The organism is Rahnella sp. AA (genome assembly GCF_002834385.1).
GTDB lineage: Bacteria > Pseudomonadota > Gammaproteobacteria > Enterobacterales > Enterobacteriaceae > Rahnella.
On record NZ_PITQ01000007.1, the window covers coordinates 1 to 57,671 of the forward strand.

The following is a 57,671-nucleotide window of genomic DNA, read 5'->3' on the forward strand; positions in this document are numbered from 1 at the left end:
CGGAGTGGACGCATCACTGGTGTTCGGGTTGTCATGCCAATGGCATTGCCCGGTAGCTAAATGCGGAAAAGATAAGCGCTGAAAGCATCTAAGCGCGAAACTTGCCTCGAGATGAGTCTTCCCTGTGACTTTAAGTCACCTGAAGGGACGTTTAAGACTAAGACGTTGATAGGCTGGGTGTGTAAGTGCAGCGATGCATTGAGCTAACCAGTACTAATGACCCGAGAGGCTTAACCTTACAACACCAAAGGTGTTTTAGATGGGCTCTGTGAATAACCAGAGATTTTTCAGCGAAATGTTCCGAGATTGGTTCGTAGTGCAAGCCTGAAGCAGGGTGAGCGTTATGAATGAAACAGAATTTGCCTGGCGGCAATAGCGCGGTGGTCCCACCTGACCCCATGCCGAACTCAGAAGTGAAACGCCGTAGCGCCGATGGTAGTGTGGGGTCTCCCCATGCGAGAGTAGGGAACTGCCAGGCATCAAATTAGTAAAGTTTGCTATTAAGCAGGCTGTTATAAGAATAAGCGTGCTGATATGGCTCAGTTGGTAGAGCGCACCCTTGGTAAGGGTGAGGTCCCCAGTTCGACTCTGGGTATCAGCACCAGTAATAAGCGTAGAGTTCGGTAAATTACAGAATTTGCCTGGCGGCAACAGCGCGGTGGTCCCACCTGACCCCATGCCGAACTCAGAAGTGAAACGCCGTAGCGCCGATGGTAGTGTGGGGTCTCCCCATGCGAGAGTAGGGAACTGCCAGGCATCAAATAAGTGGAAAGCCCTGTACTGATGTACAGGGCTTTTTGCTATTCAAAATTTGAAACGCGCAATGGAAAAATTGGTCAACAACTCTGATTTTCCAGTCATTAAAGAAAAGGCCATCCGAGAGGATGGCCTTTTTGCTTTTGTCTGCGTAAAAAATCAGTGATTAGAGCTTTGCGAGATACCAATCCCTGTCTGTGAACGAACAAACTGAGGATAGAAACGTTCTCTCTCTTTTTGTCCTTCAACAGAATTGTCGGTAATTGAGAAGAACCAGGTTCCCACAAAGGCAACAATCATTGAGAAGAGAGCCGGATATTCGTAAGGATAGATTGGCTTCGCGTGTCCTAAAATCTGCACCCAAATCGTTGGACCCAGAATCATCAGTATCACGGCCGTCAGTAACCCCAGCCACCCACCTATCATCGCGCCGCGAGTCGTCAATTTAGCCCAATACATCGACAGAAGAATAATCGGGAAATTACAGCTTGCTGCGATGGAGAATGCCAGGCCCACCATGAAAGCAATGTTCTGTTTTTCAAACAAAATACCCAAAGCGATGGCCACAATGCCGAGAACGATAACGGTGATCTTTGAGACCCTTAGCTCATCGCGCTCCGTTGCCTTGCCATCTTTAATGACGCTGGCATAAAGATCATGGGAAACCGCCGATGCACCCGCTAGCGTTAATCCGGCAACGACGGCCAGTATGGTCGCGAAGGCCACTGCGGAGATGAAACCGAGGAAGAAGCTCCCACCGACGGCATCGGCCAGATGTACCGCAGCCATATTGTTGCCGCCGAGCAATACGCCGCTGGCATCTTTGAACGCAGGGTTTGAACTGACCAACACGATAGCGCCGAATCCGATAATGAAGGTCAGGATATAGAAGTAACCAATGAAGCCAGTGGCATAAAATACGCTTTTACGGGCTTCCTTAGCATCATTAACGGTGAAAAAGCGCATGAGAATATGCGGCAAGCCTGCGGTACCGAACATCAGTGCAAGTCCCAGCGATAGTGCCGATATCGGGTCAGAAACCAGTCCTCCCGGGCTCATGATCGCAATACCTTTGGAATGTACTGCCACGGCCTGAGTAAAGAGGGTATTGAAGTTGAAACCGACGGATTTCATGACCATAACGGCCATGAACGTGGCACCAGCCAGTAACAGGATTGCTTTAATGATTTGCACCCAGGTCGTTGCCAGCATGCCGCCGAACAACACGTATAGCACCATCAGGATCCCAACCAGAATGACTGCGACATGGTAGTTCAGGCCAAACAGCAGCTGGATCAGCTTACCGGCACCCACCATTTGTGCAATAAGGTAAAGTGCGACAACCACCAGTGAACCGCAGGCCGAGAGCAGGCGAATGGGTTTTTGTTTCAAGCGGTATGAAGCGACGTCGGCGAAGGTGTATTTACCCAAATTTCGCAGACGTTCTGCGATCAGGAACAGGATAATTGGCCAGCCGATAAGGAAGCCTATGGAATAGATCAGGCCATCGTAACCTGAGGTATAAACCAGTGCGGAGATCCCAAGGAAAGACGCCGCTGACATAAAATCCCCGGCAATCGCCATCCCGTTTTGCAGCCCGGTAATTCGGCCGCCAGCTGTGTAATAATCCTGACGGGAACGCGTCCGTTTAGCTGCCCAGTAGGTGATATAAAGCGTCGCACCCACAAACAAAACGAACATCACTATCGCTTCAATATTAAGAGGCTGGCGTTTTACCTCGCCTGCAATTCCTTCTGCTGCAAAAGCGCTGAAAGGCAAAGCCAGAGATAACATCAGGAAAAGGAGGGAGCTACGGCGTGCGATCATGGCTTAACCTCACGGATAATATCAGCCGTCAGCTGGTCAAACTCGCTGTTCGCGCGAATGACATAGATGCCAGTGAGGATGAAAGAAATCACGATCAGCCCGACGCCAACCGGAATACCCCGCGTGATTGTGGCGCCTTCATACAACGGCGTCCCCAGCCATTGCGGATCAAACGCAATTAGCAATATAAAAGCGACATATAGAACCAGCGTGATGCCTGACAAAAGCCAGGCAAAACGGCTGCGTTTTTGCACCAGTTCCCTGAAGCGCGGGTTACTTACAACTCTCTGATAAATGAGATCATTCATCTCAGTGACTCCTGTGAGGCATTGATAGAGTTCACCGCGCCAGGGCGGTGAAAATTATGACGGAACTTTCATTGATTGTTTTTCTTCCAACAATTTTTCAACTACGCCCGGATCTGCAAGCGTTGAGGTATCTCCCAGATTACTGGTGTCACCGGCTGCAATTTTGCGCAGAATGCGACGCATAATTTTGCCGGAACGGGTTTTAGGTAATGAATCAGTCCAGTGAAGAACGTCCGGTGTGGCGATGGACCCTATCTCTTTACGCACCCAGTTGCGTACTTCCGTATAGAGCTCCGGTGAAGGTTCTTCGCCATGATTCAGGGTGATGTAGGCATAAATAGCCTGGCCTTTGATGTTATGCGGAATCCCGACAACGGCGGCTTCTGCAATTTTTGGATGTGATACCAGTGCGGATTCAATTTCAGCGGTTCCCAGACGGTGGCCGGAGATATTCAGGACGTCATCCACACGGCCTGTGATCCAGTAATAGCCATCTTCGTCACGACGCGCGCCATCGCCGCTGAAATACATATTTTTGAAGGTAGAGAAATAGGTTTGCTCAAAGCGATCGTGGTCGCCAAACAGGGTGCGTGCCTGACCCGGCCAGGAATCTGTGATCACCAGATTGCCTTCGCACGCGCCTTCCTGCGGGACACCTTCATTATCGACCAGTGCGGGTTGCACACCGAAGAAAGGACGGGTTGCAGAACCCGCTTTTAGCTCCGTGGCACCTGGCAGCGGTGTGATCATGAAACCACCGGTTTCGGTCTGCCACCAGGTATCGACGATCGGGCACTGGCTGTTACCAATCGTTTTGTAGTACCACTCCCAGGCTTCCGGGTTAATCGGTTCGCCCACTGAACCCATGATCCGAAGCGAGGCGCGGCTGGTTCCTTCGACCGCTTTATCCCCTTCTGCCATCAATGCACGGATGGCGGTTGGCGCCGTATAAAGAATGTTTACTTTATGCTTATCAATGACCTGAGCCATGCGCGCTGGCGTCGGGTAATTTGGCACGCCTTCAAACATCAGGCTGATTGCGCCACACGCCAGCGGGCCGTAAAGCAGATAGCTGTGGCCAGTTACCCAGCCCACGTCGGCTGTACACCAGTAGATATCGCCGTCGTGGTAATCAAAGGTGTATTTGAAGGTCAGCGCTGCATAAACCAGATATCCGCCGGTGGTGTGTAATACGCCTTTAGGTTTACCGGTGGAGCCGGAGGTATAAAGGATAAACAGCGGGTCTTCCGCTTTCATTTCTTCAGCCGGGCAATCCGCCGGTACATCTTTTATTGCATCATGCCACCAGATGTCGCGGCCCTCTCTCCATTCGCCCTGTTTCCCGGTGCGTTTGAAAATAATGGAGTGCGTAATGCTGGTGATGGCCGGGTTTTTGAGGGCATCATCCACATTCTGTTTAAGCGGGATGGTGCGGCCTGCGCGCAATCCTTCATCGGCGGTGATCACGACTTTGGCATTGGAATCAATGATGCGGCCTGAAACGGCTTCCGGTGAGAAACCGGCAAAAATGACGGAATGCACTGCGCCGATACGGGCACAGGCCAGCATTGCCACGGCGGCTTCAGGCACCATAGGCATATAGATGGCGACAACATCGCCTTTCCTGACGCCAAGCCCTTTTAATACGTTGGCAAACTGGCAGACATCATGGTGAAGTTGTTGATAAGTGACGTGCTTATTTTCGGCTTGCGGGTCGTCACCTTCCCAAATAAGCGCAGTCTGATCGCCTTTTTCTGCTAAATGCCGGTCGAGGCAATTGGCGGTCAGATTGAGCGTGCCATCCTCAAACCAGCGGATATCGATATTCCCCGGCGCAAACGAGGTGTTTTTGACCTTAGTAAACGGCTTGATCCAGTCGAGTACCTTCGCCTGTTCTCCCCAAAAGGCATCGGGGTTTTCCACAGATTGCTGATAATACTGCTGATATTTTTCAGGTGTGATCAGGGCGCGTTCTGCCACAGAGGCAGGAATAGAATGCTTATGAATTTGGCTCATGGTTTTTCTCCTTTATTTTGTTAAATATATGTCAATCAAAAGTTAAGTGTAGTTTGCGTTAGAGCTTTGTTTGCTTTCTGGGGGGCAGATCACGCAAGAGGAGAAAAAACAGCAAGATATCTGCAACAACGGTGCGGAGCAGAGCACAGAAGCGAAAAGCAAAGCAGGGGCGGAGATGGTAGCATTTAGTTAAAAATAATGAATATAGATGTAATAATTTAGTTAAATAAAGCTTAAGTTATCTTTTTTAAGGCCTGGTTCTTTATTTACGCATAACATTTAATGTTAGTTATTTTTACTTATAAGTTAATTTACCTTTATAAATATGAGATTCGAAGATTAATCTGAGAGTAATATTCTTAATATTTGAATTAGTTGAATTATTATAACGTCAAATTAAAAATATCAGTATATTGATCTGGAAAGAGAGGGGTGCTCTCTTCGGTACAGCGAAAAATATCGCCTGTGAGCGTATTTGTCGTTTAATAGCTACCGTTAAATCTCAAGGACTTACTATGTTTAACGCTAAGAACAAGACACTGGTTATTGCTTTATCCACTTTAATTTCCGCCTCAGCTTTTGCTGATGACACCACAACGCCTCCGACCGGCACTGACCAGGGTTCAGGCCGTATTCATTTCACCGGTACCGTTATTAATGCGCCTTGCTCTATTGCTGCAGGCGATGAAGACATTAATGTTGATATGGGACAGGTAGCGAATAAAGTGCTGGAAAGCGGCAATAAATATTCTCAAAACGTTAACTACACCATCCATCTGCAAGACTGTGATCTGACCGCGCAAACTGCGGGTTCCGTTGAATATCCGGCGATGTCTAAAGTTGCCGTATCCTTCGCGGGGACGCCGGACAGCAGCGCCACTGAACTGCTGGCAAACACCGGCAGCGCGAAAGGTGCCGGAATCCGTCTCATTGATGCAAACGGCGATCTGCTGAAGGTCGGTGATACATCAAAAGACATTAATCTTGTGACGGGTAATAACGAGCTGGTATTTGCTGCGCGTGTAGAAGCCAACACTCAGCCAGTGTCCACCGGTACCATCGTTTCTCAGGCAACTTACGCCCTGAATTACAAATAAATATTGCTGTTATTTAGGGGAGTTTACTCCCCTTTATTTTCCGGATGCACCGGGATTCCGTGCTGGGTTTATAAAAATAAAAAAGTGATTTTATTATGTTGTTTGCGATGGACAGAACATCGACAAGGATAAGAATAACAACAGGGGTTATTATTTTCTTGTCGGGATGCTTTATTTCATTCAAAAGCCTGGCTGTGGAATTTAACGTTAACTTTATTGATTCTGCCGATCGCAATAATGTAGATCTTTCACGTTTTCAGGTGGCGAATTATACCGCGCCCGGCGAATATCTGCTGGATGTCGTGCTCAATGGCCGCACGCTGGGCGATCAGAGCCTGATTAAATATCTTCCTACCGAAGATAATAAAAACAGCCGTCTGTGCGTGCCACCTTCACTGGTGAATAAATTCGATCTGACCCAAACCGCGCAGGAGCAACTAACGCTCTGGCATCACGGTGAATGTACTTCCCTTGACCGTCAGAAAGAAATAACTGCGCGTTACGATCAGGAAAAACAAACGCTGAACATCAGTATCCCGCAGGCGTGGCTGACGTTTCACGATGAAAACTGGGTGCCGCCTTCACAGTGGGATAACGGTGTGAATGGCGTATTACTTGATTACAACCTGCTGGGCAGCCAATACATGCCGCAGAAGGGCGACAGCTCGACCAGTTTCAGCAGTTACGGGACGACCGGCTTCAACCTGGGGCCGTGGCGTGCCCGCGCGGATTATCAGTATTCCGCCGCCCGAACGTCAGGATCGCCCGCCAGCGATGCATTCACCTGGACGCAAACCTATCTGTTCCGTGCGTTACCTTCCATCGGCGCACGTCTGACCGGTGGGCAGACCTATTTCAGCTCAGACATTTTTGATTCTTTCCGCTTTGTCGGCGTTTCCGTCAACAGCGATCAGAGGATGCTGCCACCTTCGTTGCGCGGTTATGCACCACAGGTAACGGGTATCGCCAAAACCAACGCCAAAGTCAGTATCAGCCAGAATGGCCGGGTGATTTATCAGACTAACGTTTCCCCGGGGCCATTCGTCGTTCAGGATCTGACGGAAGCCGTACAGGGCGCGCTTGACGTTAAAATCGAAGAAGAAAATGGCAGCGTCACGACATACCAGATGACCACGGCGACGATCCCGTTTCTGACCCGCAAAGGCCAGATGCGTTTCAAGACGGCGATGGGGAAACCAACCACCGGCAGCAGCAACCATGTTTTGCAGCCGGGTTTTTACAGCGGAGAAATGTCGTGGGGCGCGCTCAATGATTTCTCAGTCTATGGCGGGCTGATTGCCACCACCGGTAACTATCAGGCTCAGGCGCTCGGCGTCGGGCAAAACTTGCAAAAGCTGGGCGCGGTATCTTTCGATGTCACGCGTTCCTCTGCGACGGTGCCCGTGGCGGGCAAGCAAACGGGTTTCAGTTATCGCGCCAACTATTCGAAACGCTTTGATTCCACCGGAAGCCAGATCACTTTTGCCGGTTATCGTTTCTCGGAAAAAACATTCATGTCGTTCAACCAGTATCTCGACAAGGTGAACGGCGACGGGTATTCCCGCGACGATAAACAAACTTATACGGTAACCGCCAACCAGTTTCTGCCGTGGCCGGCGATTACGTTGTATCTCTCGGCGACGCATAAGGTGTACTGGAACGAGGATCCCAGCAATAACTACAGCGTTTCCGTCAGCAAGATATTTGATATCGGACGATTTACCGGGATTTCCGGAACGTTGTCGGCCAGCAAGCTGAGATACCGCGATACCGATGAAAACCAGGTGTTCCTGTCATTCAGTTTGCCGTTGTCTTCCGGACAACAGATCAGCTATGACGCACAGCAGGATTCTCAGGGCGGCTTTTCGCAAACTGCATCTTATTACAACAGCCAGGATCCGAATAACAGCTGGCGCGTGGGCGCAGGCGGAAGCAGCCCTGACCTGCAAAAAGGTGACGGCGTTTTCCGCGCTAACTACCAGCATATGTCGCCGTACGGTCAGTTAGGCGTGAACGGCAGCGTAAAAAATAACGATTACCGCTCGGTAAACGCCAACTGGTACGGCTCATTTACGGCGACCGCAGCCGGAGCTGCGTTGCACCAGAGCAGCTCCGGCAGTGAGCCGCGCATGATGGTCTCAGCCGGAGTGAAAGGTATTCCGATCAGCGAAGGCGCGTCAGTGACGAATGATTACGGCATCGCCGTCGTGAACGGCGTCTCCAGCTATCAGACTTCTGATATCCGCGTCGACGTCAATCATCTGCCCGATGATGTGGAAGTTTACAGCTCGGTTGTCAGCAAAACCCTGACGGAAGGGGCGATCGGTTTCCGCAAAATCCGCGCGATTAAAGGCGAGCGCCTGATGGCCGTAATTCGTCTCGCTGACGGTAGCTATCCGCCATTGGGTTCGTCAGTGACGGACAACAGTTCCGGGTTTGAAGCCGGCCTGATCGGTGATGGCGGTCTGGCGTATCTGGCGGGGGTTTCCGGCGAGAAATCGCTGACCGTACGCTGGGGCGACGATCAGACATGCCGGATACAGGTACCTGCGCAGCCCGTGACCCGATCCGGCCAGGTGTTATTACCGTGCAGCTGAAAATTAACAAAGTGAATCAGGAAAGGAAAAGTCCGATGAAGAAGCAGATTTTACACACTGGCATGGCGTTACTGATGATGGCCAGTGTCGCCTGTCCGGCCATTGCGGCGATTAACCTTGATCGCACGCGCATCATTTTTAATGCCAATGACAAATCGGTCAGCGTCATGCTGGAGAACCAGAGTAAGGATTTGCCTTATCTGGCGCAGGTTTGGGTGGAGAATGCGCTGGGTGAAAAAATTACGTCTCCGCTGGTGGCGCTACCACCTATGCAGCGCATTGATGCGGGCCAGAAAAGCCAGATCCGCATACTTCAGTTACCGGAAACCGCCGCACTGCCGAAAGATCGCGAATCCTTATTTTATTTCAATGTGCGGGAAGTCCCGCCAAAAAGTGAAATGGCTAACGTGATGCAGGTGGCGATTCAGAGCCGCGTGAAACTTTTCTTCCGGCCCACCGAACTGCGCAAGTTGCTGAAGGGAAACTGGCAGGAACAGCTTCAGGTCAGCCGCCTTCAGGACGGTTTGAAACTGACCAACCCGACGCCGTTCTATATCACCGTCGGCTATCTGGGCAAGGACAATAAAGGCAACGTGCCGGGTTTTGACAGCGTGATGCTGGCCCCGTTTGCAACGGAATCCCTGACCGGTGGCCAGTATATCAGCGATCGGTACAGCCTGGGATATATGGACGACTACGGTGGTTTGCAGGTGAACGAGTACCAATGCCAGACGCCTCAGTGTCAGCGCATCAGCAAAGAAGGCAAACGCTAAGCCCGTATGAACGCCCGTATTTGAACCTGTTTATCTCATCGATAAGGGATTGTTATGTCTGAAATTTACCGGTTATCCGCTGGCAGGATAATATTAATTATTTTATTACTCTGTTTTTACCGCAGCGCGCTGGCGCTCGATTGCGTGGAAAAAGGAACCGGGATTGTCGACAAACCTGCAATCCCGGTCGGACAACTGGCGATACCGTCAAATGTGCCGGTGGGCACCAAAATCTGGGAATCTAATGACATTAACGTGACTGCGTACTGCGATAACGTTCTGGGTTCGATCATTGATGTGGTGCATTTCTACTTCAACCCGAAATCACAATCGATTGGCGAGGGTTTACTGCTGGGGGTGAGTTATAACGGGCAGGATCTCGAGCAAAATGAACAGCGTCTCAGTACCAATAGCACGCCCATCAAAAAAGGCCAAAACGTCACGGTAAACGTCACGTTCCGTTTATATATCAAAGTCAGCGGGAATGCGCCTTCCAGCGGCCATTATCAGGGCGCCGACCAGTTCACCGTATTCCAGCTCGATGGAAGCAAGGGGATTAACAAGACCCCAGGGGCCAAAAACCTGAAATATAACCTGTCGGGCTTACAGGGGATTCGCTTTCTGGCCTGCGGTTCTGATCTGAAAGTCTATCCAGAGTCTCAGATTGTTGATTTTGGCTCCATTCAAAGTACTACGCTGTCGCGATCGTCCGGTGTTTCACTGCCGTTTGCCATCAAGGCGGTAAAACAGGGGTGTCTGGACAATTTTTCGCTTCAGGCTGAGTTTTCGACTGCCAGTCCGTTACTCGATAACACGGCCATTGATCTGTCAAACGGTGCGAAGTTGATGCTTTACAACGATAAAGATCAGGCCATCACTTTCAACCGCTACGATAACTTTGCGGAATTGAACAATGTGAATGAGGTTACCAAAAACTTCACGGCAAAACTGAGTGCGATCCCTGGAAGGGAATTGTCGCTCGGGCAATTTGATGCGTCAGTGATCGTCAAGATTAACTACTACTGACTGCCGCTAATGAAAGGGAGAATCACATGCTAAGAACGGCAAAATTGCGCGCGCAGGCGCTTGAGGAACCTGTTTACTCTGCTCAGGCTCCGGAACTCATCGCGGAAGCACAAATTCATGCATTACTGCAAACCTTACGTGAAGATGCCGGATTAAGTAAAACCGAGCTGGCAAGGCGGTTGGGTATTACGCCGCCAGCGATAACCCGTCTTGAAAAACGCCCGGCTCAAGCCAGCTTCAGCACGCTGTCCCGGTACGCACAGGCTTGTGGGTTTCATCTGTATCTTTACTATAAATAAGGGAAACATAGGAAATACAGTTTTCAGAATCCTTTTTTGAAAACGCACAAAGTAATCGGGGACTGGTTGCTCTCTATCAGCATGGTGTTGTCGTCGTATTTCTTCAGCACCAGCGTATCCGTATGGCCTGTCAGGAAAAAACTGTTCATCAGCAGGAGGGATGATATACGCCAGTCCATATTGTCGATGCTGTCGATGTTAATCTGCGTGCTGGTCAGTGAATAAGTATCGGTCATTTTGCTCTCATGGACATAGTCATAGTAAATATTTCGCAGCAGTGTTTTTCGTTCAATGATGACACCTTCATTGTTATATAAATATCCTGTACCGCTCAGTGAAATCAGGATTTTTTTATTATCAAGAAAATTAAAATACAGAGAGCTGACCATTTTTGCTTTTTGATGATCATATTGTGCTTCTACTAACATATTACCCCTGCAGGGCGTGTTAACAGGGAATATAACACTGTCTTTATTTATGTGAATTCCATATAAAATAAAAACCAATAAAGGAAAGGCCGGAAGTAATGTGAAAAAGATCCCCATTTTACCCGGAGGTAACCGATTTTTATTACCTGTCATGCGTTGTCCTGTCATTTGCATAATAGCTTATGCAAATATTGATTTTATGGTTGTCACCGGTGCTGCATTGCGCGATGAAGTCACGGACTGAGCCAGTATTTATCGGCAACGAAAAACGCTCGCTTTGAAATATGAAGATATCCCCTGGCCGGCAGATGATTTTCTTCTTTTGAAGATACGTTTCTGCCAGATGCGCAAAATCACGTTTTTGGGACGAGATTACGGGCGCTGTTGAATACAAGTCGCAGTCACCTATCCTGGCGATTTTTAGCTCTGCCTTGGGATCCGCCAAATTATTATACAAAATGAATAGTGCCCATACGGTGAGTGCGGTAGTCACTAATGTACTAATAATAATGGAATGATTCACTTTTCCTTTCTGGTCTTCTGCTTCGGGTATTTCTCGCTCTGGCACTGATCCTGAATTTATCACTTCTCCGCTGAACGCAGCCGGAGGGGAAACATCGGGTGTTTTTGAGATTACATCATCAGATGTTTGAATCTCTTTCTGAAGGGGATAATCACCAGATACGGATTCAATAATGATTCCTTTGCTGATGATAAACCCGACCTTAGGCACTGTCGTAATCAACTCATTATCGTAGCCTAGCGTCGAAATCACTTTGCGTAATTTGCTGATGCAGTGATTGAGATTATTATTACTTGCTGTCAGGCCGTAGTCATCCCATACTTTTTTAAAAAATGTTTCACGATGAACAACAATGCCATGTTGCTCTATCAGTAATAATAAAATTCTCCGTGCAGGATTGGATACAGCGACCTTACTCTCAGCGTCGCTCAGCAAAGAAAGTGAGTTATCCTCTGGATTGAATACTATTTCATTTTCAATCAGATAAATCATTTGCATCCTTCGTCTCCCTGTTAAACATATCCTGTCTTACATTTTCATTCAGATAATTGGTACAGTGCTACCCTATCAGAATTTTACCCTGATATACCTCGTAAAGGGGCTGTCAGTATAAACCGTACTATTTAAAAGTCAGATTGTTGTCAGAAATATTTACATGCTGGCAATTTACGGCCTTAAAGGAGAGAGAAAAAAGGAAAGCTCGAGCCGGAGAGATATAAATCACGTACGGAATTTTAGTAGTACGTGATTTATGGGGGCATCAGGACAGGTACTGGCCGGTAATGTGGATCTGCTGGCGGTCAAAGTCGACAGCGATATCAACACCCAGCGGCAGGGTGAGCATCGGATGAGTATGGCAGCAGTCAAAGCCATCGACTAACGGGATATCCTGGCCGTTAAGGATTTCCAGCAGAACATCGGCGGGCTTTCTGCCTGTTCCGGCGTCATCGAATAATTCGTGCTTCCCGAGCAATATTGCACTGACGCGGTCGAAAACGCCATTGAGCTTTAGCATGGAGAATGAACGTTCGACGGTAGCGATATCTTTCAGACTGTCTTCGATAAATAAAATGTCGCCCTGACAGATTTCTGGCATATAAGGACTTCCCCAGATCCCCGAAAGGGTATTCAGATTGCCGCCGATGACGCGTCCTTCAATACGGCCCCTGCCCAGAAAACGGCAGGTATTGGCATACAAATGCTTAGCCCGAACCGGAGAAACATCATTCCAGTTGAGCTTTTCATCCGTCCAGTGTGAGGGCAGAGAATATCGATACGGCACGTCGTGACGATTCATCAGAACGTCTGTAAAAGACGCATAAGTCTCATCAGCCAGCGGGGGAAACTCGCCGAAAGAGGCAACCAACGCAGGGCCGTAAAAAGTGACCAGTCCGGTTTGTGCGTAAATGCCTGCCAGCAGAGCGGTGGTATCTGAATAACCAATAATGATTTTCGGGTCAGCGCGCAGTGCGTCGTAATCGAGATAAGGCAGCAGGGAGTTGGTGTTATTGCCACCGATGGTAGACATCACGCAACGCACCTGCGGATCACGAAACAGCTGATTTAATTCTTCTGCCCGCCGGGCAACCGATCCTGAACGGTAATAGTCTGACTCGCCGGTCAGCAACCCCGGTTTGAGCACAAAACCTTTCTCACGCAGGAAATCTCTACCGCGTGCAAAGCGGTTCGGCGCTGTGACAGTGACAGGAGATGAGGCGGAGAAAAAGCCAATCGTGTCCCCCGTTTTCAATGCCGGGGGGAATCGCGAAGTTACGGACGAAGGCATTCTATATCCTATAAATTTGCTCAATGTTCAACCTGCAATGTATCAGCTCGGCTGCAGGTTGAATATGGAAAATCAAAGGATTAATGCTACATAATGAAGTCTTCTGGCCTAACGTTTAAACAATATTGAACGGGAGTTTTGTGCAAATGAATCAAGGGATGAGAAGTCAGTCACTAAAGGAGAGTATGAAAAATTTTTGGAATTGCAGAAAGCAAAAAACCAGCCGTTAAGCTGGTTTCTTTAAATATGGTGCCCGGACTCGGAATCGAACCAAGGACACAGGGATTTTCAATCCCTTGCTCTACCGACTGAGCTATCCGGGCAACGGGGCGCATTAAACCGTATTGGGCATGTGTCGTCAACGGCTTTGTCATCTAAAACACATAAAAGAGGTTCGTTTGCTGGCTTTTCATTCAAAAATGGCGAAATGGCCTGTCTGGTGTCATAGAAAGTCAGGAAAGCGCACCATGTTCACGGCAGCGGGCGACATTCAAAACATCCTCTGCCAGACGCCGTGCAACTTCTACATCAATGAGCTGACGTTTGACCAATAGCTTACTCAGGCAGCCTTCGAGGATGAGTTCCATCTGCTGTGCAACCATTTCGGCGTCATCGGATCCCATTTCCTGGAGCAAAGACAGCGTGTAGTCGTAGGATGCCCGTTTCTGATTTTCGGCCAGTTGGTGAATAGGAGCGTCGCTCTCAGGGAAAAACGTACATGCCGCGATAAAGAGGCAGCCTGGATAACGCTGCTGGCGCACCTGTTCATCAAGAACTTTGTAACGTGCCAGTAATTTCTGCGCCGGGGTCAGCGTTTCATCCAGCATCAGCTGACGCCGCCAGATCTCAATTTGTTCTCCGTGATAGCGCAGGCTGTCATAGAGCAACGCTTCGGCATCCGGCCAGAAACGGCGCAGTTCATTGAGCGGAACGTCGACGAGTTCGGCGACGTTTTCCAGTGACAATGTTGCAAGGCCACGTTGTTCCAAGAGATTAAGGGTTTGATCGAGAACCTGTTCACGTAGCACGTTTGCCTCCTCACAATTCGCGTACTTCAAAATGTAGTGTCGTTTAAGGGCGGGTTTTCTGCAAATGTGCACTGAACTCAGTGGCATCCATAAAACCGGTCACCCGCGACTGTGGCAATTCATGACCATCGGGGCCGAAGAATAAAATCGTGGGCAAGCCCAGCACGTCAAGACGCTCTAACAGCGCCTTTTGCTCAGGTGAGTTTTGCGTGACATCGGCCTGAAGCAACAAAGTGCCCGCCAGTTCATTCTGCACCTCTGACGCAGAAAATGTATATTTTTCGAACTCTTTACAAGCTACGCACCAGTCGGCGTACAGATCCAACATGACGCGTTTGCCCTGTGCGCCCTGCAACGCGGCATTCAGTTCATCAACGCTATGGATTTTCTGGAAGTTTAGCGTGTGCTGTGGCCCGGATACGCTGCTGACGGGCGCAAAGGCCCAGTCCTGCAACGGGCGGCTGACGATAAGTGTGGCGGCGAGGAAAACCAGCTGCAGAACGCGCACGATGCCGCGCTGGCTTTTCAGGCTCAGCAGTAACGCCCAGCCAAAGAACGCGATGCCGAGCAGGCTCCACAGGCGCAATCCCCAGATATCGCCAATCACGCGCTCAAGCAGGAATACCGGCAGCGCCAGAATGACAAAACCGAACCCTTCTTTGACGTAATGCATCCACGGGCCGCTGCGTGGCAGCAGTTTATTCCCGAACAGGGTGACGATAATCAGCGGAATCCCCATCCCCAGTGCGTACAGATAAAGCGTGCCGGCACCGGCCAGCAGGTTTCCGCTTTGGGCGATGTACAAAAGGATTGCGCTCAGCGGTGCGGTGGTGCAGGGGGAACAAATCAGGCCCGCCAGCGCGCCCATGATAAAGACCCCCGGCAGCGAACCGCCTTTTTGTTCATTACTCCACAACGCCAGCCGGGTCTGAACGGATGACGGGAGTTGCAGGCTGAACGTCCCAAACATTGATAACGCCAGTGCGATAAACATCACGGATAAAACGATCAGCACCCACGGGCTTTGCAGCGCGGCCTGGAACTGCAAACCCGCTGCTGCGACGACCATTCCCAACAACGTGTACGTCAGTGCCATCCCTTGTACGTAAACCAGCGACAACAGAAAAATTCGCTTCATGCTGTGCGGACGCTGACGCCCGAGAATAATGCCGGAAATCAGCGGATACATCGGCAGTACGCACGGCGTGAACGCGATACCGATACCAATCAGCAACGCCCACAGCGGCGAGAACGGCAGCGGCGTTGATTCTTTTGCAGGCGTGGCTTCGACCGGCGTACGAGCTGATTCTGTGACGTTTGTGCTAGCTTTGACCGGCTCAGAAACTTTACTGAGCGGCACTTCGCGGGTTTCAGGCGGATAACAAAAGCCGGCAGCAGCGCAACCCTGGTAGGTGACCCGCACCGTCGCATCAGCGCTTGCCTCACGCAGCGGAACGACAATATTCAGCGCATTTTCGAAGACTTCACTGTCGCCGAAAAACTCATCGTGATGCTCACGTCCCTTCGGCAGGATAAACGCTGCCAACCGGGCATTCTTCGGTTCGATCTCAATCTTGCTGCGATATAAATAATAACCATCGCGGATCTGCCAGTTTAATTTCAGGTCATGGCCAGACTGCTGAAAATCAAAGCTGAATGCCTGATCGACAGGAACAAACTGTGGCGCTGCATGCTTACCAAATAACGATGCGTTTGCTTGCAGCGGCAAAAAACACAGGCTGCATAACAGAAAGAAAATTCGAAGAATGCGGTGATCCATGCGGAGTAAAGTTCTCTTTGTCGCGGCAGATGAACAGCCACTGGGTGATTCGACAGAAGATGCGGACGGCGTCATGCCGCAGCGCGTTAATGAAATGTGAGTATACCCTGTGCGAACACGGCGCAGAAAGCCTTGCCAGTACTTTACAAAAGCGGGGTGCGCGCAATGCAGGAAAGGCGGGGGCTGAGGCCCCCGTAAAAACTGTCAGAGAATAATACTGCCGAAACCAAACCCGAAAAGTACGGCGAGGAATACGCCGATAGTCCCGGGAATGAAGAACGGATGGTTGAAAACGAAACGCCCGATGCGGGTTGTGCCGGTATCATCCATTTGCACGGCAGCAACCAGTGTCGGGTAGGTCGGCAGGATAAATAATCCTGACACTGCGGCAAATGACCCTACGGCGGTCAGTGGTGAAACGCTTAACGCCAGCGCCATCGGCAGCAAGGCTTTCGTGGTGGCAGCCTGTGAGTACAACAGGGCTGAGCTGAAGAAGAAAATCACCGCCAGCAGCCACGGATGTGCCTGGATCAACGTGCCCGCTGTCTCTTTGATCCAGCCGAGATTTGCCTGCACAAAGGTGTCACCCAACCAGGCCACGCCGAGAATGCAAATACAGGCGCTCATGCCGGATTTAAAGGTGCTGGAGGTCAGAATCGAATCCGTATCAATACTGCACAGCAACGTAATTAAGGTAGCAACGCTAAGCATGATGATCAGGATTGCACTGTTAGTGGTCATGACGGGCTGCGAAACCCATCCCAGGCTCGGACTATTGATAACCGCATAACCGACTACGGTGAGAACCCCAAGCAGGAACAGTAATACCGAGAGTCTGGCCCCTCGCTTGATTTCCAACGATTTGTTGCCGCGCAATGCAATCAACCCTTCTTCGTAACGTTTGAGGTAAACCGGATCATTGGCGAGCTTTGAGTCAAAACACCCACTGACAATCAGCGACATCACAATCACTGCGGCCAGCGTCGAAGGGATCATCACCATCAGCAAATGCAAATAACTCACACCGTGGCTTTCCATCGTTGAGGCCATATAAACCACAGCGGCGGAAATCGGTGAGGCGGTGATGGCTATTTGCGCAGCAACGACCGCCGTTGAAAGCGGCCGGCAGGGTTTGATTCCTTGTTCTTTAGCCACTTCGGAAATCACCGGCAACGCAGAAAGTGAAATGTTGCCAGTACCCGCCATAATGGTCAGAAAATACGTGACGACCGGAGCCAGAATAGTGATGTGTTTGGGGTTGCGGCGCAGCAGTTTCTCGGTCTGCTGAACCAGATAATCCATCCCGCCCGCGACCTGCATGGTTGAGATGGCGGCGATAACTGCCATGATAATGGAGATAACATCAAAGGGGATCGTCCCTGGTTTTACGCCCATCAGCGAGAGCACCAGTACGCCAAGCCCACCGGCAAAACCAATTCCGATACCGCCTAAGCGCGCACCGAGGAAAATCGCAGCCAGCACAATAATAAGTTCAGTAATCAGCATGGTGTCCGTCCATATTCCCGGTATTCCTTAAATAAATGGAAAATAATCGCTATGGGTTGTTGTGGTTAGAAATGTAAAAAAGGCTCACTGTTCCGCAGAACAGCGAGCCTTCAGAAAGTCAGAAATGAGGCCTGTTACTGCTCATTTTCATCGGTATAACGTTTGGCTTTATATGCCGGATGTTTCAGGTTTTCGATAGAAAAAATGTCATCCAGTTCCGCTTCGGTCAGCAGGCCGCGCTCAAGTACCACTTCACGGACGCTTTTGCCCGTTTCGGCACAAATCTTCCCGACGATATCGCCGTTATGATGGCCAATGAACGGATTCAGATACGTGACGATGCCAATGGAGTTGAAGACGTAGAACTCGCACACTTCTTTGTTCGCCGTAATGCCGTTGATGCATTTTTCCAGCAGGTTGTAGCAGGCGTTCGTCAGGATATGCACCGACTCAAACATCGCCTGGCCGATGACCGGCTCCATGACGTTCAGCTGCAACTGGCCAGCTTCCGCTGCCATTGTGACGCACATGTCGTTACCGATGACTTTGAAGCAAACCTGGTTCACCACTTCAGGAATAACCGGGTTCACCTTGGCTGGCATGATCGAAGAGCCAGCCTGCAATTCCGGCAGGTTAATTTCGTTCAGACCCGCACGAGGGCCTGAAGAGAGCAGGCGAAGGTCATTACAGATTTTAGAAAGTTTCACTGCCAGGCGTTTCAGCGAGCTGTGAACCATGACGTAAGCGCCGCAGTCAGATGTCGCTTCAATCAGATCTTCAGCCGGGACGCAGGCCAGATTGCTGACTTCCGCCAGTTTCTGTACTGCCAGTTGCTGATAGCCTTCCGGCGTGTTCAGACGTGTCCCGATCGCCGTTGCCCCGAGGTTCACTTCCAGCAGTAATTCGCCGGTACGGATCAGATTGCGGGTTTCTTCTTTGAGCAGCACGTTGAATGCGTGGAATTCCTGGCCCAGCGTCATCGGAACCGCGTCCTGCAGCTGGGTGCGCCCCATTTTGATGATATTTTCGAACTCGACCGCTTTACGTTCAAAGCCATCACCCAGTTGGGAAATCGCATCCACCAGTTTTAGCAAAGAGGCGTAGACCGCGATACGAAAACCGGTAGGGTAGGCGTCATTGGTGGACTGGCATTTATTAAGGTGATCGTTGGGATTCAGGAACTGGTAATCGCCTTTCTGGTGGCCCATCAGCTCGAGACCGATGTTCGCCAGCACTTCATTCGTGTTCATATTTACCGAGGTACCCGCACCGCCCTGATAGACGTCGATGGGGAACTGGTCCATGCACTTACCTTTATCAAGCACTTCGTCGCAAGCCTGGATAATGATATCCGCGATATGGCGTGGGATAGTACGCAGCTCTTTGTTCGCCAGAGCGGCTGCCTTTTTCACCATAACCATGCCACGAACAAACTCAGGCACATCGCTGATCTTGGTATTGCTGATATAGAAGTTTTCAATCGCCCGCAGGGTATGAATGCCGTAATAAGCTTCTGCCGGTACTTCACGCGTGCCCAGCAGGTCTTCCTCGATACGAATGGTGTTTGACATGAGAACCTTCTCTTCGGTACTGAATGCGTTATGCGATGTTTAAAATTATGTTACTAGCTGTGGTGAATTTAAAACGATCAACCGTTGTTTCCACAACGAAGGCGATCATATGCTGCTTCCGGGGAATTGCACGTACTAAGATCACTATCCTGCCCCATGATTGTGCATGTTTTTAGTATCTGTGAGAATTCTCACAATTCATTTACCTGCTCAATTAAATCAGGTCCGGCGCTTGAAATCACTGTGATACAGCACCATCTCAGTGTAGTCAGCCTGCATTTCTTTGAGAGCAAAGATCCCCGCAGGCACCTATTTCTGGTTGTGAAATGCCTCTGTATCAGGGCTTTCGGGACCTCATTACAAGGAGAATGCGGTGCGCTGGTTACCGTTATTATTGTTATTCCTGCTGGCTTATATTGAAATCACCTTATTTATCAAGGTGGCCGCAGTCGTTGGCGTCGCCACGACGTTGTTGCTGGTGGTATTCACCTCCTGCGTGGGCGTCTCTCTGGTGAAAAATCAGGGGATGAAAACCTTTATGCAGTTGCAGCAAAAACTGGCCATGGGTGAAAGCCCGGCGGCTGAGATGGTGAAAAGTGTTTCACTGGTCATCGCCGGTTTTCTGTTGCTGGTGCCGGGCTTCTTTACGGATTTCCTCGGTTTGCTACTGTTGCTGCCTCCCGTCCAGAAGAGACTGACGCTTAAGCTGATGCCCCATCTGAATATTGTCCGCTCCGGGGGCAACTGGGGGAGCAGTGCGCCGACAGGAAATACATTTGACGGCGAGTTTCAGCGTACAGATGAAACTCAAGAACGTCTTATTTCGCCAAAAAAAGATGACGACACAGAGCATCGCGACCGCTAATCTCTGTGGCCTTGATTGTTAATACATTGTTGGAAGCTGCTTTCAGGCGTTTTTTTTAGACTGAGAGATGAAAGAAAAAGCGAAAATTTTCTGTGCTTCCCCTTGAAGGGCTGCGTATCGCCCCCATTAAACAAACCACGAGGCCGGGCAGACATCTGTCAGGCATTCAACCCTAAAAATAGATATGGACCCGCTCACAGGAGAGTTATCAATGAAAATTCGTCCATTGCATGACCGCGTTATCGTCAAGCGTAAAGAAGTAGAATCTAAATCCGCTGGCGGCATCGTTCTGACTGGCTCAGCTGCAGGTAAATCTACCCGTGGCGAAATCCTGGCTGTCGGCCATGGTCGCATTCTGGAAAATGGTGAAGTTAAAGCGCTGGATGTGAAAGTTGGCGATATCGTCATTTTCAACGATGGCTACGGCGTGAAAGCTGAGAAGATCGACAATGAAGAAGTGTTGATCATGTCTGAAAGCGACATTCTGGCAATCGTAGAAGCCTGATCGTCCCCCGATCCACTTTTTTCTGAACAGAACGAATTTAAGGGAAATTAACAATGGCAGCTAAAGAAGTAAAATTCGGTAACGACGCCCGTGTGAAAATGCTGCGTGGCGTAAACATCCTTGCTGATGCAGTAAAAGTGACCCTGGGCCCTAAAGGCCGCAACGTGGTTTTGGACAAATCTTTCGGCGCTCCAACCATCACTAAAGACGGCGTGTCCGTTGCGCGTGAAATCGAACTGGAAGATAAGTTCGAAAACATGGGCGCACAGATGGTGAAAGAAGTGGCGTCCAAAGCGAACGATGCCGCGGGTGACGGTACCACTACCGCAACCGTTCTGGCACAAGCCATCATCACTGAAGGCCTGAAAGCCGTTGCCGCGGGCATGAACCCGATGGATCTGAAACGCGGGATCGACAAAGCAGTTATCCACGCTGTTGAAGAGCTGAAAAAACTGTCTGTACCTTGCTCTGATTCTAAAGCAATTGCACAGGTAGGGACCATCTCTGCTAACTCCGACGAAACCGTTGGTAAACTCATCGCTGAAGCGATGGAAAAAGTCGGCAAAGAAGGCGTCATCACCGTTGAAGAAGGCACTGGCCTGCAAGACGAACTGGACGTTGTTGAAGGTATGCAGTTCGATCGCGGTTACCTGTCTCCATACTTCATCAACAAACCAGAAACCGGTTCAATCGAACTGGAAAGCCCGTTCATTTTGCTGGCTGACAAAAAGATTTCTAACATTCGCGAAATGCTGCCAGTACTGGAAGCCGTTGCTAAAGCCGGTAAACCACTGCTGATCATTGCTGAAGACGTTGAAGGTGAAGCCCTGGCGACTCTGGTTGTGAACACTATGCGTGGCATCGTGAAAGTGGCTGCGGTTAAAGCACCTGGCTTCGGCGACCGCCGTAAAGCGATGTTGCAGGATATCGCAACCCTGACTGGCGGTACCGTAATCTCTGAAGAGATCGGTCTGGAGCTGGAAAAAGCGACTCTGGAAGACATGGGTCAGGCTAAACGCGTTGTGATCAACAAAGACACCACCATCATCATCGATGGCGTTGGCGAAGAAGCAACCATTCAGGGCCGTGTATCTCAGATCCGTCAGCAGATTGAAGAAGCGACCTCTGATTACGACCGTGAAAAACTGCAAGAGCGTGTGGCTAAACTGGCAGGCGGCGTAGCTGTTCTGAAAGTTGGTGCAGCGACTGAAGTTGAAATGAAAGAGAAGAAAGCCCGCGTTGAAGATGCCCTGCACGCAACCCGTGCTGCGGTTGAAGAAGGCGTGGTTGCCGGTGGTGGTGTTGCGCTGGTTCGCGTTGCTCACACCCTGGCTAACCTGACTGGCGACAACGACGATCAGAACGTGGGTATCCGCGTTGCTCTGCGCGCAATGGAAGCTCCACTGCGCCAGATCGTTGTGAACGCAGGCGAAGAAGCTTCTGTTATCGCAAACACCGTTAAAGCAGGCGAAGGTAGCTTCGGTTACAACGCTTACACTGAACAGTACGGCGACATGATCGCAATGGGTATCCTGGATCCAACTAAAGTAACCCGTTCTGCTCTGCAGTACGCGTCTTCTGTCGCTGGCCTGATGATCACCACTGAATGCATGATCACCGACCTGCCTAAAGACGATAAAGTCGATATGGGCGGCGCTGGCGGTATGGGTGGCATGGGCGGTATGGGCGGCATGATGTAATAATCATTCCCCTGCGCTTATCCGCAGGTACGCAAGAACTGCGGGCATTTCTGCTCTCTGATCTCACGTACTGAAAAAGCCCGGTCTGAAAAGATCGGGTTTTTTTATTTGACCATTTTTTATCAGGTTCAGTAAGATAACTCTCATTGTCTCCCGCGTTTAACGTGTAGACTCTTTTCTGCGTGTTTTTTCGGATTTTTACCGATAGCGCTGAACCTCAGGTATACGTGGCAACGGATGCCTAAGAGAGCCAGGCGTTTTCTGATAAGCTTTGTGTGATTACAAAAACAAATGGGGAAAGTGATGCGGATTAAAATGTTACTGGGCCTGTCAGCTATCGCGCTGCTTGCCGGGTGCAGTACCACTCATCAACTGGATGTCGCGGGCCAGCAGGTGAAATTCACCGACGATAAGCCTGGCGCAAACTGTCAGTTGCTTGGTGAAGTGACTGGTGCTCAAAGCAACTGGTTCTCCGGCACCGGCGGCGATGGCAGCTCCATGCGCGGTGCAGCCAATGACCTGCGTAACAAAGCGGCGGCGATGGGCGGCAACACTATTTATGGCGCCAACAGCCCGTCACAGAACTTCCTGTCCAGCTTCGCGCCGGTCGACAGCAAAATGATTGGTCAGGTTTATAAGTGCCCATAGTCGGTTGAACGATAAAAATACAAAAGGGATGCTAACGGGCATCCCTTTTATGTTTACGGGCAACTGATTTTTCTACACCTGCTTCAGACGTAAATCCAGAATCGTTTTACTTGGCTCGCCGCCAATCTCGCGGGTTAGCTTGGGCACCATATAACCAGATACTTTGCTCATCAGCCCCTTCATAATGATGCGCGCTTCGTCATCGCTCACCATGAAATGTGCCGCACCTTGTACTTTGTCCAGCACATGGATGTAGTAAGGCAGAATGCCCGCATCAAACAGTGCGTTACTTAGTGCCGCCAGTACGTCAGCAGAATCATTGACGTCACGCAGCAAGACGCTTTGATTAAGCAGCGTGACACCATGTCGTTTCAGCTTCGTCATGCTGGTGCGAAGGGCGTCATCAATCTCATTCGCATGATTGATGTGCGTCACCATCAGCACCTGAAGGCGTGATTTTTCAAGGCGCTGGCAGAGAGAATCAGTGATGCGTGCAGGGATCACCACCGGCAAACGTGTATGAATTCGCAGGCGTTTAATGTGTGGGATCCCTTCCAGTTCACCAATCAGCCAGTCGAGTTCGTGATCCTTCGCCATCAGCGGATCACCGCCAGAGAAAATAATTTCATCGAGTTCGGGGCGTGTGCGGATATAATCCAGCGCCTGAACCCAGTTGGCCTTATTTCCCTGGTTGTCCTGATACGGGAAGTGGCGGCGGAAGCAGTAGCGGCAATTCACCGCACAGCCGCCTTTCACCAGTAGCAGGGCGCGATTGCTATACTTGTGCAACAGACCCGGGACAACGCTTCGTTGTTCATCAAGCGGGTCGGTGGTAAAGCCCGGCGCGGCGATGAATTCTTCGCGTGCGGTCAGTACCTGGAGCAACAAAGGATCCCGCGGATCGCCGTGCCGCATACGTGCTACAAAGGCACGGGGCACGCGAAGCGGGAACAAACGACGAGCCTCACGGCCACTTTGCAGTTCTGCATTGTCGTTGAGTGCCAGAAGAGTAAGCAGTTCATCCGGGTCAGTGATAACATCGCCGAGTTGATACAACCAATCTTCTCTAAATGGCGTGTTTAGGGTTACAATGTTTGCCATTTTTTTGGCTAATACCAGTTTAAAATTAGAGGGCCATCATGGCGACTTATTCTAGCAACGATTTCCGTCCGGGTCTTAAAATCATGTTCGAGGGCGAGCCTTTCGCAATCGAAGACAGCGTGTTCGTAAAACCAGGCAAAGGCCAGGCTTTCGCACGTGTGAAAATGCGCCGTCTTCTGACTGGCTCCCGTGTAGAAAAAACCTTCAAATCTACTGACTCTTGCGAAGGCGCAGACGTTGTAGATACCAACATGACTTACCTGTACAACGACGGTGAGTTCTACCATTTCATGCACCCTGAGACTTTCGAGCAGCACGGTGTTGAAGCGAAAACTGTTTCTGAAGCCTCTAAATGGCTGCAAGACAACGCTGAATGTATCGTGACTCTGTGGGACGGCCGTCCTATCGCTGTCCAGCCACCGAACTTCATCGAAGCAGAAGTTGTTGATACCGATCCAGGCCTGAAAGGTGATACCGCAGGTACCGGCGGCAAGCCAGCAACACTGAGCACCGGCGCAGTCGTTAAAGTGCCATTATTCGTGCAGATCGGCGAAATCGTCCGTTGTGACACCCGCTCTGGCGAATACGTTTCCCGCGTTAAATAAGTTACTTATTACGCTGGATGAAAGCTGCCACGGGCTAAGGCCTGTCGCAGCTTTCCGGCTCAACCTGTTGAATGGGATTGTGTTTTCCATGTTGAAGAAGATGATGTTTATCGTGGTTTCAGTGATGTTGCTGGCTTCGTTATCCGGTTGCAACACGGTTCACGGTTTCGGTGAAGACATCCAGCATCTGGGTGGCGCAATTTCACACGCGGGCTGATCCCCTTCAGCCTTGTTTTACCAACTTTCCTAAAATCCTTCCTGTTTATCTGTTATTCCCGAAAGTTAACTACAATTAGTGTGTCGTACTTTACATTCTCTTATAGGAAGGAATTTTATATGTTGAAGAAAAGTATCCTCGCAATTTTGTCTGTTCTTATCCTGTCTTCCGCATTAACAGCCTGCAATACCACGCGTGGCGTGGGGGAGGACGTCTCTGCTGGTGGTGAAGCCATTCAGAAAAGTGCTCAGTAACGTGCGTGTGACTTGAAGTAAGCAGAAGTCTGCCTGCACATTGATGCAGGCAGTGTTGCTTTTGGCAGGGCAGAAAACTTAAGGCTGTTTAACCCACACCAGCTTGCTGGTATCAAAGCCGTAGCCTTGCGCGGTTTTCAGCAGTTGCTGTTTTACGCTGTCATCCAGCGTCGGGGTTCGTGAGAGGATCCACAGGTAGCTTTTATCCGGCCCGCAAACCAGCGCATAGCGGTAATCTTTATCCAGCTCGATGACGTTATAGCCGCCATAGAACGGGCCAAAGAACGAAACTTTAAGCGCCGCACGTGACGTTGAACCGGTGAAATACCCCTTGCCTTCACTTTCCTGCCATTTGTTTTTCTCAGGATTAAAGCCACGGTTAATAACTTTCACACCGCCATCATCACGCAGGCTGTAATTGGCCGTCACGCGTTCAAGCCCGCTTTCAAAGCTGTGATCCAGCCTTGCCACTTCATACCAGGTTCCCAGATAGCGGTTAAGCTCGAAATTACTGACGACTTTGACGTCTTTGGGTGGTGTCACGCTGCAAGCGACCGATAAAAGAGCCGTGACAATCACACCGAGTTTTGACCAGATACGCATATATGTTCCTTCCTTAGGTAATCACCTAAGTGTAGGTAACAATTGAGGAAAAGAGAAAAGGTGGAAGCAGGAAAAAATCAGCGGCCACGAAAATGACCGCTGAAGAAGGGGATCTTGTCAGATCATAGGCGGATCAACACGATAAGCGTGACAATGCTTAAGATCATCGCCAGACCGTAGAACACCCATTTACCGGCAGGAACGTGGATTTTCAGGTCGTGCATGGCGTGGTGGATCCTGTGCAGACCGCACCACAACGGCAGCACGATCATCAGCAACAGAAACAGGCGACCAATCCAGCTTTGTGCGAATGCCAGCACGCGCGGATAGCTCAGCGCGTCACCCGGGAAAAAGCCCAGTGGCAACAGGAAACACACCAGTAAAATCATCACTGGTGCAAAAATCGCACTCCACATACCGCCCGCGCCAAACAGCCCCCAGAACACCGGCTCATCTGAACGTTTAGGAAGAGTATTTTTCATGTCGCCTCCTCAAAGAAACAGCGCGATGGCGAGGATCACCAGCGTCACAACGGCAGTTACGCACCAGAAACCGGTAATCACCGGCTCCGGCCCCATCTTCTTGCCTTTCACAATGACGATGGAGGCTTTCGGTGCCAGTTCAAACCAGGTTTTGGTGTGAAGCAGCGCAGCCAGTAAAGCAATCAGGTTGATGAGCATGACCACCGGGTTTTGCAGGAAATGTACAAATCCTGCCCAGCTTTCCGGCCCGTTGCGTAAGGCGAAAATACCGGCCAGCAGCAAGACACTGAACCAGACTGCCGGAACGGACGTGCCTTCACGCAGCATATAGAAACGATAGAAAGGTGAACGTTGCCACCAGCTGGCGGGCATTTCGCGCACGTAAGGTTTACGTTTGCTGCCCGGGGTCTGAGTTCGAGTCGTCATATTTTCCTCCCTCATTGCGGTCTCAGCCTCGCTATCATGAAGTCTTTCGAACTTTCGACCTTACCTTGTTGAATAGCGGCGGCCGGGTCGACGTGTTTCGGACAGACTTCAGAACAGTAGCCGACAAACGTACAGCTCCAGACGCCGTTCTGGCCGTTAAGCTGCGGCATACGCTGAGCTTTACCGTGATCCCGATTGTCCAGGTTGTAGCGATGCGCCAGCGTAATCGCAGCCGGGCCGATGAATTCCGGGTTCAGACCGAATTGCGGGCAGGCTGCGTAACATAAACCGCAGTTGATACAGCCGGAGAACTGATGATATTTCTCCATTTGAGCAGGCGTTTGCTTGCCCGGACCTTCGGCAACGGTTCGGGTGTTGCCAATAATGTACGGCTTAATGGATTCGAGGCTTTCGATAAAGTGAGTCATATCGACCACTAAATCGCGTTCGACCGGGAAGTTAGCCAGCGCTTCCACCTGCATCCCCTGCGGATATTCACGCAGGAACGTTTTGCAGGCCAGTTTTGGCACACGGTTAACCATCATCCCGCAGGAACCGCAAATGGCCATGCGGCACGACCAGCGGTAGGAAAGATCGGCGGCGAGATAGTCTTTGATATAGCCCAGCGCGTCGAGCAGCGACGTTGTTTCGTCGAAAGGCACGTCATACACCACCGGATGCGGCGCGTTGTCCGTTTCCGGGTTATAGCGCATGATTTCAACCTTCAGGCTTCGCATTTTAGCCACGTGATTGCTCCTTATCTTTTTTATCGTGATTCTCAGCTTCCCCGCCGTACATACGTTTTGCCGGTGGCAATGTGGTGATTTTCACATCGCCGTATTCAAGACGTGGCGCGGAATCTGGCTGATAAAAGGCCAGCGTATGCTTAAGGAAATTGACGTCATCGCGTTCGGTACAGCCTTCATCCAGACGCTGATGCGCACCGCGAGATTCCCGGCGATGCAGGGCAGAGTGAGCCATGCATTCGGCCACTTCCAGCCCGTGTCCCAGCTCGATGGTGTACAGCAAATCGGTGTTGAAAACGCTGGAGGTATCTTTGATTTTGACGCGTTTGAAACGCTCTTTCAGCTCTGTCAGCTTGTCGATGGTTTTTTGCATCAGCTCGGTGGTGCGGTAAATCCCGCAGCCTTCTTCCATCGCCAGCCCCATTTCGTCGCGGATGGCTGCCCAGCTTTCATCGCCTTCCTGCTGCATCAGCGCATCAACGCGATTTTCGATATCACGAACCTGCGCATCGAGGGCATCGGTATTGCCGTAGTCTTTGGATTCGGCGGCGCGTTCTGCCGCTTTTTCACCAGCCATGCGGCCAAATACCACCAGTTCTGCGAGTGAATTAGAGCCTAAGCGGTTTGCGCCGTGCAGGCCAACCGATGAGCATTCACCGACGGCAAACAGGCCTTTGATACGGGTTTCACACTGAGCATCCGTTTCGATGCCGCCCATGGTGTAGTGCGCGGTAGGGCGTACAGGGATTGGATCGGTGATCGGATCGACGCCGACGTAAGCTTTCGCCAGTTCACAGATAAACGGCAAACGCTCGCGAAGCTTTTTCTCGCCGAGATGACGTAAATCCAGATACACCACATCGCCACGCGGAGTGGAAATGGTGCGTCCGGCGCGCCATTCGTGCCAGAACGCCTGCGACACTTTGTCGCGCGGGCCAAGTTCCATGTATTTGTTTTTCGGTTCGCCGAGCGGAGTTTCCGGCCCCATGCCGTAATCCTGCAAATAACGGTAACCGTCTTTATTCACCAGAATACCGCCTTCACCACGGCAGCCTTCTGTCATCAGAATGCCGGAGCCGGGCAGGCCGGTCGGGTGATATTGCACAAATTCCATATCACGCAGCGGAATGCCGTGGCGGAACGCCATGCCCATGCCGTCGCCGGTGACAATCCCGCCGTTGGTGTTGTAGCGGTAAACGCGGCCTGCGCCGCCGGTCGCCATCACCACGGCGTTAGCACGTATTTGTACGCGGGTGCCTTCCATCATATTGATGGCGACCACGCCGCGAACCTGGCCGTCATCGACCAGAATATCAAGAACGAAATGCTCGTCGAATCGTTTAATTTGCGGGTATTTCAGCGAGGTCTGGAACAGGGTATGCAGCATGTGGAAGCCGGTTTTATCCGCGGCAAACCAGGTGCGCTCGATCTTCATCCCGCCAAAACGACGGACGTTGACTGAACCATCATCTTTGCGGCTCCACGGGCAGCCCCACAGTTCAAGCTGCGCCATTTCAGTCGGGCATTGATGAACGAAATGGTCCACTACGTCCTGCTCACACAGCCAGTCGCCTCCGGAAACGGTATCCTGGAAGTGAAAATCAAAGCTGTCGTGATCTTGCGTCACTGCGGCAGAACCGCCTTCAGCGGCCACCGTGTGGCTGCGCATAGGGTACACTTTCGAAATCAACGCGATATTCAGGTTGGGATTGGCTTCCGCTGCGGCTATTGCTGCGCGTAAACCCGCCCCACCTGCACCTATAATTGCAATGTCGGCGTTAAAGGTTTGCACTGCATTCCTCCACTATCATCAATGAGATCGGGTTTGAAACACCCGCGAAAAAGGTTTTTGAATCTGAGGCTTACCCACCGCTGGTAACATACAGGCGCTGTTCCAGAGGCTAATATTCTTATTATTTGTAAGGGAATTATTATACCTAATGAGGAGTAGTGGTAATTTGATGTGAATGCAGGTTTAGGCTTTCTCTGTATTTTGCTTCGCAAAATGAGATATTTGTTTGCCCTGAGGGTTGCAGGTAGACTGCATGACTTTTCTGAATTCGGAGTAAATCACCATGAGCGAAACGGCAAGCTGGCAACCCAGTGCTCCTGTCGCCAATTTGTTGAAGCGTGCGGCTATTCTCGCTGAGATTCGACGTTTCTTTGCCGATCGCGGCGTTCTGGAAGTAGAAACGCCGGCCATGAGCCAGGCCACGGTGACCGACATCCATCTGGTGCCTTTTGACACACGTTTTGTCGGGCCGGGTGCGGCTGACGGCATGACGTTGTATCTGATGACCAGCCCGGAATATCACATGAAACGCCTGCTGGCAGCAGGCAGCGGGCCGATTTACCAAATGGGGCGCAGCTTCCGTAATGAAGAAGCCGGTATTCATCACAATCCTGAATTCACCATGCTGGAATGGTATCGTCCGCGTTATGACATGTACCGTCTGATGAATGAAGTGGACGATTTGCTGCAACAGGTGCTCGATTGCGATACGGCAGAAACCCTGTCCTATCAGCAGGCGTTTACGCGCCATCTGGGCGTGGATCCGTTGTCTGCGGATAAAACCGAACTGCGTGAAGCTGCCGCGAAGCTGGATTTATCGAACATTGCAGATACCGAAGAAGACCGCGACACCTTATTGCAGTTGTTGTTTACGATGGGTGTTGAACCGCATATTGGCCGCGACAAGCCGACTTTCGTGTATCACTTCCCGGCGACGCAGGCGTCTCTGGCGGAGATCAGCACCGAAGATCACCGCGTCGCTGAGCGTTTTGAGGTGTATTACAAAGGCATTGAACTGGCGAACGGTTTCCGCGAACTGACCGATGGCCGTGAACAGCGCCAGCGTTTCGAGCAGGATAACCGTAAACGTGCAGCGCGCGGTTTGCCTCAGCATCCCATCGATAACAATCTGCTGGACGCCCTGGAACACGGCATGCCGGAGTGCTCCGGTGTAGCGCTGGGCGTTGATCGTCTGATTATGATTGCGCTGGGTGCAAGCAGCCTGAGTGAAGTACTGGCCTTCCCGGTCACACGCGCCTGAACCGGTTTTCCCCAATCCTGGCCCTCAGGCCAGGATTTTCTTTCTTTTTTTAAACCGTTATTACAAATCGCCCGGAGAACGTGAACTGTTACCGCTGCGACCACTGCCACTGCTGCTGGTAAACGTCGCATTATTGCCATTCTGCGCACGGTGCAGCGTTTCCATACGGACCTGGAACGGAGGGAACGGCAGCGTGATGCCGTGCTCGCGGAACCCGGCCAGAATCAGCTGATGGATTTCGTGGCGAAGCGGCATACGGTGCGCCATTTCGGCGGCATGCATACGCAGCTCGAAGATCTGAATCCCCTGTTGTAAATCCACCAGATACGCTTCCGGCGCAGGCATATCCAGCACCAGCGAACAGCGGTGCGCGGCGTTAAGCAGGATTTGTGTCACTTCTTCACTGTTGGCTTCTGATGGCGCCGGAACGGTCAGTACGACACGCGTGACGGAATCGGAAAGCGACCAGTTGATGAACTGCTCGGTGATAAAGGCCTTGTTCGGCACGATAATTTCTTTGCGGTCCCAGTCGGCAATCGTCGTGGCGCGCGTATTGATTTTCGTGATGCTGCCGGTCAGGTTGCGGATGGTGACTGTATCGCCGATACGGATCGGTTTTTCGAACAGAATGATCAGGCCGGAAATAAAGTTGGCGAATATCTCCTGCAAACCAAAGCCCAGCCCGACACCCAGTGCGGCGACCAGCCATTGCAGTTTCGCCCATTCGATCCCGATGAGCGAAAAGCCCACCAGCCCGCCAATCAGCAAAAGAACGTATTTGGTGACGGTCAGAATTGCGTAACCGGTGCCCGGCGTCAGATCCAGATGTTGCAGCAGCGCCAGTTCCAGCAGGGCGGGTAAATTACGCACCAGCTGCGTGGTAATAATCAGCACCAGAATGGCGATCAACACGGATCCGAGGGTGATCGGCTGCATGCTTTCCACGCCCTGAACGGTTGAGGAAACCTGCCAGAGATGGATATTTTCCAGGAAGGAAAACGCGGAATGAATTTCCGACCACAGGAAGATCACCGAGATCAGCGCGATCAACGTCAGCAGGGAACGCACCAGCCGCAATGACTGCGCTGAGATCGCATCCAGATCGACGACCGGTTCTTCAATTTCAATCGTCCCTTCATTGCTTGTACTGATCTGGTGACCCTCACCCTCGCCACGGGAGCGCTGGTTCAGCATTTCTGCACGGCGCTGTTTTGCACGCTCAAAAGCGATACGGCGGCGCTGAATGAGCATCCAGCGGCGGATAATGTGATAAATCACCAGCAGAACAAACCAGATGGCAACCGAGGTCTCCAGACGCGCCAGCAAAGCTTGTGATGTGGCGAGGAAGCCCATCAGCGAGGCCAGCGCGGCCACAATCGGCGCGCCCAGCAACATCCACCACAGCGTGTTGTTGAGGACGTTCTCGCTGTTGCCGTGTTTATCGTGGTACAGAGGAATGCCCGCGCGTTTCAGGCTGTGGGTCACCAGCGCCACCACCAGACAGAGAATAACGAAACACAGGCGACCCAGCGTATTGGAGAACTCGCGATCATTGAGATTATCGAAGGTAATCAGCGCCATAATCAGCGGCACCAGCACCCAGATTGACAGGGCGTAATAGCGCAACGCCCGTGAAACAGCGCGCTGAGGCCAGCCAAAGTGCGCGACAAACAGCCCCTGAGGATGGGCAAGTGCGGCGCTGACCATAAACGCCCAGAGGATCGGCAGCGTTGCCGTCACGCCATCGCCAATGGCGACCGCAATCGGATAAGGCCACGCACTTTGCAGCCCGAAGCCCAGGGCCGCCCACAGTACGGGCAGCGGCATGGCGACCAGAATTGACCAAAACACCGTGCGCATCGTCAGCGAGAAATGGTCTTGGGTGACTTTGCCGACCTTACTGCTGGCACGCGCCAGAAACGCGTAATAGTGTTTGCGGGAGCTGATGCTGACAATTACCAGGATCAGCGCGCCAAACAGCGGCAGCAGCGTTTCTTTGCTGGTGATCATCATCATCGATGCACCACCCAGCTGGCTCAGTGAATCGAGCGACACCAGACGTTTCAGGTCATGCGCGACCTGTACCGGATAGGAAAAACCAATCGCACTGACATCGGCGACCCAGAACAGATAACGGTGCGCGGCGTCATGCACGTCATTCAGCGCTTCCACCAGCTGGCTGTTGGCGACTTTCAGTTTGGTCAGTTCAAGAATTTGAGTATCGCAGCCGGAGAGCAGGGAATTGAGTAAATCACGCTGAGTCCGCAGCTGGGCATCAAGGATTTTTTGCTGCGCCGCCGTCAGCGGTTTGCCGTCGTCCTGACGCCCCTGGCGGTAAATAGCCTGCTTATCGAGTAAATCTTCATAGTGCAGACGCTGGACGCGCAGTTGCGCCATATCGCGGTCAAGCTGCTGCGGTTTAGGCATGTCCGGCAGGCGTGAAACCTGTGCCCTGAGCGTTTCGCCCAGCAGATTCGACGCGCCCAGCCATTGCGCCTGTTCGCGGATGGTGTTGATCGCCTGGCGAACCTGTTGTGTCTGTGCCGCCGCCTGACGCTGCTGCGAGGAAATCAGATCCATGCGCTGCGCCTGCTGGTTCAGCGCCAGCGATAACTCGCGGTTCGACTGTAACTGCTGGCTGATGGAATGCGGAAGCTCACCGCTTTGTTCGGCTAATAGCTCGGTTTTTTCCAGTGCCTGTTCAGCTTCGCGCTGGCGCTGGCTATTGAGCATATTACGTAAAGCCTGTAACTGCTGATCGAGGAAATCGGCGCGTTTTTTGTATAAATCGGCGCGAAGTCTTGATAGTTCCTGCCGGTTGTTGGAAGAAAGCTGTGCCAGCTCCAGTTCATCTACTTTGGCTTTACGCGCCGCCGATTCGGCCTGAAGTGCGCTGAGCTGCGCCTGTGCGAGCGGTGAAGACGCCGCCGCCGTTGCTGCCTGCATACGCTGCTCAATATCGCTGAGCGCATTGCGGGCTTCCGATTGTTGCTGTGGGATCTGGCTGACTGAGTCGCTGATATCGCGGAAGCGATCCTGTTCCTGACGCAGCTGGCGTGTTGCTTCTAACTGCTGGCTGCTCACCTGCAAAATCTGCTGCTCAAGCTCAGCGGCAGGAATGCTGTCATCCACAGCCGGTGGCTTCTCTGGCTGGTTTTGCAATTCGAGGCGCAGCGCCTGCGTCAGTTTTGGAAAATCGTCGATGACCGTCTGGTATTGCGTAGTGCGCCCGGCCGAAACATTCATCTCATTCAGCCAGTTGAGTGCACTTTGCAGTGCCTCAACGACCTGCGTCTGATTGGCCATTTCTTTATTGGCTTCCGCCTGTTTCAGCTCTTGTTTGAGCTGATCTTCGGTCGGGGTTGCTGTCGCTACCAGAGGCAGGGACAGCAATAAACTCATCAGCAGGGCAGGGATCAGGCGCACTCGGTCACTTCCTTTTCAGTGGTTTAACGCGTACTCAGTAGTCTTTAGGCGCTTGGGGTTCAGCTGTGGCCACACCGGCCGGCGTTTCTGCGATGACAGGTGCTTGCGGAGTGACAATTGCTTCTGGTACCGCAGGTTCCGCTGTTGCCGGTGTACGCAGTGCTTCAGCAAACGGTTCGCCCATACGGGTGACGGTGCCGTTGCTCAGTTGTGGCATAAAGCGGATCTGGTTTGCTGTAAACAGATTGATCACGGTTGACCCCAGTTTGAAACGTCCCATTTCCTGGCCTTTTTCCAGCGTAATCGCGCCTTCTTCGCCAGTAGCCGGGTATGTCCAGCGCTTGATGATACCTTCGCGCGGCGGCGTGACGCAGCCTGCCCACACGGTTTCGATGCTGCCGACGATGGTCGCGCCGACCAGAATCTGCACCATTGGGCCAAATTCAGTATCAAATACGCAAATGACGCGTTCGTTACGGGCAAACAGGTTCGGGACGTTGGCCGCCGTCAGCGGATTCACGGAGAACAAATCGCCGGGCACATAAATCATTTCGCGCAGCACGCCGTCGCACGGCATATGGACGCGGTGATAGTCACGTGGGGCCAGATAAATCGTGGCGAACTGGCCTTCTTTGAATTTTTCAGCCAGCAGGTAATTCCCGGCCAGCAATGCTTCGAGGCTGTAAAAATGACCCTTTGCCTGGAACAGTTTACCGTCGGTAATCGCACCTAACTGGCTGACTGCGCCATCGGCGGGCAGGCAAAGCATGTCGAGGCCGCTGACCACCGGACGCACGCCATCACGCAGCGGGCGCACGAAGAATTCATTGAAGGTGGCGTAAGATTTGAGATCCGGATTTTGCGCTTCTTTCATGTCCACGCTGTAGAAACGCGCGAAAGCTTTGATGACCCAATGTGTCAGCGTGGCCGCGCGTTTATCTGCGCCCCAGCCTGCCAGACGGGTTAATCCTTGTTTAGGAAGTAAATATTGGAGTTTGATTTTGATACTGTCCAGCACGGGAAAACCTCTTGGATGGTATGAATGGCCAGTGTTTAACCGGCCATTTTGCAGGAGGCCGTTTTATCGACGGCCCCACAGTGATTTATGGCGGGGGATTGTAACGGGGTGAAATCATCGGTTCAACTTCCATTAACTTCACCCGTTTACCCTTAACCTTTTAGCTCAATGGTTTAACATTAAAGCGCGTCGAAGTTTTTACGCGTTTTTACGTCTTCCATACTCTCCAGAATGCGGTGGTAGTTGTCGAAACGTTCTTCGGCGATCTCGCCGCGATCGACCGCATCACGAATTGCACAGCCCGGATCGCTGCCGTGCTTGCAGTCACGGAATTTGCAATAGCCGAGGAAAGGACGGAATTCGACAAAGCCTTGTGTGATTTGTTCTGGCGCGAGATGCCACAGGCCAAATTCACGCACCCCAGGAGAGTCGATAACATCGCCGCCGTGCTGGAAGTGATAAAGGCGCGCCGCAGTGGTGGTGTGCTGGCCCAGACCCGAGTTGTCGGAGACCTCGTTCACCAGAATTTTCTTTTCATCCGGTGGCAACAGGGCATTCAGCAGGCTGGATTTCCCTACGCCGGACTGGCCTGCAAAAATACTGATACGGTCGGTCAGCGCCGTTTCAAACGCCGGCATGCCTTCGCCGGTCTGGCTTGAGACTTCTAGCACGCGATAATTAATCTTGCGATAGATGTCCATCATGCCCTCGACGAACTTACGGCCTTCATCGTCGAGCAGGTCGATTTTATTGAGCACGATCAGCGGCTCAACTTCTACGGTTTCACAGGCCACCAGATAGCGGTCGATAATGTTCAGCGACAGCTCCGGCAGGATGGCGGAAACAATGACGATCTGGTCGATGTTGGCGGCGATAGGTTTCACGCCGTCGTAGAAATCAGGACGCGTCAGGACGGACGTGCGCTCATGTACCGCCTCAACGATACCTTTAACGCTGTCGTTTTCGCCTTTGCGCCAGACGACGCGGTCACCGGTGACCAGTGATCGGATGGTACGGCGGATGTTGCAACGGTGCTGGCTGCCGTCGGCCGCTTCAACGTCCGCATGCATCCCGAAACGGCTGATGACGATGCCGTCCTGCGGTTCGCCGTGCAGAGAATCGTCCAGCTCTTTCCGTTTGTCGGTCTGTGTCAGACGACGCTGGTGGTTAGTCTGAACGCGACGTTGTTGCCCTTTAGACAGTTTTGACTTAGTCACTGCGCCTCACTTGACTGGCTTTAATCGCTCGGTGCGACCAAAACGTCTATGATACCAGCTATATCTCTTTCATTGTAATAGGACACATCATGGCTGCAAATGACTCGAATTTGATTTGGATAGACCTGGAGATGACGGGCCTGGATCCTGAACGCGACCGCATTATTGAGATTGCGACGCTGGTCACCGACGCGCATCTGAACATTCTGGCCGAAGGCCCGGTGATGGCAGTTCACCAATCTGACGTGCAACTGGCGCTGATGGACGACTGGAATGTCCGCACCCATACTGGCAGCGGTCTGGTGGATCGCGTGAAAGCCAGTCAGTTTGACGATAATGCCGCGCAGCAAAAGACGATTGAGTTCCTGCGCGAGTGGGTGCCGGAAGGCAAATCGCCAATTTGTGGCAACAGCGTCGGGCAGGATCGTCGTTTCCTGTTTAAGTACATGCCGGAGCTTGAGGCGTACTTCCACTACCGTTATCTGGATGTCAGCACCCTGAAAGAACTGGCGCGCCGCTGGAAACCGGAAGTGCTGAACGGCTTTAAGAAGCAAAACACGCACCAGGCACTGGACGATATTCGTGAATCCGTGGCTGAACTGGCGTATTACCGCGAGCATTTTATTAATCTTTAATCTCCGTCATCTTTCACGTTGCAGATGCGTTGGCTGCACTCTCTCACCCGAATCACTGACCGATGTCAGCTCATCGGGATTCGGGAATTTGCCGCCTTCCTGCAACTCGAATGATTTAGGCGATTTATTTTAAAAATCTTTATAAAAGCGCACGGCGCATGAAATCATCGCGTTTCGCTGCTTAAATCGCCGGTTTGCTGTTTTAATCAGCACTTGAACGAAAAAATCGTTTTTTTGCTTTCAGGGGCTTGCGGCAAAAAGGATTTCTCGTATAATGCGCACCCCGTACCGATGAAGAATTTCGTTGAGTGCGCAGAGCGGGAATAGCTCAGTTGGTAGAGCACGACCTTGCCAAGGTCGGGGTCGCGAGTTCGAGTCTCGTTTCCCGCTCCAAATTTAGAATATTGTTTTAGATGTAAAAAATGCAGTGCCATGCGACGCGGGAATAGCTCAGTTGGTAGAGCACGACCTTGCCAAGGTCGGGGTCGCGAGTTCGAGTCTCGTTTCCCGCTCCAAAAATTTCAAAAGCTGTAAATTTACAGCGGATGCAATCAGCATCTCAATGCGGGAATAGCTCAGTTGGTAGAGCACGACCTTGCCAAGGTCGGGGTCGCGAGTTCGAGTCTCGTTTCCCGCTCCAATTTTCTTCTTCATTTTACTTTCATTTCTACGTAACGTTTTCATGCATATTTCGTGCGTGATTCAGACGATCAATACACGGTTTGTAGTAATTTTTTAAACAGACTTATCCACAGGTTTAGCTGTTTTTTTACACTGCCCGTTTTTTGCGCTGCCCATATTGTTAATTTGTAATTATTTGATTTTGTTATATATAATTTTCTAACGAAACGTTATGACGATCACTTGCTCTTTTTTTTGCAATTGATTGGCAAAGCATTTTTATTTTTATGCACAGATAATATTGCTTTTCTAATAATGTGCTTTGGGATGAGTTATGCATCCCTCGGTAAACCTTTTTCAACAGCACGAATCAGCCTTTTCTGCTGCGAAGTTTGCACTTCAATACGATGTTCATTTCTTCTTTCGATTTGTTGCCGGATTGCCCATTCAATATGTTCATCCAGCAGCGGATTTTCGCCTGTGCGGGAATTCAGCGCTTCCAGCACCTCTTCCGACCAGGGCGCATTGCCCAGTGCCACCGAAATATTCCGCAGCCAGCGCAAATGGCCGATGCGGCGGATAGGCGAACCTTCGGTGATGCGCAGAAACTTCTCTTCCGTCCAGCCAAAGAGGGTAATCAGTTCAGGTGCATGCAGTGCTGCCCGCGGGCTAAAATCCTCTTCATCCGTCAGTTGCGAATAACGGTTCCACGGGCAAATCAGCTGGCAATCGTCACAGCCGTAGATGCGGTTACCCATCATTGGTCGGAATTCTTCCGGTATCGCGCCTTCGAGTTCAATCGTCAGGTATGAAATGCAACGACGTGCATCGACGGTATAAGGCGCGACAATGGCACCGGTCGGGCAGGTGGTGATGCAGGCCACGCATTTGCCACACTTTTCTTCCTGAGGCTGATCCACCGGTAACGGCAGATCAATCAGCAATTCTCCCAGGAAAAACCATGAGCCAGATTCGCGGTTAAGAATAAGTGAGTGTTTACCAACCCAACCGAGTCCGGCTTTTGCAGCCAGCGGACGTTCCATAATCGGCGCCGAATCGACAAAAGGGCGGAAAGTCAGTTTGTGACCGGATTGCTGTTCAGTGCAATACGCCTGAATCATATCGCCGAGCTTTTTCAGCCGCTGGCGCAACACTTTGTGGTAATCGCGCCCGAGCGCATACCGGCTGACATACCCGAGCTGCGGATTATTCAGGGTTTTGGCAAAGGCCGCTTTGGCGGGCAGATAGTTCATGCGTACGCTGATCACCCGCAATGTGCCGGGCAACAGTTCATGAGGCCGTGCACGTAACATGCCGTGACGCGCCATCCAGTCCATCTCGCCATGATATTGTTTATCAAGCCAGTCCTGGAGTCTGGGTTCTTCAGCGGATAAGTCGGTATCGCAGATACCCACCTGCTGGAAGCCTAGCGATTGGCCCCATTGCTTGATATGTTGAGCCAGTTGAACGAGATCGAGAGGGAGTGTCATGACGAACCAACGTGAAAAACAAAACGAGGTGAGTTTACCACATTCCGTGTTTTCTGCTGACTGGCTACGGCAGGCTGAGCGTCAGGCAGCGCAGGACACCGGGATTTCTCTGTTTACCCTGATGCAGCGAGCGGCTAAAGCGGCTTTTTTGCTGGCTCAGCGCGAGTTTCCGCAAGCACGCCACTGGCTGATACTATGCGGACACGGTAATAACGGCGGCGATGGATATGAAGTTGCCCGTCTGGCTAAGCTGGCCGGCATTCGCGTGACGCTGCTGGCGGTTATCAGCCACAAACCGCTGCCCGATGAAGCTGAATCAGCGCGTCTGGGCTGGGAGAAAGCGGGCGGAGAAATTGACGCTGCTGACGCGAAATGGCCGCAGGATATTGATCTCATCATTGATGGTTTGCTGGGCACCGGTCTGACGTCTGCACCGCGTGCACCTTACGATGTGCTCATCGACAAAATTAACGCGACGCCGGTTCCGGTTCTTTCTTTAGATATTCCCTCCGGTCTGGATGCCCAAACCGGGCAGTCCGCCGGGCAGGCGGTTCACGCCACGCACACGCTCAGCTTTATTGCCCTGAAACCCGGCTTACTGACTGGCCAGGCGCGAGATTACGTCGGGAAATTACATTGCGATCCGCTCGGGCTGCAAAGCTGGCTGGGTGGGCATCTTCCGCATCTGCAGCGGCTGGATGCCACACAGTTGGCGCAATGGTTGCACCCGCGGCGCCCTTGTTCACACAAAGGCGATCACGGACGTTTGCTGATGGTCGGCGGCGATACGGGTTTTGCCGGTGCTATCCGCATGGCATCTGAAGCCGCGCTACGTAGCGGTGCAGGTCTGGTGCGAGTACTCACTCACATTGAAAACGCCGGACCGTTGCTGACGGCAAGGCCTGAGCTGATGGTGCAGGAACTCACTGCGGGATCTTTGGAAGAAGGGCTAAAATGGGCAGACGTTCTGGTCATCGGTCCGGGGCTCGGGCAACGCGACTGGGGTAAACAGGCGGTAGAACAGGCTGAAAAATCGGATAAACCGGCGCTCTGGGACGCTGATGCGCTTAACCTGCTGGCAATCAACCCGCAGAAACGGCAAAATCGCGTACTGACGCCTCATCCCGGTGAAGCGGCCCGTTTACTCGGGTGCAGTACGAAGGAAATTGAGAGTGATCGCTTACTTTCTGCCAGAAAGCTGACAGAACGCTATGGTGGCATAATTGTTCTGAAAGGTGCCGGCACGCTGGTTGCCAGCGAACAGGGCGAAATGGCGGTTGCAGATGTGGGAAATGCCGGTATGGCATCCGGCGGTATGGGCGACGTGCTTTCTGGTATTATTGGCGGATTGCTGGCTCAAAAGCTCAATGTTTATGATGCGGCCTGTGCGGGAACTGTCGTTCACGGTGCAGCCGCGGACGAAATCGCTCTCCGGCAGGGAACGCGCGGTATGCTGGCGACTGATCTTATCGCGGTGATTGCCCCGTTAGTTAATCCAGACCTGAAGAAATAGATACCACTGAATGAATCAACTTAATCTCTCTTTACCCGACGAAGCAGCAACGCTGCAACTGGGTGCTTCTCTGGCGAAAGCCTGCGAAGGCTCAACAGTTATCCATCTCTTTGGTGATCTGGGGGCTGGTAAAACAACCTTTAGCCGGGGTTTTCTTCAGGCTCTGGGGCACAAAGGCAATGTAAAAAGCCCAACGTATACGCTGGTTGAGCCTTATCAGTTGGAAACCATTGCCGTTTATCATTTTGATTTATACCGCCTTGCCGATCCTGAAGAACTGGAGTTTATGGGGATCCGTGATTATTTTGCGCAAGATGCTATTTGTCTGGTGGAGTGGCCCCAGCAGGGCGCGGGCGTTTTACCGGAGCCCGATATCGAACTGACGCTGGATTATTCGCAGCAAGGGCGCACGGCTACGCTGGTGGCTGTCTCTGAATCCGGTATAAATTTACTGCATCGTGTTCAACAGCAAGGATGACCGCGCGATGAACTCACGCTTTACCTCTTTTTTAACGTCAACGGTGATACGATTATCGGCGCTGATGCTGCTTGCGGTGCTGTCCAGCACCTCCGGGTTTGCGGCAGGCATGAAAAACATCAACGTTTCTAATGGCGCAACACAATCTACAGTCACGATTACCTTCGACGGTTCGCCCGATTATTCTTTCTTCCCGCTGCATAACCCGGAACGCGTCGTGATGGATATCCGTCAGGACGGCGTGATGAAAGGCCTGCCGCTGGATTTCAACGGCCAAAATCTGGTGACGCGTGTGCGAGCCAGTACGCCTGCGAATGCGCAAAGTCAGCGTCTTGTTTTTGAACTCAATCAGAAAGTCAGAACCAACGCCACTAAACAGAAAGAAGGTGGCCTGTACACCGTTGTGCTGACGATGAATGCGATATCAGCGCCACGCCGTAGCGCACCACTGGCAACCACGACGAACACGCCTTCACCGAATGCTTCAGCGTCGACGAAATCGAATCCGTTTACCAACGATCAGACCAAAGTGGTTTCCACTGCGGTAGCGCCGGATAATTCCCGCTCATCGACCGTTTCCACCAGCGACAGTAAAATTATTGTCGCAATCGACGCCGGTCACGGCGGGCAAGATCCGGGCGCGATTGGGGCCGGTGGTTTGAAAGAAAAGAATGTCACCATCGCTATCGCCCGCAAACTCCAGGCATTGCTCGATGCTGACCCGATGTTTAAACCGGTTCTGACCCGCGACGGCGACTATTTTATTTCCGTCATGGGGCGTTCGGATGTTGCCCGTAAGAAGAATGCGAATGTCTTGGTTTCGATTCACGCGGATGCCGCGCCAAGCCGCAGTGCGCGCGGGGCGTCGGTGTGGGTTCTGTCCAACCGTCGCGCTAACAGCGAAATGGGTAACTGGCTGGAACAGCATGAGAAACAATCAGAATTGCTTGGTGGCGCAGGTGATGTGCTGGCAAATACCGCGTCTGACCCTTATCTGAGTCAGGCGGTTCTGGATTTGCAGTTCGGCCATTCTCAGCGTGTGGGCTATGACGTCGCGACCCGCGTTTTGCGCGAGCTGCGGACAGTCGGTTCCTTGCATAAAGCTAAGCCGGAACACGCCAGCTTAGGCGTGCTGCGTTCGCCGGATATTCCGTCTTTGTTGGTGGAAACCGGCTTTATCAGTAACTCAACCGAGGAGCGGCTGCTGGGCAGCAGCGCGTACCAGGATAAAATTGCACGAGCCATTCACATTGGCCTGCGTAATTATTTCCAGTCGCACCCGATACAAAACGGCCCAAAGGTAGAAAACCGTCCGCTGCTGGCATCAGCATCGGCGGCAGACACTAACACAGCAGGCAGTTCTTCCGTCAGTCAGCCCGGCCCGATTGAAGCCACCGCCGCTTCCGGCGGGGCAACGCAAATTCACAAAGTCACCCGTGGTGAAACACTGACCGGCATTGCCAACAGTTACGGAACGACCAATGCGGCGCTGCGTGACCTCAATAAATTGAAAAAAGATGGCGTCTGGGTCGGTCAGAGATTGAAAGTACCGGCCGGCACCCGCACATCTTCTGCAGCAAGTACGTCGTCCGTGACGGCAAAAGTGACCAAAAAGTCGACAAAACATACGGTGAAACGTGGCGATACGCTTTCCGCCATTGCGAGCAAATATGGTGTCAGCATGAATGACATCAAAACGACGAATCACATGAAGTCTGGCGAGGTGCAGCTCGGCCAAACCTTAACTATTCCACAGTCTTAAGGGCGGTTATCTGACCGTCTTTCACAGGAGCCGCTATGCCGATTAAGGTACTGCCGCCGCAGCTTGCTAATCAGATAGCAGCAGGCGAAGTTGTCGAAAGGCCGGCTTCCGTAGTGAAGGAACTGGTGGAAAATAGCCTGGACGCGGGCGCGACGCGTATCGATATCGATATTGATCGCGGTGGTGCGAAGCTTATCCGTATTCGTGACAATGGCTGCGGGATTGGCAAAGACGATCTGGCCCTCGCGCTGGCGCGTCATGCCACCAGTAAGATCACCTGCCTCGACGATCTGGAAGCCATTCTCAGCCTCGGCTTTCGCGGTGAAGCACTGGCCAGTATCAGCTCGGTGTCGCGCCTGATTCTGACCTCACGTACCGCAGAACAACAGGAAGCCTGGCAGGCGTACGCCGAAGGCCGCGACATGGCGGTGACGGTGAAGCCAGCAGCACACCCGCAGGGTTCTACCGTTGAAGTGCTGGATTTGTTTTACAACACACCCGCCCGGCGCAAATTTATGCGCACCGAAAAGACCGAATTTACCCATATTGATGAAGTCGTGCGCCGCATTGCGCTGGCGCGTTTTGACGTTTCCGTCAATCTCAGCCACAACGGCAAACTGATCCGGCAGTACCGTGCTGTGAAAGATCCGTCGCAGTCTTCCCGCCGTCTGGCCAGTATTTGCAGCCCGACGTTCGTTGAACATGCGCTGGAGGTCGAATGGAGCCACGGTGATCTGGCGATCCGCGGCTGGGTTGCGGACCCGGCCGGTTCGCGCAGCCTGACTGACATGCAATATTGCTACGTGAATAACCGCATGATGAAAGATCGCCTGATTAATCATGCGATCCGCCAGGCGTATCAGGATCAACTGAAAGACGAACAGCAGCCCGCGTATGTGCTGTATCTGGATGTCGATCCGCACCAGGTGGACGTCAATGTGCATCCGGCGAAACACGAAGTGCGCTTCCACCAGTCGCGGCTGGTTCATGATTTCATCTATCAGGCCGTGATGTCTGTTTTACAACAGGCGGGCAATCCGGTTCTGGATGAACCGCAGCTGCAGGAAGAAACACCGCGCTGGCAACCGGAAAACCGGCAGGCGGCAGGGGGAAATCATTTCTCACAGCCCGCAGATAAAAAAACGCCCCAGCCTGTGCGGGAAAATGTGTTTCCTGAAACGGCCCGAAGCAGCGTTCCGCGTGAACCGGCATTCCGCAGTTCTGAACCGGCTTATAACCGCAGTGAGGCGAAGCCCTATCAGCAGCTTTTGCAGCCTGCTGCCGGGGATTTCTCTTTGCAAGGGCCCGCCCCCGTTGTGGCACAGGCCGCTAAGCCCGCCGCCGCCGAGCCACGTACACTGGCTGAACAGGCGCTCGAAGCGCATAGCCACAGCTTCGGGCGTGTACTGGCGGTCTGTTCGGCGGAGTACGCATTGCTGGAACACGGGAAACAGCTGAGGCTCTTATCCCTGCCGGTAGCCGATCGCTGGCTGAAATGGGCGCAACTGACGCCGCCGGAAGAGGGGCTTCGTCCCCAGCCTTTACTGATCCCGCTTAAACTCACGATCAGTAAAGAAGAAATTACAGTACTGGCGCGTCACCAGACGTTGTTACAACATTTTGGTCTGGAAATGTTCACTGACTCACAGCGTGTGACGGTTCGCGCGGTACCTTTACCATTACGCCAACAAAATTTACAAAAGTTGATACCTGATCTGTTAGGTTACCTTGCTGTTCAGCAGGAGGTGACTTCTGATGCGGTAGCTATGTGGTTTGCCCGCCACTGCGGCTGTGAGCACGAAGTCTGGACAATTTCACAAGCCATACAATTACTCACGGATGTTGAGCGCCTTTGCCCGCAGTTGGTGAAATCGCCCCCGTCCGGACTTCTCCAACCTCTTGATTTACAGCCCGCGCTGGCGGCTTTTAAGCATGACTGATTCTGAAAAAAACTCCGCTCCCCCGGCGATCTTTATTATGGGGCCGACGGCATCGGGCAAAACAGCCCTGGCGATGTCGCTGATGAAACACCTTCCTGTTGAGTTAATCAGTGTGGATTCCGCATTGATCTACCGTGGAATGGATATCGGCACCGCAAAACCAACGGCGGAGGAGTTGACGCAAGCACCACATCGTTTGATTGATATTCTTGATCCGGCTTTGGCCTATTCCGCTGCGGATTTTCGTCGTGATGCATTACGCGAAATGGCAGAAATAACCGCGCGAAACAAGATCCCATTATTGGTAGGTGGGACTATGCTTTATTTCAAAGCATTACTCGAAGGTCTTTCTCCTTTACCGGCAGCCGATGCTGATGTGCGCGAACGTATAGAAAAGCAGGCTGCAGAGCAGGGTTGGGAAGCGCTGCATGACCAATTGCGGGAGATAGATCCCGTTGCAGCTATGCGAATTCATCCGAATGATCCACAGAGACTGTCCAGAGCACTGGAAGTTTTTTTTATTTCGGGTAAAACTTTAACGGAACTGACTAAAATTTCGGGTGAAACATTACCCTATCGCGTATATCAGTTTGCGATTGCACCCACCCGCCGTGAGTTATTACATGCGCGGATCGAGGAACGTTTTAGTCAGATGTTGTCCAATGGTTTTGAAGACGAAGTCCGAACGCTGATAGCCCGTGGCGATTTGCATACAGATTTGCCTTCTATTCGTTGTGTAGGCTATCGCCAGATGTGGTCATATTTATCTGGCGAATTCGATTACGATGAAATGGTTTATCGTGGTGTTTGCGCGACACGACAACTGGCCAAACGTCAGATGACCTGGTTGCGGGGTTGGGAAGGTGTCGATTGGCTTGATTCTGAAAAGCCCGAAGAAGCCTTAAGCCGTGTAATTCAGGTTGTTAGTGCATAGGTTGGGTGATTGTGTACAATTGATCAGTACTCAGCGCGCAAATTTTTTATGTGATTTATTTTCGAACCGATAGGTTCAAAGTTACAAACAACAAACTAATAAGGAAAAGATAGAATGGCTAAGGGGCAATCTTTGCAAGATCCGTTCCTGAACGCATTGCGTCGTGAACGTGTTCCGGTTTCTATTTACTTGGTGAATGGTATTAAGCTGCAAGGCCAGATTGAGTCTTTTGACCAGTTTGTCATTCTGTTAAAAAATACGGTAAGCCAGATGGTGTATAAACACGCTATCTCCACCGTAGTGCCTTCACGCCCGGTATCGCATCATAGCAATAACCCAGGTACGGGCGGCACCAGCAATTATCACCATGGTAGCACTCCGTCTGCGCAACAGCCGCAGCAGGAAAACGATGACGCTGAATAAAGCGCAACGTTGGTCAACCACGAAGGGGTTCATAAGTATTCCGATTATGCTTATGCACCCCCGGCTGGCGAATTTTTCCCAAATGAGAGGTCGCAAGCTTGTTTGACCGTTATGAAGCCGGTGAGCAGGCCGTACTGGTTCATATCTATTTCTCGCAAGACAAAGACACGGAAGACCTGAGCGAGTTTGAATCGCTGGTATCTTCTGCAGGTGTAGAGGCGTTGCAAGTCGTCACCGGGAGCCGCAAGGCACCGCACCCTAAATACTTTGTCGGTGAAGGAAAGGCCCAAGAAATCGCAGATGCCGTCAAAGCAACGGGCGCTTCTGTCATCCTGTTCGATCACGCTTTGTCCCCCGGCCAGGAACGAAACCTGGAAGCCTTATGCGAATGTCGCGTTGTCGACCGCACCGGTTTGATTTTAGATATTTTTGCCCAGCGGGCACGAACTCACGAAGGTAAGTTACAAGTAGAACTGGCGCAATTACGCCACATTGCTACCCGACTGGTTCGCGGCTGGACACACCTTGAGCGTCAGGGCGGTGGCATTGGCGCACGTGGCCCGGGTGAAACCCAGCTCGAAACTGACCGCCGTTTACTGCGCGACAGAATTACATTGATCCTCAGCCGTCTTGAAAAAGTGGCTAAGCAGCGAGAACAAGGTCGTCGTTCACGCGTTCGTGCGGATATCCCAACGGTGTCTTTGGTTGGATATACCAACGCCGGAAAATCCACACTCTTTAACCGTATTACTCAGGCCGATGTTTACGTGGCCAATCAGTTGTTTGCTACACTGGATCCTACGCTGCGCCGTATTATGGTGGCTGATGTTGGGGAGACGGTTTTGGCGGACACCGTAGGGTTTATTCGTCACCTGCCTCATGATTTGGTTGCTGCCTTTAAAGCAACGCTGCAGGAAACCCGACAGGCATCTCTGTTACTACATGTTATTGATGCAGCGGATATCCGTGTTCAAGAAAATATTGACGCGGTGAATACGGTGCTGGCAGAGATTGAAGCAGATGAAATCCCTGCGCTGTTAGTGATGAACAAAATAGATATGCTGGACGATTTTGTCCCGCGTATCGACCGCAACGAGGAGAATTTGCCGGTCAGGGTCTGGCTCTCAGCCGTGACAGGTGAAGGTATTCCGTTGCTCTTTCAGGCATTAACGGAGCGACTCTCTGGCGAAATCGCGCAGCATGAATTGTGCTTACCGCCGGAAGCTGGCCGCCTTCGTAGCCGTTTTTACCAGCTTCAGGCAATTGAAAAAGAATGGATTGAAGAGGATGGCTGTATCGGTCTGATGGTGCGAATGCCCATCGTTGACTGGCGTCGCCTCTGCAAACAAGAGCAGGAATTGGAAAGCTATGTCCGCAACCAGAGCCTGTCTGATTTGGCCTGAAGAACACCAATCATAGAATAATGGAGCTATAACATGGCGTGGAATCAGCCCGGTAATAACGGACAGGACCGCGACCCCTGGGGCAGCAGCAATAATAGCGGCAACTCTGGTGGAAATTCTGGTGGAAATAATGACAACAAAGGCGGCCGCAATCAGGGGCCTCCTGACCTGGATGATATCTTCCGTAAACTTAGCAAGAAGCTGGGTGGATTCGGTGGAAAAGGTTCAGGCAACAATAATAACAACGGTACGCCAACCGGTTCTGGTCATGGAATGAGTGGCACCCGGATTGCGGGCATTGCGGTTGCCGCGGTGGTTGTGATTTGGGCCGCGACAGGTTTCTATACCATTAAAGAAGCGGAGCGTGGCGTGGTCACCCGTTTTGGTAAGTTCAGCCATCTGGTTGAACCGGGCCTGAACTGGAAACCTACTTTCATCGATCAGGTTCGCGCAGTGAACGTCGAAGCCGTACGTGAACTGGCAGCGTCGGGTGTAATGCTGACGTCTGATGAAAACGTGGTACGCGTTGAAATGAACGTGCAGTACCGCGTGACTAACCCTGAAGCGTACCTGTTCAGCGTCGCCAACCCTGACGACAGCCTGAGTCAGGCGACGGACAGCGCATTGCGTGGCGTTATCGGCAAATACACGATGGATAAAATCCTGACTGAAGGCCGTACCACCGTGCGTAGTGACACCCAGCGAGTACTGGAAGAAACCATTCGTCCGTACAAAATGGGTATCACCATTCAGGACGTCAACTTCCAGACCGCGCGTCCGCCGGAAGAAGTCAAAGCTTCTTTCGATAATGCGATTGCCGCCCGTGAAAGAGAGCAACAGTCTATTCGTGAAGCAGAAGCTTACGCGAACCAGATCCAGCCTCTGGCAAACGGTGAAGCACAACGCTTGCTGGAAGACGCAAAAGCGTATAAAGACCGTACCGTTCTGGAAGCGCAGGGTGAAGTGGCCCGGTTCTCAAAACTGTTACCAGAATATAAAGCCGCACCGGAAATTACCCGCGAGCGTCTTTATATCGAAACCATGGAAAAAGTCCTCAGTCATACCCGTAAAGTTCTGGTAAGCGACAAGGGAAACAATCTGATGGTATTGCCACTGGATCAGATGCTGCGTGGAAATAACGCGGCAGCGAACGATACCAGCAAAAATGATGACACAGGTTTGTTACCTTCTGTGCCGGGTTTGACCAGCAGTAATGGCAAAAGCAGTGCCGATAACAGCAGTTCCCGTTCGTCTGGCAGTGTCATGGACCAGCGCCGTGCTAATGCACAGCGTGACGATACACTTCGCGTAGGGAGAGAATAACAATGCGTAAGTCATTTTTACTTATCGTCGTTGTGGTGCTGGTGGCGCTTTATGCTTCACTGTTTGTGGTTCAGGAAGGCCAGCGCGGTATCGTGCTGCGTTTCGGTAAAGTCCTGCGCGACAGCGATAACAAGCCTCTGGTCTATGCGCCGGGCCTGCATTTTAAGGTTCCATTTGTGGAATCCATCAAAATGCTCGACGCGCGTATCCAGACGATGGATAACCAGGCTGACCGTTTCGTGACCAGCGAGAAGAAAGACCTGATCGTCGATTCTTATCTGAAATGGCGCATCAGCGATTTCAGCCGTTACTATCTGGCAACGGGCGGCGGTGACGTCTCTCAGGCCGAAGTTTTGCTGAAACGTAAATTCAGTGACCGTTTGCGTTCTGAAATTGGTCGTCTGGATGTGAAAGACATTGTGACCGATTCCCGGGGCCGTCTGACGCTGGACGTGCGTGACGCACTGAACACCGGCAGCGCAGGCGACGAGCCGGAAGCCACTACCGAAGCGGATGATGCTATCGCGTCTGCGGCTAAACGTGTTGAGCAGGAAACCAAAGGCAAACAGCCTGCGGTGAACCCGAACAGCATGGCGGCGCTGGGTATTGAAGTGGTTGACGTTCGTCTGAAACAAATCAACTTGCCGGAAGAAGTGTCCAGCGCAATTTACGATCGTATGCGCGCTGAGCGTAATGCTGTTGCATTGCGTCACATCTCTCAGGGTAAAGAAGAGGCGACCAAGATTCAGGCTGCCGCAGATTACGAAAGAACCCGTACGGTTGCTGAAGCAGAACGTACCGCCCGTATCACACGTGGTGAAGGCGATGCTGAAGCGGCGAAACTGTTTGCTGATGCATTCAGCCAGGATCCGGATTTCTATGCGTTCATCCGTAGCCTGCGTGCTTATGAGGCCAGCTTCAAGAGCGGTAACGATGTCATGGTGTTAAGCCCTGACAGCGATTTCTTCCGCTTCATGAAGTCACCTGATCAGCTAAAAACTAAATAATTGCAGATGCAATTTTCTAAAAGGCCCTTTGTGGGCCTTTTGTCATTTCTGAAACGCATTTTCCTGTTGAAGGGAATCACTGAGACACATTCACCATGAATTCGACAATCTGGCTGGCGCTGGCCTTAGTTTTGGTTCTGGAAGGCCTGGGGCCGATGCTTTATCCAAAATCGTGGAGAAAAATGATCCTTACCCTGGCGAATCTTCCGGACTCTGTTTTACGTCGTTTTGGCGGGGGGCTTGTGGTCGCAGGCTTCGTAATTTACTACATGTTGCGTGGTCGTCTGGGGGGTTGAGGTTTTGTTACGTTCAGCGTGTCACGTCCTGCTGAGACCGGTAGCACGCAATTAAAATTTTTCCCGCAAACGTGTGCTAAAAGTACTGGAAAGCACAGAATGAGATGTTAGAATCCTTTTTTAAGCAACCTGGTGATTCTTGAGATGGGTAAGAACGTCGTCGTACTCGGCACACAATGGGGTGATGAAGGGAAAGGCAAGGTCGTAGACCTGCTTACTGAACGGGCTAAATATGTTGTGCGCTATCAGGGCGGTCACAACGCCGGTCACACTCTGGTTATCAACGGTGAAAAAACCGTTCTTCATTTAATTCCGTCTGGCATTCTGCGTGAGAACGTGATCAGCATCATCGGCAACGGTGTTGTTCTGGCACCTGACGCGTTAATGAAAGAAATGGGCGAACTTGAAGCTCGTGGCATCCCTGTACGCGAACGTCTGTTACTCTCTGAAGCTTGCCCGCTGATCCTGCCTTACCATGTCGCACTGGACATGGCGCGCGAAAAAGCGCGTGGCGATAAAGCTATCGGCACCACTGGTCGCGGCATCGGCCCGGCTTATGAAGATAAAGTTGCCCGTCGCGGTCTGCGCGTTGGCGATCTCTTCAACAAAGAAACTTTCGCTATCAAGCTGAAAGAAATCATCGATTATCATAACTTCCAGCTGGTTAACTACTACAAAGTAGAAGCCGTTGATTTCCAGAAAACGTTGGATGATGTCATGGCTATCGCCGACATCCTGACGGCTATGGTTGTTGACGTGTCTGAGCTGCTGGATGGCGCGCGTAAGCGTGGCGATCTGATCATGTTCGAAGGCGCACAAGGTACGCTTCTGGACATCGACCACGGGACCTATCCGTACGTAACCTCATCCAACACCACTGCAGGCGGCGTCGCTACCGGTTCTGGTATTGGCCCACGTTATGTTGATTACGTTCTGGGTATCGTAAAAGCCTATTCCACCCGCGTAGGTGCAGGTCCGTTCCCGACTGAACTGTTCGACGAAACTGGCGAATTCCTGCGTAAGCAAGGTAACGAATTTGGTGCGACCACCGGTCGTAGCCGTCGTTGCGGCTGGCTGGACATCGTTGCCGTACGTCGTTCTGTGCAGATCAACTCCCTGTCTGGTTTCTGTCTGACCAAACTGGACGTGCTGGACGGTCTGAAAGAAGTGAAGCTGTGTGTCGGTTACCGCATGCCTGATGGCCGCGAAATGACAACCACTCCGCTGGCAGCAGAAGGCTGGGAAGGGATCGAGCCAATCTACGAAATCATGCCAGGCTGGAGCGAAACCACCTTTGGCGTGAAAGAAGTCGAAAATCTGCCTCAGGCAGCACTGAACTACATCAAGCGCATTGAAGAGCTGACTGAAGTTCCGGTTGATATTATTTCGACTGGCCCGGATCGTAGCGAAACCATGATCCTGCGCGACCCGTTTGACGCATAACAGCCTGAGCTGATTGCGTAAAAACGTCATAACCGGGCAAATTTGCCCGGTTTATTTTTTTCTGACTGCCCACGCTTGTTTACTTCCCGCGAAGCATCCACTATCTAAATGATTAGCTGCAAAGTTCGCGGCTGGTTTATCATCAAAGTGTCATAATAAACAATCATCTTCACCCTGTTGTCATTGCTGACGTAGAAAGACCGGGTAAACAACTACCCAGAGGTATGTGTGCAGTTAACGAGTTTTACTGATTATGGTTTGAGAGCGTTGATTTATATGGCATCACTGCCAGACGGTCAGATGACTAATATTACGCAGGTCACCGAGGTTTACGGTGTATCGCGCAACCACATGGTGAAAATCATTAATCAGTTGAGCCGTGCAGGCCTGGTCACCGCTGTTCGCGGTAAAAACGGGGGCATTAAGCTGGGTAAACCGGCGCAGACAATCCGCATTGGTGACGTGGTTCGCGAACTGGAGCCGCTTTCACTGGTGAATTGCGCCAGTGATTTTTGCCACATCACGCCTGCCTGCCGGTTAAAACAAGTCCTGCACACTGCTGTAGAACATTTTCTTGATGAGCTGAATCAGTACACTCTGGCCGATATGGTCAAAGACAACTCAACGCTCTACAAATTATTGCTTGTTGAATGAAAGACTTTCAACAAACTGCTGATGACAACGGAGGAACCGCTATGTCACAAGATCCATTCCTGGAACGAGAAGCAGAAAAATACGAATCACCTATTCCCAGCCGTGAATTCATTCTTGAACACCTCGCTAAACGTGAAACGCCAGCCAGCCGGGAAGAAATTGGTAATGAACTCAACTTGTCCGGGGAAGAGGCGCTGGAAGCCCTGCGTCGTCGCCTGCGTGCGATGGAGCGTGACGGACAGCTGGTCTTCACCCGCCGTCAGTGTTACGCGCTGCCGGAACGTCTGGACTTGCTGAAAGGCACCGTCATTGGCCACCGTGATGGCTATGGTTTCCTGCGTCTTGAAGGCGTTAAGAAAGACGACGTATACCTTTCTGCTGAACAAATGAAAATGTGCATCCACGGTGATGTGGTGCTTGCACAACCGGTCGGCACCGACCGTAAAGGCCGCCGTGAAGCGCGTATCGTGCGCGTTCTGGTGCCAAAAACCAGCCAGATTGTTGGCCGGTACTTTACCGACGCGGGCGCGGGTTTTGTGGTGCCTGACGACAGCCGCCTGAGCTTCGATATTTTGATCCCGGCCGATGCCATTAACGGCGCGCGCATGGGGTATATGGTGGTGGTGGAGCTGACGCAGCGTCCAACCCGCCGTACCAAAGCAGTGGGTAAAATTGTTGAAGTGCTGGGCGATAAAATGGGCACCAGTATGGCGGTGGATATCGCGTTGCGTACCCACGAAATCCCGCACGTCTGGCCGCCACAGGTTCTGAAACAGGTAGAAGACCTGAGCGAACAGGTGCCGGAAGAAGCCAAAAAAGGCCGCGTCGATTTGCGCAGCCTGCCGTTAGTCACCATCGATGGTGAAGACGCCCGCGACTTTGATGACGCCGTATATTGCGAGAAAAAACGTGGTGGCGGCTGGCGCTTGTGGGTGGCTATCGCTGATGTGAGTTATTACGTCCGCCACGGCACAGCGCTGGATGACGAAGCACGCAGCCGCGCGACGTCTGTTTACTTCCCGTCGCAGGTTGTCCCGATGCTGCCGGAAGTCCTGTCGAACGGCCTGTGTTCCCTGAACCCGCAGGTTGACCGTCTGTGTATGGTCTGTGAGATGACGATCTCCGCGCAGGGCAAGCTGACCAGCTCTAAATTCTACGAAGCGGTGATGAGCTCCCATGCGCGTCTGACGTACAACAAAGTCTGGCGCATCATCGAAGGCGATCCTGAGCTGCGCGAGCAGTACAACCCGCTGGTTAAGCATCTGCTTGAACTGCATACCATGTACAAAGTGCTGGATCAGGCGCGTGCAGAACGCGGTGGCATCGCCTTTGAAACGGAAGAAGCGAAATTCATCTTCAACGCCGAGCGCCGTATCGAACGTGTCGAACCGACCGTCCGTAACGACGCGCACAAACTCATTGAAGAGTGCATGATCCTCGCGAACATCGCGGCGGCGCGTTTTGTTGAAAAGCATAACGAACCTGCATTGTTCCGTGTTCACGACCGTCCAAGCGACGACCATATTTCCGCGCTGCGAAGCGTGCTGGGTGAGCTGGGTCTGGTCATGGGCGGCGGTCTGAAACCTGAGCCGAAAGATTATGCTCAGATTATGGATGAACTGGCGGATCGCCCTGACCGCGAAATGCTGCAAACGATGTTGCTGCGTTCGATGAAACAGGCGATTTATGACCCGGAAAACCGCGGTCATTTTGGTCTGGCGTTGCAGTCCTACGGGCACTTTACGTCTCCAATCCGCCGTTATCCGGATCTGGCCTTGCACCGCGCCATCAAATATCTGCTGGCGAAAGAGCACGGCACGCTGAAAGACCGCTGGACGCCAACCGGCGGCTGGCACAGTGATTACGAAGACATGTTGCAGCTCGGCGAGCATTGTTCCATGGCAGAACGCCGTGCGGATGAAGCGACCCGTAACGTGGCTGACTGGCTGAAATGTGACTTCATGCAGGATCACGTCGGTGAAGTCTTCACCGGTATTATCGCCAGCGTCACCGGCTTCGGTTTCTTCGTGCGCCTGAACGACTTGTTCATCGACGGTCTGGTACATGTGTCCTCGCTGGACAACGATTACTATCGTTACGACAACATCGGGCAGCGCCTGGTGGGCGAATCTTCCGGCGCGGTTTACCGCCTGGGCGATACGGTAGAAATCCGCGTTGAAGCCGTACATATGGATGAGCGAAAAATCGATTTCGCACTGGTTTCCAGCACCCGTAAAGCGCGTGGTGAAGGCAAAACAGCCCGTGATCGCGCCAAAAAAGGTGGCGAACGTTCCATGCGTTCCGCCGCGCCGGCCAATGCAGGGCGTCGCCGTACCGGCAAGAAAAACGTGAACTTCGAGCCGGACAGCGCTTTCCGTAAAGACGACGCGAAACCTGCCAGGCCGAAGAAAGAAAAGGTTGTTGGTGCAGTCGGTAAAGACGGCAAACCAAAGAAAGCCAAAAAGCCTTCTGATAAAACGGCGAAAATCGCAGCGGCCACCAAAGCCAAGCGCGCGAAGAAAAAGTCGACTGACAGCTAATCCTTCCCGGCGATTCTTCTATGGTAGAATCGCCCGTAACCTTATTAAATTGCGGACAGCATGCTGTCCGCAAGTCTATTTTAAAGAGCATCATGAGCGAAATTATCTACGGTATTCATTCCGTTAAAGCCTTACTCGACAACGATCCGCAGCGCTTTCTGGAAGTCTTCATCCTGAAAGGTCGTGACGACAAACGTCTGAAGCCGCTGATCGACGAGCTGGAAGCCAGCGGCATTGTTATCCAGGTGGCGAGCCGCCAGTGGCTGGATGAGAAATCCGAAGGTGCTGTGCATCAGGGAATTATTGCCCGCGTGCGTGAAGGCCGCCAGTATCAGGAAAACGATCTGCCTGCGCTGCTGGAAAGCCTCGATTGCCCGTTCCTGCTGGTACTGGACGGCGTAACTGACCCGCATAACCTCGGTGCCTGCCTGCGTACCGCTGATGCGGCCGGTGTTCATGCCGTTATCGTTCCGCGTGACCGTTCTGCAAAACTGAACGCGACAGCCAAAAAAGTCGCCAGCGGCGCGGCAGAAAATGTGCCGTTGATCAACGTGACCAATCTGGCGCGGACTTTACGTGTATTGCAGGAACATAACGTCTGGATCGTCGGCACGGCTGGCGAAGCAGATCATGACCTGTTCCAGAGTAAAATGACCGGCCCGATGGCGCTGGTGATGGGCGCAGAAGGCGAAGGTATGCGCCGTCTGACCCGCGAACATTGCGACGAGCTGATCAGCATCCCGATGGCGGGCAGTGTGTCTTCCCTGAACGTGTCTGTCGCGACCGGTGTTTGTCTGTTCGAAGCGGTACGTCAGCGCGGTCTGAAAAAAAGCTGATTTCAGTTTCTGATTTCATGCCATAAAACGGGAGCCTTCGGGCTCCCGTTTGCATTTCTGCCTTTGTGATCTGCGCGCCTGTTAATTCCCCGCTTTTTACCATACTGATACCTCATCCTTTTGAAAGGGAGCAGGCGATGAACTGGGAAACACACCGGGTTTTCAATCAGCCCAAACCGTTGAGTAACAGCAATTTATTCCTCTCCGATACGCCGCTGCGCGAAGCTGTTTCACGTCAGCTGGCGGGCTGGGACAATGACGTGCTGGCCTCTTTAGGGCAGCAGCTGGGCTCTGCCGAATCGCTGGAACTTGGACGGCTGGCGAATGCGAATCCACCGGATCTTCTGCGCTATGACACCACCGGCGAACGGCTAGACGATGTCCGTTTCCACCCGGCCTGGCACTTGCTGATGCAGGGGCTGGTTGCCAACCGCGTGCATAATTTGCCGTGGCAGGAGGATGCACGTATCGGTTCCGCCGTGGCGCGGGCGGCGCGATTTATCCTGCATGCTCAGGTTGAGGCCGGAACACTTTGCCCGGTGACGATGACTTTCGGCTCGATTCCTCTTTTACAACAGTACCTGCCTGCGGAATTTCGCAACTGGCTGAAACCGCTGTTGTCTGACCGCTATGATCCGCATTTACAGCCCGGCGATCAGAAAAAAGGTGTGCTGATTGGTATGGGTATGACCGAAAAGCAGGGCGGTTCTGACGTGCTCAGCAACACCACGCGGGCGGTTGCGCTGGAAGGCCGTGGCAGCGGAAAACCGTATCATCTGACCGGGCACAAATGGTTTTTCTCGGTGCCGCAAAGCGATGCACATCTGGTGCTGGCGCATGCCGGCGGCGGGCTTTCCTGCTTCTTTCTGCCACGGGTTCTGCCGGATGGCTCGCGTAATGCCATCCGCATTGAACGCCTGAAAGACAAACTCGGTAACCGCTCGAATGCCAGCAGCGAAGTAGAGTTTCAGGATGCGACGGGCTGGCTGCTGGGCAATGAGGGCGAAGGGATCCGCCATATCCTGAAAATGGGCGGACATACGCGTTTTGACTGCGCGCTGGGCAGCCACGCCATGATGCGCCGGGCTTTATCCGTGGCGTTGTATCACGCCTTCCAGCGGCAGGTTTTCGGCAAACCGCTGATTGAACAGCCGCTGATGCGGCAAACGCTGAGCCGGATGGCCCTGCATCTGGAAGGGCAAACCATGCTACTGATGCGCCTGGGTGCTGCGACCGGTGCCCGTGATAATCCGGTTGAGCAGGTTTTGTGCCGCCTGCTGACGCCTGCCGCGAAGTTTGAAGTATGCCGTCAGGGCATGCCTTTTGTGGCGGAGGCGATGGAGGCGTTAGGCGGGATAGGGTATTGCGAAGACAGCGAACTGCCGCGTTTGTATCGTGAAATGCCAGTGAACAGTATCTGGGAAGGCTCCGGGAACGTGATGTGTCTTGATGTGATGAGAACGCTGAAAAAAATGCCTGCGAGCGGAGAACTGCTGCAACACCTGCTGCATCAGGCACGCGGGCAAAACCGGATTTTTGACCGCGCTTCACGCCAGTTCCTGCAACGGCTGCGAACACCGGAAGAAGCACAGGGGCGCTGGCTGACCGGGCAATTATTTAACCTGCTGGCGGCAACGCAGATGCTGGAATTCGCTTCGCCGCCAATGGCCGACGCGTGGTGCCGGCTGGTGCTGGATCCACGCGGTGAAACGTTGTTGCCGGAACGCCTGTGTCAGTTGCTGATCAACCGCGCAATCGGGGCCGAATGATTACCGGTAAAGCGTGGCCTGAGAATACCAGCGGCCAGGCACAATAGTTTCGCTGTTAAACATGATGACGTAATAACGTGCGCCCGCCGCATCGGCTTTGCGCCGTATTTCCGCTTCGACGTCCATCGGGCTGCCCATGGCTTCGGCAGTAATACTGCCGATTTTGGTCAACGTTGACGTTTGTGCGCGGGTAATTTCCTGTGCTTTTTCCGTCGGCGCGGGCGGAGGAACCGGCGTTGTCTGCATGATGTTACTGCAACCGCTAAGCGCTGCGAGTAACAGCAACGCAGCGGAGATTCGGAGGGATTTCATCGTGATATCCGGTAAAAGGGCGATAGTCTGAGTGTAGCCCTTTCAGCGGTACGCTGGCGAGTCTGCGCGGTGTTTATTGCCGCGCGACTCACGCCTTATCTTTCA

Annotated in this window: 51 protein-coding genes, 5 tRNA genes and 3 rRNA genes (1 of these 59 running past the window's edge); 36 read left to right on the forward strand and 23 right to left on the reverse strand. The window is 52.2% G+C overall.

Annotated features, from left to right (window positions below; genetic code table 11):
- From CWS43_RS16715 to rrf (CWS43_RS16730), 4 genes are all read left to right on the forward strand, one after another.
- A 23S ribosomal RNA gene (locus CWS43_RS16715) occupies positions 1 to 238 on the forward strand; the annotation flags it as partial.
- Positions 239 to 362: 124 nt separating this feature from the next.
- Positions 363 to 478 (forward strand): 5S ribosomal RNA (rrf, locus tag CWS43_RS16720).
- Between the two features lie 50 nt (positions 479 to 528).
- Positions 529 to 604 (forward strand) — tRNA-Thr (locus CWS43_RS16725).
- Between the two features lie 36 nt (positions 605 to 640).
- Positions 641 to 756: ribosomal RNA gene (rrf, locus tag CWS43_RS16730) — 5S ribosomal RNA — on the forward strand.
- A 159-nt stretch (positions 757 to 915) separates the two neighbouring features.
- Here rrf (CWS43_RS16730) and actP read toward each other — a convergent pair.
- Genes actP through acs form a run of 3 tightly spaced genes read right to left on the reverse strand, consistent with a single transcriptional unit; the run spans position 916 to position 4,907 of the window.
- The gene (gene actP, locus CWS43_RS16735; RefSeq protein WP_101078241.1) at positions 916 to 2,583 is read right to left on the reverse strand and encodes a cation/acetate symporter ActP; all 1,668 of its coding nucleotides are present in this window, start codon (positions 2,581 to 2,583) and stop codon (positions 916 to 918) included.
- The gene (locus tag CWS43_RS16740; RefSeq protein WP_101078242.1) at positions 2,580 to 2,891 is read right to left on the reverse strand and encodes a DUF485 domain-containing protein; all 312 of its coding nucleotides are present in this window, start codon (positions 2,889 to 2,891) and stop codon (positions 2,580 to 2,582) included. Before CWS43_RS16740 ends, actP begins: the two co-directional genes overlap by 4 nt.
- A gap of 54 nt (positions 2,892 to 2,945) precedes the next feature.
- The gene (acs, locus tag CWS43_RS16745) at positions 2,946 to 4,907 is read right to left on the reverse strand and encodes an acetate--CoA ligase (RefSeq protein ID WP_101078243.1); all 1,962 of its coding nucleotides are present in this window, start codon (positions 4,905 to 4,907) and stop codon (positions 2,946 to 2,948) included.
- Positions 4,908 to 5,422: 515 nt separating this feature from the next.
- On the opposite strand from acs, the gene CWS43_RS16750 reads away from it, so the two are divergent.
- The 5 genes from CWS43_RS16750 (at position 5,423) to CWS43_RS16770 (ending at position 10,699) form a co-directional block, all read left to right on the forward strand.
- Positions 5,423 to 6,004, forward strand: a complete 582-nt coding sequence (locus CWS43_RS16750) for a fimbrial protein (protein ID WP_101078244.1) — start codon at positions 5,423 to 5,425, stop codon at positions 6,002 to 6,004.
- 194 nt (positions 6,005 to 6,198) lie between these two features.
- Entirely contained in the window at positions 6,199 to 8,601 is a 2,403-nt protein-coding gene (locus tag CWS43_RS16755) for a fimbria/pilus outer membrane usher protein (protein ID WP_232777037.1), read from the forward strand.
- A 35-nt stretch (positions 8,602 to 8,636) separates the two neighbouring features.
- Positions 8,637 to 9,374 (forward strand): molecular chaperone, encoded by a 738-nt coding sequence (locus CWS43_RS16760; RefSeq protein ID WP_101078513.1) that lies wholly within the window; start codon positions 8,637 to 8,639, stop codon positions 9,372 to 9,374.
- A gap of 54 nt (positions 9,375 to 9,428) precedes the next feature.
- Positions 9,429 to 10,400 carry a fimbrial protein gene (locus tag CWS43_RS16765; RefSeq protein WP_101078246.1) on the forward strand — a complete coding sequence of 324 codons (972 nt, stop codon included), beginning with the start codon at positions 9,429 to 9,431 and terminating at the stop codon, positions 10,398 to 10,400.
- Between the two features lie 26 nt (positions 10,401 to 10,426).
- A complete protein-coding gene (locus CWS43_RS16770) occupies positions 10,427 to 10,699 on the forward strand; it encodes a helix-turn-helix domain-containing protein (RefSeq protein WP_101078247.1) in 273 nt (90 codons plus the stop codon).
- Between the two features lie 23 nt (positions 10,700 to 10,722).
- Here CWS43_RS16770 and CWS43_RS16775 read toward each other — a convergent pair whose 3' ends face one another.
- The 8 genes from CWS43_RS16775 to aspA all read right to left on the reverse strand — a co-directional run bounded on the left by CWS43_RS16775 (position 10,723) and on the right by aspA (position 19,321).
- Positions 10,723 to 11,280 (reverse strand): FidL-like protein, encoded by a 558-nt coding sequence (locus tag CWS43_RS16775; RefSeq protein WP_101078248.1) that lies wholly within the window; start codon positions 11,278 to 11,280, stop codon positions 10,723 to 10,725.
- A complete protein-coding gene (locus CWS43_RS16780) occupies positions 11,270 to 12,148 on the reverse strand; it encodes a winged helix-turn-helix domain-containing protein (protein WP_101078249.1) in 879 nt (292 codons plus the stop codon). Before CWS43_RS16780 ends, CWS43_RS16775 begins: the two co-directional genes overlap by 11 nt.
- 262 nt (positions 12,149 to 12,410) lie before the next feature.
- Positions 12,411 to 13,436 (reverse strand): S66 peptidase family protein, encoded by a 1,026-nt coding sequence (locus CWS43_RS16785; RefSeq protein ID WP_101078250.1) that lies wholly within the window; start codon positions 13,434 to 13,436, stop codon positions 12,411 to 12,413.
- 247 nt (positions 13,437 to 13,683) lie between these two features.
- Positions 13,684 to 13,759, reverse strand: a tRNA-Phe gene (locus tag CWS43_RS16790).
- Between the two features lie 129 nt (positions 13,760 to 13,888).
- Entirely contained in the window at positions 13,889 to 14,464 is a 576-nt protein-coding gene (locus tag CWS43_RS16795; protein WP_101078251.1) for a transcriptional regulator, read from the reverse strand.
- Between the two features lie 43 nt (positions 14,465 to 14,507).
- Positions 14,508 to 16,244, reverse strand: a complete 1,737-nt coding sequence (locus CWS43_RS16800) for a protein-disulfide reductase DsbD (RefSeq protein ID WP_101078252.1) — start codon at positions 16,242 to 16,244, stop codon at positions 14,508 to 14,510.
- Positions 16,245 to 16,448: 204 nt separating this feature from the next.
- A complete protein-coding gene (locus tag CWS43_RS16805; RefSeq protein ID WP_101078253.1) occupies positions 16,449 to 17,750 on the reverse strand; it encodes an anaerobic C4-dicarboxylate transporter in 1,302 nt (433 codons plus the stop codon).
- Between the two features lie 134 nt (positions 17,751 to 17,884).
- Positions 17,885 to 19,321 (reverse strand): aspartate ammonia-lyase, encoded by a 1,437-nt coding sequence (aspA, locus tag CWS43_RS16810; protein ID WP_101078254.1) that lies wholly within the window; start codon positions 19,319 to 19,321, stop codon positions 17,885 to 17,887.
- 373 nt (positions 19,322 to 19,694) lie between these two features.
- Here aspA and CWS43_RS16815 point away from each other — a divergent pair, with 373 nt between their 5' ends.
- The 4 genes from CWS43_RS16815 to CWS43_RS16830 all read left to right on the forward strand — a co-directional run bounded on the left by CWS43_RS16815 (position 19,695) and on the right by CWS43_RS16830 (position 23,039).
- The gene (locus CWS43_RS16815; RefSeq protein WP_101078255.1) at positions 19,695 to 20,186 is read left to right on the forward strand and encodes an FxsA family protein; all 492 of its coding nucleotides are present in this window, start codon (positions 19,695 to 19,697) and stop codon (positions 20,184 to 20,186) included.
- A gap of 211 nt (positions 20,187 to 20,397) precedes the next feature.
- The gene (locus tag CWS43_RS16820) at positions 20,398 to 20,691 is read left to right on the forward strand and encodes a co-chaperone GroES (RefSeq protein ID WP_009636718.1); all 294 of its coding nucleotides are present in this window, start codon (positions 20,398 to 20,400) and stop codon (positions 20,689 to 20,691) included.
- Positions 20,692 to 20,744: 53 nt separating this feature from the next.
- A complete protein-coding gene (groL, locus tag CWS43_RS16825) occupies positions 20,745 to 22,391 on the forward strand; it encodes a chaperonin GroEL (RefSeq protein ID WP_101078256.1) in 1,647 nt (548 codons plus the stop codon).
- Positions 22,392 to 22,694: 303 nt separating this feature from the next.
- Positions 22,695 to 23,039 (forward strand): DUF4156 domain-containing protein, encoded by a 345-nt coding sequence (locus CWS43_RS16830; protein WP_101078514.1) that lies wholly within the window; start codon positions 22,695 to 22,697, stop codon positions 23,037 to 23,039.
- Between the two features lie 72 nt (positions 23,040 to 23,111).
- On the opposite strand, the gene epmB is transcribed toward CWS43_RS16830, so the two are convergent.
- Complete coding sequence (gene epmB, locus CWS43_RS16835; RefSeq protein WP_101078257.1) at positions 23,112 to 24,140, reverse strand: EF-P beta-lysylation protein EpmB; 1,029 nt, start codon at positions 24,138 to 24,140, stop codon at positions 23,112 to 23,114.
- A gap of 38 nt (positions 24,141 to 24,178) precedes the next feature.
- On the opposite strand from epmB, the gene efp reads away from it, so the two are divergent.
- The 3 genes from efp to CWS43_RS16850 all read left to right on the forward strand — a co-directional run bounded on the left by efp (position 24,179) and on the right by CWS43_RS16850 (position 25,216).
- On the forward strand, positions 24,179 to 24,745 hold the full coding sequence (gene efp / locus CWS43_RS16840) for an elongation factor P (RefSeq protein ID WP_101078258.1): 567 nt from the start codon (positions 24,179 to 24,181) through the stop codon (positions 24,743 to 24,745).
- Between the two features lie 103 nt (positions 24,746 to 24,848).
- Positions 24,849 to 24,962, forward strand: a complete 114-nt coding sequence (locus CWS43_RS16845; RefSeq protein WP_369825888.1) for an entericidin A/B family lipoprotein — start codon at positions 24,849 to 24,851, stop codon at positions 24,960 to 24,962.
- Positions 24,963 to 25,081: 119 nt separating this feature from the next.
- Positions 25,082 to 25,216, forward strand: a complete 135-nt coding sequence (locus tag CWS43_RS16850; protein WP_013573744.1) for an entericidin A/B family lipoprotein — start codon at positions 25,082 to 25,084, stop codon at positions 25,214 to 25,216.
- 78 nt (positions 25,217 to 25,294) lie between these two features.
- On the opposite strand, the gene blc is transcribed toward CWS43_RS16850, so the two are convergent.
- From blc to frdA, 5 genes are all read right to left on the reverse strand, one after another.
- Positions 25,295 to 25,819 carry an outer membrane lipoprotein Blc gene (gene blc, locus CWS43_RS16855; protein WP_101078260.1) on the reverse strand — a complete coding sequence of 175 codons (525 nt, stop codon included), beginning with the start codon at positions 25,817 to 25,819 and terminating at the stop codon, positions 25,295 to 25,297.
- Positions 25,820 to 25,941: 122 nt separating this feature from the next.
- The gene (gene frdD, locus CWS43_RS16860; protein WP_101078261.1) at positions 25,942 to 26,301 is read right to left on the reverse strand and encodes a fumarate reductase subunit FrdD; all 360 of its coding nucleotides are present in this window, start codon (positions 26,299 to 26,301) and stop codon (positions 25,942 to 25,944) included.
- 9 nt (positions 26,302 to 26,310) lie between these two features.
- Positions 26,311 to 26,727: a fumarate reductase subunit FrdC gene (gene frdC, locus CWS43_RS16865; RefSeq protein WP_101078262.1), complete on the reverse strand. Its 417-nt coding sequence runs from the start codon at positions 26,725 to 26,727 to the stop codon at positions 26,311 to 26,313.
- Positions 26,728 to 26,738: 11 nt separating this feature from the next.
- Entirely contained in the window at positions 26,739 to 27,473 is a 735-nt protein-coding gene (locus tag CWS43_RS16870; protein WP_101078263.1) for a succinate dehydrogenase/fumarate reductase iron-sulfur subunit, read from the reverse strand.
- On the reverse strand, positions 27,466 to 29,265 hold the full coding sequence (gene frdA / locus CWS43_RS16875) for a fumarate reductase (quinol) flavoprotein subunit (RefSeq protein WP_101078264.1): 1,800 nt from the start codon (positions 29,263 to 29,265) through the stop codon (positions 27,466 to 27,468). The genes CWS43_RS16870 and frdA overlap by 8 nt, the downstream gene beginning before the upstream one ends.
- A gap of 283 nt (positions 29,266 to 29,548) precedes the next feature.
- Between frdA and epmA the strand changes: the two genes are divergently transcribed.
- A complete protein-coding gene (gene epmA / locus CWS43_RS16880; RefSeq protein ID WP_101078265.1) occupies positions 29,549 to 30,526 on the forward strand; it encodes an elongation factor P--(R)-beta-lysine ligase in 978 nt (325 codons plus the stop codon).
- A 60-nt stretch (positions 30,527 to 30,586) separates the two neighbouring features.
- On the opposite strand, the gene mscM is transcribed toward epmA, so the two are convergent.
- From mscM to rsgA, 3 genes are all read right to left on the reverse strand, one after another.
- Positions 30,587 to 33,952 (reverse strand): miniconductance mechanosensitive channel MscM, encoded by a 3,366-nt coding sequence (gene mscM, locus CWS43_RS16885; protein WP_101078266.1) that lies wholly within the window; start codon positions 33,950 to 33,952, stop codon positions 30,587 to 30,589.
- Positions 33,953 to 33,986: 34 nt separating this feature from the next.
- Positions 33,987 to 34,970, reverse strand: a complete 984-nt coding sequence (gene asd, locus CWS43_RS16890; RefSeq protein ID WP_101078267.1) for an archaetidylserine decarboxylase — start codon at positions 34,968 to 34,970, stop codon at positions 33,987 to 33,989.
- Between the two features lie 179 nt (positions 34,971 to 35,149).
- The gene (rsgA, locus tag CWS43_RS16895; protein WP_101078268.1) at positions 35,150 to 36,187 is read right to left on the reverse strand and encodes a small ribosomal subunit biogenesis GTPase RsgA; all 1,038 of its coding nucleotides are present in this window, start codon (positions 36,185 to 36,187) and stop codon (positions 35,150 to 35,152) included.
- Between the two features lie 89 nt (positions 36,188 to 36,276).
- On the opposite strand from rsgA, the gene orn reads away from it, so the two are divergent.
- The 4 genes from orn to CWS43_RS16920 all read left to right on the forward strand — a co-directional run bounded on the left by orn (position 36,277) and on the right by CWS43_RS16920 (position 37,462).
- Positions 36,277 to 36,822: an oligoribonuclease gene (gene orn / locus CWS43_RS16900; protein WP_198555859.1), complete on the forward strand. Its 546-nt coding sequence runs from the start codon at positions 36,277 to 36,279 to the stop codon at positions 36,820 to 36,822.
- Between the two features lie 317 nt (positions 36,823 to 37,139).
- Positions 37,140 to 37,215: transfer RNA gene (locus CWS43_RS16910), tRNA-Gly, on the forward strand.
- A gap of 46 nt (positions 37,216 to 37,261) precedes the next feature.
- Positions 37,262 to 37,337: transfer RNA gene (locus CWS43_RS16915), tRNA-Gly, on the forward strand.
- Positions 37,338 to 37,386: 49 nt separating this feature from the next.
- Positions 37,387 to 37,462 (forward strand) — tRNA-Gly (locus CWS43_RS16920).
- A gap of 313 nt (positions 37,463 to 37,775) precedes the next feature.
- Here the strand turns inward: CWS43_RS16920 and queG are convergent.
- Positions 37,776 to 38,933, reverse strand: coding sequence for a tRNA epoxyqueuosine(34) reductase QueG (gene queG, locus CWS43_RS16925; RefSeq protein ID WP_101078271.1), 1,158 nt, complete (start codon positions 38,931 to 38,933; stop codon positions 37,776 to 37,778).
- Between queG and nnr the strand changes: the two genes are divergently transcribed.
- From nnr to CWS43_RS17000, 15 genes are all read left to right on the forward strand, one after another.
- Positions 38,932 to 40,446 carry a bifunctional ADP-dependent NAD(P)H-hydrate dehydratase/NAD(P)H-hydrate epimerase gene (gene nnr / locus CWS43_RS16930; protein ID WP_101078272.1) on the forward strand — a complete coding sequence of 505 codons (1,515 nt, stop codon included), beginning with the start codon at positions 38,932 to 38,934 and terminating at the stop codon, positions 40,444 to 40,446. The genes queG and nnr overlap by 2 nt on opposite strands.
- Before the next feature lie 10 nt (positions 40,447 to 40,456).
- Positions 40,457 to 40,924 carry a tRNA (adenosine(37)-N6)-threonylcarbamoyltransferase complex ATPase subunit type 1 TsaE gene (gene tsaE, locus CWS43_RS16935; RefSeq protein ID WP_101078273.1) on the forward strand — a complete coding sequence of 156 codons (468 nt, stop codon included), beginning with the start codon at positions 40,457 to 40,459 and terminating at the stop codon, positions 40,922 to 40,924.
- Between the two features lie 7 nt (positions 40,925 to 40,931).
- A complete protein-coding gene (gene amiB, locus CWS43_RS16940; RefSeq protein WP_101078274.1) occupies positions 40,932 to 42,686 on the forward strand; it encodes an N-acetylmuramoyl-L-alanine amidase AmiB in 1,755 nt (584 codons plus the stop codon).
- A 35-nt stretch (positions 42,687 to 42,721) separates the two neighbouring features.
- A complete protein-coding gene (gene mutL / locus CWS43_RS16945; RefSeq protein ID WP_101078275.1) occupies positions 42,722 to 44,626 on the forward strand; it encodes a DNA mismatch repair endonuclease MutL in 1,905 nt (634 codons plus the stop codon).
- On the forward strand, positions 44,619 to 45,560 hold the full coding sequence (gene miaA, locus CWS43_RS16950) for a tRNA (adenosine(37)-N6)-dimethylallyltransferase MiaA (RefSeq protein WP_101078276.1): 942 nt from the start codon (positions 44,619 to 44,621) through the stop codon (positions 45,558 to 45,560). The genes mutL and miaA overlap by 8 nt, the downstream gene beginning before the upstream one ends.
- A gap of 114 nt (positions 45,561 to 45,674) precedes the next feature.
- Positions 45,675 to 45,983, forward strand: coding sequence for an RNA chaperone Hfq (gene hfq, locus CWS43_RS16955; protein ID WP_101078277.1), 309 nt, complete (start codon positions 45,675 to 45,677; stop codon positions 45,981 to 45,983).
- A gap of 98 nt (positions 45,984 to 46,081) precedes the next feature.
- Positions 46,082 to 47,386, forward strand: coding sequence for a ribosome rescue GTPase HflX (gene hflX / locus CWS43_RS16960; protein WP_101078278.1), 1,305 nt, complete (start codon positions 46,082 to 46,084; stop codon positions 47,384 to 47,386).
- 33 nt (positions 47,387 to 47,419) lie between these two features.
- Positions 47,420 to 48,709 carry an FtsH protease activity modulator HflK gene (gene hflK / locus CWS43_RS16965; protein ID WP_101078279.1) on the forward strand — a complete coding sequence of 430 codons (1,290 nt, stop codon included), beginning with the start codon at positions 47,420 to 47,422 and terminating at the stop codon, positions 48,707 to 48,709.
- A gap of 2 nt (positions 48,710 to 48,711) precedes the next feature.
- Positions 48,712 to 49,716, forward strand: coding sequence for a protease modulator HflC (gene hflC, locus CWS43_RS16970; protein WP_101078280.1), 1,005 nt, complete (start codon positions 48,712 to 48,714; stop codon positions 49,714 to 49,716).
- A gap of 95 nt (positions 49,717 to 49,811) precedes the next feature.
- On the forward strand, positions 49,812 to 50,012 hold the full coding sequence (locus tag CWS43_RS16975; RefSeq protein WP_101078281.1) for a DUF2065 domain-containing protein: 201 nt from the start codon (positions 49,812 to 49,814) through the stop codon (positions 50,010 to 50,012).
- Between the two features lie 144 nt (positions 50,013 to 50,156).
- Positions 50,157 to 51,455 (forward strand): adenylosuccinate synthase, encoded by a 1,299-nt coding sequence (locus tag CWS43_RS16980; protein WP_101078282.1) that lies wholly within the window; start codon positions 50,157 to 50,159, stop codon positions 51,453 to 51,455.
- A gap of 228 nt (positions 51,456 to 51,683) precedes the next feature.
- A complete protein-coding gene (gene nsrR, locus CWS43_RS16985) occupies positions 51,684 to 52,109 on the forward strand; it encodes a nitric oxide-sensing transcriptional repressor NsrR (RefSeq protein WP_101078283.1) in 426 nt (141 codons plus the stop codon).
- A gap of 41 nt (positions 52,110 to 52,150) precedes the next feature.
- Positions 52,151 to 54,649: a ribonuclease R gene (gene rnr / locus CWS43_RS16990; RefSeq protein WP_101078284.1), complete on the forward strand. Its 2,499-nt coding sequence runs from the start codon at positions 52,151 to 52,153 to the stop codon at positions 54,647 to 54,649.
- A 92-nt stretch (positions 54,650 to 54,741) separates the two neighbouring features.
- The gene (rlmB, locus tag CWS43_RS16995; RefSeq protein WP_014411562.1) at positions 54,742 to 55,485 is read left to right on the forward strand and encodes a 23S rRNA (guanosine(2251)-2'-O)-methyltransferase RlmB; all 744 of its coding nucleotides are present in this window, start codon (positions 54,742 to 54,744) and stop codon (positions 55,483 to 55,485) included.
- A gap of 137 nt (positions 55,486 to 55,622) precedes the next feature.
- A complete protein-coding gene (locus tag CWS43_RS17000) occupies positions 55,623 to 57,254 on the forward strand; it encodes an isovaleryl-CoA dehydrogenase (RefSeq protein WP_101078285.1) in 1,632 nt (543 codons plus the stop codon).
- Here the strand turns inward: CWS43_RS17000 and bsmA are convergent, their stop codons facing one another.
- Both bsmA and CWS43_RS17010 read right to left on the reverse strand, forming a co-directional pair.
- Positions 57,255 to 57,566 (reverse strand): biofilm peroxide resistance protein BsmA, encoded by a 312-nt coding sequence (gene bsmA, locus CWS43_RS17005; RefSeq protein WP_101078286.1) that lies wholly within the window; start codon positions 57,564 to 57,566, stop codon positions 57,255 to 57,257.
- A gap of 95 nt (positions 57,567 to 57,661) precedes the next feature.
- Positions 57,662 to 57,671, reverse strand: the final stretch of a protein-coding gene (locus CWS43_RS17010; protein ID WP_101078287.1) for a methyl-accepting chemotaxis protein. Its footprint extends 1,940 nt past the window's final position; the window shows 10 of its 1,950 coding nt (coding positions 1,941–1,950); its start codon lies beyond the right edge, outside the window — the gene reads right to left on this strand; it ends in the stop codon at positions 57,662 to 57,664.

Excerpts from the sequence above, each read along its gene's own strand:
- hflC (WP_101078280.1), top strand. The coding sequence starts at position 48,712 with ATGCGTAAGTCATTTTTACTTATCGTCGTTGTGGTGCTGGTGGCGCTT.
- bsmA (WP_101078286.1), bottom strand. The coding sequence starts at position 57,566 with ATGAAATCCCTCCGAATCTCCGCTGCGTTGCTGTTACTCGCAGCGCTT.
- aspA (WP_101078254.1), bottom strand. The coding sequence starts at position 19,321 with ATGTCAAACACCATTCGTATCGAGGAAGACCTGCTGGGCACGCGTGAA.
- CWS43_RS16805 (WP_101078253.1), bottom strand. The coding sequence starts at position 17,750 with ATGCTGATTACTGAACTTATTATTGTGCTGGCTGCGATTTTCCTCGGT.
- CWS43_RS16845 (WP_369825888.1), top strand. The coding sequence starts at position 24,849 with ATGTTTATCGTGGTTTCAGTGATGTTGCTGGCTTCGTTATCCGGTTGC.
- CWS43_RS16975 (WP_101078281.1), top strand. The coding sequence starts at position 49,812 with ATGAATTCGACAATCTGGCTGGCGCTGGCCTTAGTTTTGGTTCTGGAA.
- CWS43_RS16820 (WP_009636718.1), top strand. The coding sequence starts at position 20,398 with ATGAAAATTCGTCCATTGCATGACCGCGTTATCGTCAAGCGTAAAGAA.
- CWS43_RS16850 (WP_013573744.1), top strand. The coding sequence starts at position 25,082 with ATGTTGAAGAAAAGTATCCTCGCAATTTTGTCTGTTCTTATCCTGTCT.
- CWS43_RS16770 (WP_101078247.1), top strand. The coding sequence starts at position 10,427 with ATGCTAAGAACGGCAAAATTGCGCGCGCAGGCGCTTGAGGAACCTGTT.
- hfq (WP_101078277.1), top strand. The coding sequence starts at position 45,675 with ATGGCTAAGGGGCAATCTTTGCAAGATCCGTTCCTGAACGCATTGCGT.
- CWS43_RS16775 (WP_101078248.1), bottom strand. The coding sequence starts at position 11,280 with ATGACAGGTAATAAAAATCGGTTACCTCCGGGTAAAATGGGGATCTTT.
- frdC (WP_101078262.1), bottom strand. The coding sequence starts at position 26,727 with ATGACGACTCGAACTCAGACCCCGGGCAGCAAACGTAAACCTTACGTG.
- actP (WP_101078241.1), bottom strand. The coding sequence starts at position 2,583 with ATGATCGCACGCCGTAGCTCCCTCCTTTTCCTGATGTTATCTCTGGCT.
- efp (WP_101078258.1), top strand. The coding sequence starts at position 24,179 with ATGGCGACTTATTCTAGCAACGATTTCCGTCCGGGTCTTAAAATCATG.
- tsaE (WP_101078273.1), top strand. The coding sequence starts at position 40,457 with ATGAATCAACTTAATCTCTCTTTACCCGACGAAGCAGCAACGCTGCAA.
- acs (WP_101078243.1), bottom strand. The coding sequence starts at position 4,907 with ATGAGCCAAATTCATAAGCATTCTATTCCTGCCTCTGTGGCAGAACGC.
- hflK (WP_101078279.1), top strand. The coding sequence starts at position 47,420 with ATGGCGTGGAATCAGCCCGGTAATAACGGACAGGACCGCGACCCCTGG.
- frdD (WP_101078261.1), bottom strand. The coding sequence starts at position 26,301 with ATGAAAAATACTCTTCCTAAACGTTCAGATGAGCCGGTGTTCTGGGGG.
- CWS43_RS16800 (WP_101078252.1), bottom strand. The coding sequence starts at position 16,244 with ATGGATCACCGCATTCTTCGAATTTTCTTTCTGTTATGCAGCCTGTGT.
- blc (WP_101078260.1), bottom strand. The coding sequence starts at position 25,819 with ATGCGTATCTGGTCAAAACTCGGTGTGATTGTCACGGCTCTTTTATCG.
- CWS43_RS16785 (WP_101078250.1), bottom strand. The coding sequence starts at position 13,436 with ATGCCTTCGTCCGTAACTTCGCGATTCCCCCCGGCATTGAAAACGGGG.
- rlmB (WP_014411562.1), top strand. The coding sequence starts at position 54,742 with ATGAGCGAAATTATCTACGGTATTCATTCCGTTAAAGCCTTACTCGAC.
- CWS43_RS17000 (WP_101078285.1), top strand. The coding sequence starts at position 55,623 with ATGAACTGGGAAACACACCGGGTTTTCAATCAGCCCAAACCGTTGAGT.
- miaA (WP_101078276.1), top strand. The coding sequence starts at position 44,619 with ATGACTGATTCTGAAAAAAACTCCGCTCCCCCGGCGATCTTTATTATG.
- CWS43_RS16765 (WP_101078246.1), top strand. The coding sequence starts at position 9,429 with ATGTCTGAAATTTACCGGTTATCCGCTGGCAGGATAATATTAATTATT.
- queG (WP_101078271.1), bottom strand. The coding sequence starts at position 38,933 with ATGACACTCCCTCTCGATCTCGTTCAACTGGCTCAACATATCAAGCAA.
- orn (WP_198555859.1), top strand. The coding sequence starts at position 36,277 with ATGGCTGCAAATGACTCGAATTTGATTTGGATAGACCTGGAGATGACG.
- amiB (WP_101078274.1), top strand. The coding sequence starts at position 40,932 with ATGAACTCACGCTTTACCTCTTTTTTAACGTCAACGGTGATACGATTA.
- CWS43_RS16980 (WP_101078282.1), top strand. The coding sequence starts at position 50,157 with ATGGGTAAGAACGTCGTCGTACTCGGCACACAATGGGGTGATGAAGGG.
- mutL (WP_101078275.1), top strand. The coding sequence starts at position 42,722 with ATGCCGATTAAGGTACTGCCGCCGCAGCTTGCTAATCAGATAGCAGCA.
- epmB (WP_101078257.1), bottom strand. The coding sequence starts at position 24,140 with ATGGCAAACATTGTAACCCTAAACACGCCATTTAGAGAAGATTGGTTG.
- nnr (WP_101078272.1), top strand. The coding sequence starts at position 38,932 with ATGACGAACCAACGTGAAAAACAAAACGAGGTGAGTTTACCACATTCC.
- groL (WP_101078256.1), top strand. The coding sequence starts at position 20,745 with ATGGCAGCTAAAGAAGTAAAATTCGGTAACGACGCCCGTGTGAAAATG.
- CWS43_RS16740 (WP_101078242.1), bottom strand. The coding sequence starts at position 2,891 with ATGAATGATCTCATTTATCAGAGAGTTGTAAGTAACCCGCGCTTCAGG.
- CWS43_RS16760 (WP_101078513.1), top strand. The coding sequence starts at position 8,637 with ATGAAGAAGCAGATTTTACACACTGGCATGGCGTTACTGATGATGGCC.
- CWS43_RS16750 (WP_101078244.1), top strand. The coding sequence starts at position 5,423 with ATGTTTAACGCTAAGAACAAGACACTGGTTATTGCTTTATCCACTTTA.
- CWS43_RS16780 (WP_101078249.1), bottom strand. The coding sequence starts at position 12,148 with ATGCAAATGATTTATCTGATTGAAAATGAAATAGTATTCAATCCAGAG.
- epmA (WP_101078265.1), top strand. The coding sequence starts at position 29,549 with ATGAGCGAAACGGCAAGCTGGCAACCCAGTGCTCCTGTCGCCAATTTG.
- rnr (WP_101078284.1), top strand. The coding sequence starts at position 52,151 with ATGTCACAAGATCCATTCCTGGAACGAGAAGCAGAAAAATACGAATCA.
- CWS43_RS16830 (WP_101078514.1), top strand. The coding sequence starts at position 22,695 with ATGCGGATTAAAATGTTACTGGGCCTGTCAGCTATCGCGCTGCTTGCC.